Source organism: Nocardia sp. NPDC041819 (assembly GCF_055590505.1).
This window is the reverse complement of record NZ_JBVJAP010000015.1, coordinates 113,521-170,549: the sequence shown is the minus strand read 5'-3', so window position 1 is coordinate 170,549 and position 57,029 is coordinate 113,521. Positions and strand designations below refer to the sequence as shown.

50 protein-coding genes (2 of these 50 only partly in view) are annotated in these 57,029 nt (G+C 68.9%); 22 read left to right on the top strand and 28 right to left on the bottom strand.

Going from position 1 to position 57,029, the window contains the following annotated elements:
• The 4 genes in view from ACZ6DL_RS31560 to ACZ6DL_RS31545 are tightly spaced (at most 13 nt apart) and all read right to left on the bottom strand, a layout consistent with a single transcriptional unit that may run on beyond the window.
• A protein-coding gene (locus tag ACZ6DL_RS31560) for an ABC transporter permease (RefSeq protein WP_466056569.1) crosses the window boundary here: on the bottom strand, positions 1 to 48 show its beginning. Its footprint begins 669 nt before the window's first position; the window shows 48 of its 717 coding nt (coding positions 1–48); it begins with the start codon at positions 46 to 48; its stop codon lies off the left edge, out of view.
• Positions 45 to 713, bottom strand: a complete 669-nt coding sequence (locus ACZ6DL_RS31555; protein ID WP_062976456.1) for an ABC transporter permease — start codon at positions 711 to 713, stop codon at positions 45 to 47. Before ACZ6DL_RS31555 ends, ACZ6DL_RS31560 begins: the two co-directional genes overlap by 4 nt.
• 6 nt (positions 714 to 719) lie before the next feature.
• Positions 720 to 1,868 (bottom strand): ABC transporter ATP-binding protein, encoded by a 1,149-nt coding sequence (locus ACZ6DL_RS31550; protein WP_466056567.1) that lies wholly within the window; start codon positions 1,866 to 1,868, stop codon positions 720 to 722.
• 13 nt (positions 1,869 to 1,881) lie between these two features.
• Complete coding sequence (locus ACZ6DL_RS31545; protein WP_466056565.1) at positions 1,882 to 2,877, bottom strand: ABC transporter substrate-binding protein; 996 nt, start codon at positions 2,875 to 2,877, stop codon at positions 1,882 to 1,884.
• Positions 2,878 to 3,011: 134 nt separating this feature from the next.
• On the opposite strand from ACZ6DL_RS31545, the gene ACZ6DL_RS31540 reads away from it, so the two are divergent.
• The 3 genes from ACZ6DL_RS31540 to ACZ6DL_RS31530 all read left to right on the top strand — a co-directional run bounded on the left by ACZ6DL_RS31540 (position 3,012) and on the right by ACZ6DL_RS31530 (position 6,569).
• Positions 3,012 to 3,902 (top strand): glycine betaine ABC transporter substrate-binding protein, encoded by an 891-nt coding sequence (locus ACZ6DL_RS31540; RefSeq protein WP_466056563.1) that lies wholly within the window; start codon positions 3,012 to 3,014, stop codon positions 3,900 to 3,902.
• 481 nt (positions 3,903 to 4,383) lie between these two features.
• Entirely contained in the window at positions 4,384 to 5,079 is a 696-nt protein-coding gene (locus ACZ6DL_RS31535) for a PadR family transcriptional regulator (protein ID WP_466056561.1), read from the top strand.
• A gap of 11 nt (positions 5,080 to 5,090) precedes the next feature.
• Positions 5,091 to 6,569, top strand: a complete 1,479-nt coding sequence (locus ACZ6DL_RS31530) for a DHA2 family efflux MFS transporter permease subunit (protein ID WP_466056559.1) — start codon at positions 5,091 to 5,093, stop codon at positions 6,567 to 6,569.
• A gap of 42 nt (positions 6,570 to 6,611) precedes the next feature.
• Here ACZ6DL_RS31530 and ACZ6DL_RS31525 read toward each other — a convergent pair whose 3' ends face one another.
• The 6 genes from ACZ6DL_RS31525 to ACZ6DL_RS31500 form a co-directional block, all read right to left on the bottom strand.
• Complete coding sequence (locus ACZ6DL_RS31525) at positions 6,612 to 7,226, bottom strand: Uma2 family endonuclease (RefSeq protein WP_466056557.1); 615 nt, start codon at positions 7,224 to 7,226, stop codon at positions 6,612 to 6,614.
• A 112-nt stretch (positions 7,227 to 7,338) separates the two neighbouring features.
• Entirely contained in the window at positions 7,339 to 9,165 is a 1,827-nt protein-coding gene (locus tag ACZ6DL_RS31520) for a molybdopterin-dependent oxidoreductase (protein ID WP_466056555.1), read from the bottom strand.
• Between the two features lie 230 nt (positions 9,166 to 9,395).
• A complete protein-coding gene (locus ACZ6DL_RS31515) occupies positions 9,396 to 11,189 on the bottom strand; it encodes an AMP-dependent synthetase/ligase (RefSeq protein WP_466056553.1) in 1,794 nt (597 codons plus the stop codon).
• A gap of 118 nt (positions 11,190 to 11,307) precedes the next feature.
• Positions 11,308 to 12,225, bottom strand: a complete 918-nt coding sequence (locus tag ACZ6DL_RS31510; protein WP_466056551.1) for an alpha/beta hydrolase — start codon at positions 12,223 to 12,225, stop codon at positions 11,308 to 11,310.
• A 22-nt stretch (positions 12,226 to 12,247) separates the two neighbouring features.
• Positions 12,248 to 13,078 carry an SDR family NAD(P)-dependent oxidoreductase gene (locus tag ACZ6DL_RS31505; protein ID WP_357125280.1) on the bottom strand — a complete coding sequence of 277 codons (831 nt, stop codon included), beginning with the start codon at positions 13,076 to 13,078 and terminating at the stop codon, positions 12,248 to 12,250.
• Positions 13,075 to 14,604, bottom strand: coding sequence for a flavin-containing monooxygenase (locus ACZ6DL_RS31500; protein ID WP_466056549.1), 1,530 nt, complete (start codon positions 14,602 to 14,604; stop codon positions 13,075 to 13,077). Before ACZ6DL_RS31500 ends, ACZ6DL_RS31505 begins: the two co-directional genes overlap by 4 nt.
• A 70-nt stretch (positions 14,605 to 14,674) precedes the next feature.
• Between ACZ6DL_RS31500 and ACZ6DL_RS31495 the strand changes: the two genes are divergently transcribed.
• Positions 14,675 to 15,307: a TetR/AcrR family transcriptional regulator gene (locus tag ACZ6DL_RS31495; protein ID WP_040869442.1), complete on the top strand. Its 633-nt coding sequence runs from the start codon at positions 14,675 to 14,677 to the stop codon at positions 15,305 to 15,307.
• A gap of 73 nt (positions 15,308 to 15,380) precedes the next feature.
• On the opposite strand, the gene ACZ6DL_RS31490 is transcribed toward ACZ6DL_RS31495, so the two are convergent.
• The gene (locus ACZ6DL_RS31490) at positions 15,381 to 15,824 is read right to left on the bottom strand and encodes a MarR family winged helix-turn-helix transcriptional regulator (protein WP_466056547.1); all 444 of its coding nucleotides are present in this window, start codon (positions 15,822 to 15,824) and stop codon (positions 15,381 to 15,383) included.
• 56 nt (positions 15,825 to 15,880) lie between these two features.
• Between ACZ6DL_RS31490 and ACZ6DL_RS31485 the strand changes: the two genes are divergently transcribed.
• The gene (locus tag ACZ6DL_RS31485; RefSeq protein WP_466056545.1) at positions 15,881 to 16,906 is read left to right on the top strand and encodes a hypothetical protein; all 1,026 of its coding nucleotides are present in this window, start codon (positions 15,881 to 15,883) and stop codon (positions 16,904 to 16,906) included.
• 181 nt (positions 16,907 to 17,087) lie between these two features.
• Complete coding sequence (locus ACZ6DL_RS31480; protein ID WP_466056543.1) at positions 17,088 to 19,079, top strand: nuclease-related domain-containing protein; 1,992 nt, start codon at positions 17,088 to 17,090, stop codon at positions 19,077 to 19,079.
• Between the two features lie 225 nt (positions 19,080 to 19,304).
• Here the strand turns inward: ACZ6DL_RS31480 and ACZ6DL_RS31475 are convergent, their stop codons facing one another.
• Positions 19,305 to 20,207, bottom strand: a complete 903-nt coding sequence (locus ACZ6DL_RS31475) for an ADP-ribosylglycohydrolase family protein (protein ID WP_466056597.1) — start codon at positions 20,205 to 20,207, stop codon at positions 19,305 to 19,307.
• 811 nt (positions 20,208 to 21,018) lie between these two features.
• On the opposite strand from ACZ6DL_RS31475, the gene ACZ6DL_RS31470 reads away from it, so the two are divergent.
• From ACZ6DL_RS31470 to ACZ6DL_RS31445, 6 genes are all read left to right on the top strand, one after another.
• The gene (locus tag ACZ6DL_RS31470) at positions 21,019 to 21,327 is read left to right on the top strand and encodes a WXG100 family type VII secretion target (RefSeq protein WP_466056541.1); all 309 of its coding nucleotides are present in this window, start codon (positions 21,019 to 21,021) and stop codon (positions 21,325 to 21,327) included.
• Positions 21,327 to 21,614 (top strand): WXG100 family type VII secretion target, encoded by a 288-nt coding sequence (locus ACZ6DL_RS31465; protein WP_466056595.1) that lies wholly within the window; start codon positions 21,327 to 21,329, stop codon positions 21,612 to 21,614. The genes ACZ6DL_RS31470 and ACZ6DL_RS31465 overlap by 1 nt, the downstream gene beginning before the upstream one ends.
• Positions 21,614 to 22,828: a colicin E3/pyocin S6 family cytotoxin gene (locus ACZ6DL_RS31460; RefSeq protein WP_466056539.1), complete on the top strand. Its 1,215-nt coding sequence runs from the start codon at positions 21,614 to 21,616 to the stop codon at positions 22,826 to 22,828. Before ACZ6DL_RS31465 ends, ACZ6DL_RS31460 begins: the two co-directional genes overlap by 1 nt.
• A 3-nt stretch (positions 22,829 to 22,831) precedes the next feature.
• Positions 22,832 to 23,071: a DUF7683 domain-containing protein gene (locus ACZ6DL_RS31455; RefSeq protein ID WP_466056537.1), complete on the top strand. Its 240-nt coding sequence runs from the start codon at positions 22,832 to 22,834 to the stop codon at positions 23,069 to 23,071.
• Positions 23,072 to 23,143: 72 nt separating this feature from the next.
• Positions 23,144 to 23,434: a DUF7683 domain-containing protein gene (locus ACZ6DL_RS31450; RefSeq protein WP_466056535.1), complete on the top strand. Its 291-nt coding sequence runs from the start codon at positions 23,144 to 23,146 to the stop codon at positions 23,432 to 23,434.
• A gap of 38 nt (positions 23,435 to 23,472) precedes the next feature.
• The gene (locus ACZ6DL_RS31445) at positions 23,473 to 23,844 is read left to right on the top strand and encodes a YbaB/EbfC family nucleoid-associated protein (RefSeq protein ID WP_466056533.1); all 372 of its coding nucleotides are present in this window, start codon (positions 23,473 to 23,475) and stop codon (positions 23,842 to 23,844) included.
• Between the two features lie 438 nt (positions 23,845 to 24,282).
• Here the strand turns inward: ACZ6DL_RS31445 and ACZ6DL_RS31440 are convergent, their stop codons facing one another.
• The 6 genes from ACZ6DL_RS31440 to ACZ6DL_RS31415 all read right to left on the bottom strand — a co-directional run bounded on the left by ACZ6DL_RS31440 (position 24,283) and on the right by ACZ6DL_RS31415 (position 35,741).
• Positions 24,283 to 28,020, bottom strand: a complete 3,738-nt coding sequence (locus ACZ6DL_RS31440; protein ID WP_466056532.1) for a multifunctional oxoglutarate decarboxylase/oxoglutarate dehydrogenase thiamine pyrophosphate-binding subunit/dihydrolipoyllysine-residue succinyltransferase subunit — start codon at positions 28,018 to 28,020, stop codon at positions 24,283 to 24,285.
• Between the two features lie 175 nt (positions 28,021 to 28,195).
• Positions 28,196 to 32,026: an ABC transporter ATP-binding protein gene (locus ACZ6DL_RS31435; RefSeq protein WP_466056530.1), complete on the bottom strand. Its 3,831-nt coding sequence runs from the start codon at positions 32,024 to 32,026 to the stop codon at positions 28,196 to 28,198.
• Positions 32,027 to 32,076: 50 nt separating this feature from the next.
• Positions 32,077 to 32,859, bottom strand: a complete 783-nt coding sequence (locus ACZ6DL_RS31430; RefSeq protein WP_466056528.1) for an ABC transporter permease — start codon at positions 32,857 to 32,859, stop codon at positions 32,077 to 32,079.
• Entirely contained in the window at positions 32,856 to 33,845 is a 990-nt protein-coding gene (locus tag ACZ6DL_RS31425; protein ID WP_466056526.1) for an ATP-binding cassette domain-containing protein, read from the bottom strand. The genes ACZ6DL_RS31430 and ACZ6DL_RS31425 overlap by 4 nt, the downstream gene beginning before the upstream one ends.
• Positions 33,842 to 34,567 (bottom strand): hypothetical protein, encoded by a 726-nt coding sequence (locus ACZ6DL_RS31420; protein WP_391464441.1) that lies wholly within the window; start codon positions 34,565 to 34,567, stop codon positions 33,842 to 33,844. Before ACZ6DL_RS31420 ends, ACZ6DL_RS31425 begins: the two co-directional genes overlap by 4 nt.
• Positions 34,568 to 34,715: 148 nt before the next feature.
• A complete protein-coding gene (locus ACZ6DL_RS31415) occupies positions 34,716 to 35,741 on the bottom strand; it encodes a glutathione S-transferase family protein (RefSeq protein ID WP_466056524.1) in 1,026 nt (341 codons plus the stop codon).
• Between the two features lie 38 nt (positions 35,742 to 35,779).
• Between ACZ6DL_RS31415 and ACZ6DL_RS31410 the strand changes: the two genes are divergently transcribed.
• Both ACZ6DL_RS31410 and ACZ6DL_RS31405 read left to right on the top strand, forming a co-directional pair.
• Entirely contained in the window at positions 35,780 to 36,574 is a 795-nt protein-coding gene (locus tag ACZ6DL_RS31410) for an enoyl-CoA hydratase/isomerase family protein (RefSeq protein ID WP_466056522.1), read from the top strand.
• 92 nt (positions 36,575 to 36,666) lie between these two features.
• Positions 36,667 to 37,914 (top strand): class I adenylate-forming enzyme family protein, encoded by a 1,248-nt coding sequence (locus tag ACZ6DL_RS31405; RefSeq protein ID WP_466056520.1) that lies wholly within the window; start codon positions 36,667 to 36,669, stop codon positions 37,912 to 37,914.
• 7 nt (positions 37,915 to 37,921) lie between these two features.
• Here ACZ6DL_RS31405 and ACZ6DL_RS31400 read toward each other — a convergent pair whose 3' ends face one another.
• Positions 37,922 to 38,668: a tyrosine-protein phosphatase gene (locus tag ACZ6DL_RS31400; RefSeq protein ID WP_466056518.1), complete on the bottom strand. Its 747-nt coding sequence runs from the start codon at positions 38,666 to 38,668 to the stop codon at positions 37,922 to 37,924.
• Positions 38,669 to 39,084: 416 nt separating this feature from the next.
• On the opposite strand from ACZ6DL_RS31400, the gene ACZ6DL_RS31395 reads away from it, so the two are divergent.
• Positions 39,085 to 39,567, top strand: a complete 483-nt coding sequence (locus tag ACZ6DL_RS31395; protein WP_466056516.1) for a TetR family transcriptional regulator — start codon at positions 39,085 to 39,087, stop codon at positions 39,565 to 39,567.
• Between the two features lie 43 nt (positions 39,568 to 39,610).
• Complete coding sequence (locus tag ACZ6DL_RS31390; RefSeq protein WP_466056514.1) at positions 39,611 to 40,789, top strand: alanine racemase; 1,179 nt, start codon at positions 39,611 to 39,613, stop codon at positions 40,787 to 40,789.
• Here the strand turns inward: ACZ6DL_RS31390 and ACZ6DL_RS31385 are convergent.
• A complete protein-coding gene (locus ACZ6DL_RS31385; RefSeq protein ID WP_466056593.1) occupies positions 40,759 to 44,136 on the bottom strand; it encodes an AAA domain-containing protein in 3,378 nt (1,125 codons plus the stop codon). The two genes, ACZ6DL_RS31390 and ACZ6DL_RS31385, sit on opposite strands and share 31 nt — an antisense overlap.
• Before the next feature lie 116 nt (positions 44,137 to 44,252).
• Complete coding sequence (locus ACZ6DL_RS31380) at positions 44,253 to 46,043, bottom strand: DEAD/DEAH box helicase (RefSeq protein ID WP_466056512.1); 1,791 nt, start codon at positions 46,041 to 46,043, stop codon at positions 44,253 to 44,255.
• Between the two features lie 62 nt (positions 46,044 to 46,105).
• Between ACZ6DL_RS31380 and ACZ6DL_RS31375 the strand changes: the two genes are divergently transcribed.
• Both ACZ6DL_RS31375 and ACZ6DL_RS31370 read left to right on the top strand, forming a co-directional pair.
• Positions 46,106 to 46,960 carry a carbon-nitrogen hydrolase family protein gene (locus tag ACZ6DL_RS31375; RefSeq protein ID WP_466056510.1) on the top strand — a complete coding sequence of 285 codons (855 nt, stop codon included), beginning with the start codon at positions 46,106 to 46,108 and terminating at the stop codon, positions 46,958 to 46,960.
• A gap of 12 nt (positions 46,961 to 46,972) precedes the next feature.
• Positions 46,973 to 47,596: a phosphoribosyltransferase gene (locus tag ACZ6DL_RS31370; protein ID WP_466056508.1), complete on the top strand. Its 624-nt coding sequence runs from the start codon at positions 46,973 to 46,975 to the stop codon at positions 47,594 to 47,596.
• A gap of 6 nt (positions 47,597 to 47,602) precedes the next feature.
• Here ACZ6DL_RS31370 and ACZ6DL_RS31365 read toward each other — a convergent pair whose 3' ends face one another.
• The 5 genes from ACZ6DL_RS31365 to ACZ6DL_RS31345 form a co-directional block, all read right to left on the bottom strand.
• Positions 47,603 to 48,127: a gamma carbonic anhydrase family protein gene (locus tag ACZ6DL_RS31365; RefSeq protein ID WP_040869343.1), complete on the bottom strand. Its 525-nt coding sequence runs from the start codon at positions 48,125 to 48,127 to the stop codon at positions 47,603 to 47,605.
• A gap of 112 nt (positions 48,128 to 48,239) precedes the next feature.
• A complete protein-coding gene (locus tag ACZ6DL_RS31360) occupies positions 48,240 to 49,046 on the bottom strand; it encodes an ESX secretion-associated protein EspG (protein WP_396981685.1) in 807 nt (268 codons plus the stop codon).
• A complete protein-coding gene (locus tag ACZ6DL_RS31355; protein WP_466056507.1) occupies positions 49,043 to 50,350 on the bottom strand; it encodes a WXG100 family type VII secretion target in 1,308 nt (435 codons plus the stop codon). Before ACZ6DL_RS31355 ends, ACZ6DL_RS31360 begins: the two co-directional genes overlap by 4 nt.
• Entirely contained in the window at positions 50,343 to 50,777 is a 435-nt protein-coding gene (locus tag ACZ6DL_RS31350) for a hypothetical protein (protein ID WP_357125186.1), read from the bottom strand. The genes ACZ6DL_RS31355 and ACZ6DL_RS31350 overlap by 8 nt, the downstream gene beginning before the upstream one ends.
• 34 nt (positions 50,778 to 50,811) lie before the next feature.
• On the bottom strand, positions 50,812 to 51,528 hold the full coding sequence (locus tag ACZ6DL_RS31345) for an alpha/beta hydrolase (RefSeq protein WP_466056505.1): 717 nt from the start codon (positions 51,526 to 51,528) through the stop codon (positions 50,812 to 50,814).
• A gap of 108 nt (positions 51,529 to 51,636) precedes the next feature.
• Between ACZ6DL_RS31345 and ACZ6DL_RS31340 the strand changes: the two genes are divergently transcribed.
• On the top strand, positions 51,637 to 52,548 hold the full coding sequence (locus ACZ6DL_RS31340) for an NHL repeat-containing protein (protein WP_466056503.1): 912 nt from the start codon (positions 51,637 to 51,639) through the stop codon (positions 52,546 to 52,548).
• Between the two features lie 198 nt (positions 52,549 to 52,746).
• Here ACZ6DL_RS31340 and ACZ6DL_RS31335 read toward each other — a convergent pair whose 3' ends face one another.
• Positions 52,747 to 53,733, bottom strand: a complete 987-nt coding sequence (locus tag ACZ6DL_RS31335) for a helix-turn-helix transcriptional regulator (protein ID WP_466056501.1) — start codon at positions 53,731 to 53,733, stop codon at positions 52,747 to 52,749.
• A gap of 97 nt (positions 53,734 to 53,830) precedes the next feature.
• On the opposite strand from ACZ6DL_RS31335, the gene ACZ6DL_RS31330 reads away from it, so the two are divergent.
• Positions 53,831 to 54,967, top strand: a complete 1,137-nt coding sequence (locus ACZ6DL_RS31330; RefSeq protein WP_466056499.1) for an epoxide hydrolase family protein — start codon at positions 53,831 to 53,833, stop codon at positions 54,965 to 54,967.
• A gap of 183 nt (positions 54,968 to 55,150) precedes the next feature.
• Positions 55,151 to 55,555: a VOC family protein gene (locus tag ACZ6DL_RS31325; RefSeq protein ID WP_466056497.1), complete on the top strand. Its 405-nt coding sequence runs from the start codon at positions 55,151 to 55,153 to the stop codon at positions 55,553 to 55,555.
• Between the two features lie 139 nt (positions 55,556 to 55,694).
• Here the strand turns inward: ACZ6DL_RS31325 and ACZ6DL_RS31320 are convergent, their stop codons facing one another.
• Positions 55,695 to 56,378: a hypothetical protein gene (locus tag ACZ6DL_RS31320; RefSeq protein WP_466056495.1), complete on the bottom strand. Its 684-nt coding sequence runs from the start codon at positions 56,376 to 56,378 to the stop codon at positions 55,695 to 55,697.
• A 204-nt stretch (positions 56,379 to 56,582) separates the two neighbouring features.
• Between ACZ6DL_RS31320 and ACZ6DL_RS31315 the strand changes: the two genes are divergently transcribed.
• Positions 56,583 to 57,029: the start of an acyl-CoA dehydrogenase family protein gene (locus tag ACZ6DL_RS31315; RefSeq protein ID WP_062973874.1), read on the top strand. Its footprint extends 726 nt past the window's final position; only the first 447 of its 1,173 coding nucleotides appear in the window; the start codon lies at positions 56,583 to 56,585; the stop codon falls past the right edge of the window.

The window sequence follows — 57,029 nt, the reverse complement described above, 5'->3', positions numbered from 1 at the left end:
GTTGGCGCCGTCGGTGAAGTAGTGCCAGGCGTCGAGGAACAGATTCATGTGGCAGCGCCTTTCGCCTTCGCCGTCCTGGCATCCGCGCGCACCCACGGCGTCGCCCAGCGGCCCAGCGCGTACACCGCCCGGTCGGCGATCAGCGCCAGCGCGAGCGTCACGATGACGCCCGCGATGATCTCGTCTGGGTAATCGCGCTGGTAGCCCTGGGTGAACAGCTTGCCGAGCCCGCCGACGCCGATCAGCGCGCCGACCGAAACCATCGCGATATTGGTCACCAGCACCACCCGCAGGCTGGATACGAAGACCGGCACGGCCAGCGGCATGTCCACGGTGAGCGTGCGGCGCAGCGGGCCGTAGCCGACGGCGTCGGCCGCGTCGAGCACGGTGACGGGCACCGAATCCAGGGCGGCCGGGACCGCGATCACCAGCAGCGCCGTGGAGTAGATGGTGAGCGCGATGACCACGTTCAGCGGATCGATGGCCGAAATGCCCACCAGCGGAGGAATGATCACCAGCAGCGCCAGTGAGGGGATGGTGTAGGCCAGGCTCGCGGCGGTCACCGTGACCCGGCGCAGCCACGACACCCGCCGCACCAGCGCACCGGCCGGAATCGCGATCACCAAGGCCAGCAGCAGCGGCACCAGCGCGAGATAGAGATGGGTCGCGGTGAATCCCATGATCTCCGAGAAATTCTCGACGAGGTATCTCATGGCCGCCTATCGCACCTGTTCTTCGAAGAAGTGGCGGTTGCGTTCGGCGTCCTCCCGTGCGCGCTGGCCGGCCAGCTGCTCGAGTACTTCGGTGGCCAGCACGCCACCGCGCACGGCGCCGGAGTCGTCCACGGCCACGCCTGTTCCGGAGGGCGAGGAGATCGCGGCGTCCAACGCTTGGCGCAGGTCGCCGGACGGGGTGAACAGTGAGCCACCGGCCGACATGCTGTCGGCCAGTGCGCGGCCCGCGCGGAACCCTTCGACCCCGGTGACGTCCATCCAGCCGACCGGCTTGTTCGCCGCGTCCACCACCAGCACCCATTCGCCCGCGTCCAGCCGCAGCTGTTTCACCTCGTCCGCCACGGCCGTGCGGATCTCGTGCAGCGGAACATCGTTCGCGGCGCGGAAGGACAACCCGCGATAACCGCGATCACGGCCCACGAAATCGGCGACGAAATCGGTGGCGGGCTGAGCGAGCAGGCGCTGCGGCGGGTCGTACTGCTGGAGCACTCCGCCGGGACCGAACACCGCCACCCGATCGCCGAGCGTGATCGCCTCGTCGATGTCATGCGTGACGAACACGATCGTCTTGTGCAATTCGGCCTGAAGCCTTTGCGTTTCGATCTGCAATTCGGCGCGCACCACCGGGTCGACGGCACTGAACGGTTCGTCCATCAGCAGGACCGGCGGGTCCGCGGCCAGCGCGCGGGCCACGCCGACGCGTTGCTGCTGGCCGCCCGACAGCTGCGCCGGATACCGCTGGGCCAGCGAGCGATCCAGGCCGACCCGGTCGAGCACCTCGAGCGCCGCGGCGCGGGCTGCGCGCCGGGAGTCGCCGCGCAGCACCGGAACGGTCGCGACATTGTCGACGACCGTACGGTGCGGCAGCAGGCCGCCGCTCTGGATGACGTACCCGATCCCGAGGCGAAGTCGGACCGGATCGACTTTCGAAATGTCCTGTCCGGCAATGGTGATCGTCCCCGAACTCGGAACGATCATGCGGTTGATCATTCGCATCGAGGTCGTCTTCCCGCAGCCGGAGGGGCCGACGAACACGGTGAACGACCCGGATTCGATGCGCAGATCCAAGTCGGTGACGGCGTGGGTGCCGTCCGGATAGGTCTTGCTGATACCGGAGAATTCGATATCGGACAACGGATTCCCCTCCCTAGCCCACCGGCTTGTTCAGCCCCTTGGCGGCGACCCAGGCCGCGGCGGCGGCTTTGGGCTCGGTCTTGCCCGCTCCGGAGACGGCCTCGTTCAGATGAAGCAGCTCGTCGGTGGTCAGTTGCGCCGACACCGCGTTCAGCACCGCGAGCGCCTTGTCCGACTTCTTGCTCGCGTTGAGCAGCGGCACCACGTTCTGCGCGGGGAAGTTGTGCTTCGGGTCGCGCAGCGCCACGAGATCGTTCTGAGCGATGGCCGGTGAGGTGGTGAAGATATCGGCCGCGGTCACCTTGCCCTCGACCAGCGCGCGCACGGTGGCGGGACCGCCGCCGTCGGCGATCGGCTCGAAGTTGCCGGCCGCGATATCGAGGTTGTAGTTCTTCTTCAGACCGGGTAACCCGCCCGCTCGCTCCTGGAATTCGGCGGGGGCGCCGAACTTCACCTCGGCCGAGTGCGCGGCCAGGTCCGCGATGGTGCTCAGATTCCAGCGCTGCGCGGTGGCGCGGGTGACCACGACGGCGTCCGAATCCTCTCCCGGTGCCGGTACGCCGATCGCGAGATCGGAACCGAGGGCCTTGCCGAGGGCGCTCTCCACGTCGGCCGCGCTGGTGGCGGTGGCGTTCTTGTCCAGGTATTGCAGCAGGTTACCGGTGTACTCCGGGATCACCGAGATGGCGCACTGCCGCAACGCCGGAATATAGGCTTCGCGACTGCCGATATTCAGCTTGGTGTCCACGGTGAAGCCGTTGACGCGCAACGCCTCCGCGTACACGTTGGCGACGGTCTCGGACTCCGGGAAATTCGCCGAACCGACGATCAATCCCTCTCCCGAACAGCTGCCGCCGGTGGCGAGCGGATCGGAATTGCCACAAGCCGACAGGATCATCGCGGCGGCGAGAACGGCTGCGGCGGCGAGGACGCGGGCGGCGCGTAACGTGCCGCGCACGGCGGGCCGCCGACGCGCGGCGGCGGCGTCGGGGGTGCGGGTGGATTTCACGAGAGTCCTTCCGACAGGACGGCGGGCGCGGGCTCGGCACCGAACGGCCGCCGGTACATTCTGGGTGTCCATACTGCCCGCTTCCGGGTTTTCCCGTTGGCTGTGTCGATTCGTCGGAGGGTTGGTGTCGCCGGATGGTGTTGGCCGCGTCACAGCGGGTGCTGGCTCGGTTGCTGGTCGTCGCTTCGGTCGCCTTGGCCGTATCCTGCGGGAACGACGAGCCGGCGCCGTCGATCACCGTAGCCGCGGGTGATTCGATCGAGTCGTCGGTGCTCGCCGAGATCTACGCGGGCGCACTGGCGCGGACCGGCGCGCGCACCGCGGTCGCCCCGGGGCTGGGCAACCGCGCGGACTACCTCGCGGCGCTCGACGCCGACCGGGTTCAAGTGGTCGGTGAGCACACCGGGACGTTGCTCGCCCACCTCGACGAACACGCGACGGTTCGGCTCCCCGAAGAGGTGGTGAAGGCGGTGAGCGCCGCGCTGCCCGAAGGGCTGGTGGTCTCCGACCGTGCCGAGGGCGCCGATCTGCGGCCGCGGCTGCTGCTCACCGCGCAGGCGGCGGCCCAGGACAAGGTGCGGACGGTGGGCGATCTCGCGCCGCGCTGCGGCGGGCTGACCGCCGGTGTGGCGACCACGCCGGGCCTGCTGCCTTCCGCCGGGCGTGAGCGCGTCGACGGGTGCGACTTCGCGGCCACCGTGGCCTTCCCGGATCCGGCCGCGTTACGGAAGGCATTGCTGGACGGACGCGTTCAAGTCGGTCTTCTCGGTGGTCCCCCTGAGCTGACGCCCGGCGCGACCGACGGATTGGCCGTGCTGGCCGACGACGACTACGCCGTGCGCGCCGAGAACGTGCTGCCGCTGTTCCGCAAAGGCCTGCTCGACCAGCGGCAGATCAAGAAGCTGAACTACGTCGCGGGCGAGCTGACGACCGACGAGCTGGCGGACATGATCCGCAGTGTCCGGGACGACGGCGCCGCGCCGGGTGACGTCGCGCGTGCTTGGTTGGACAAGCACGCGCTGTAGTCGCGAGGGTCTCCGGCCTGGCGTTCGCGGCGGTCCGCTCCCTCCCGAATCGCCCGACCGCTCGCGGGTGCTGTCGGGAATCGAGCGATAGATGTCGGCTCCGACACTGCCGCCATTGTGAGCCGCGGCATAGTGTGGCAATCGGGCCTTCTATCGGTCCTGGCGAACAACGCTTCATTTCCGGTCTTGCAACAGCAACGGCGCTGGACAGGTCGCCAACGGTGTCGACCTTCGGCCGGAGCTGAAATCGAGAGGCCATCGAGAACCTGACGTCTCGGTGGCCTCTCGTCGTGTATCCGCGAGGTCATCGGGAGCGGCGATACGCGAGGCCGAGGATTGTGTGGCTCATCACGGGACGATCCGTCTTGTCCGCAGACTGTTCCGAGCCGTATATTCCACGTGGAATATTTAGCGTGGAGCATGTCGGCGCCCGGCGATAATGTGCCGGACGGCGACCGATCAGCAACGGAGGTGACCCGGCATGGGGCAAGGGCAGGCGCATCCATCGGTGACGCCGCTGGCCATCGCCGTGCTCGCGCTGCTCGAGGAGCGGCCCATGCATCCGTACGAGATGTTCCAGACGCTGATCGCCCGGCGGGAGGACAAGCTGGTCAAGGTGCGGCCCGGTTCGCTGTATCACACCGTGTCCCGGCTGGCCGACCAGGAACTGGTCCGCGCCGAGGGCGTCGACCGGGCGGGCAACCGGCCCGAGCGCACCACCTACCGGATCACCGGGCGAGGCAGGGACGCGCTGCGCAACCGGATCGCCGAGATCGTGCGACGTCCCGTCCCGGAGTATCCGATCTTCCCGGTGGCGCTGGGGGAGTTGCACAATCTGCCCAAGCCGGAGGTGCTCGCGCTGCTGCGCGAACGAATCGGCGTCCTGGAAACCGAACTGGCCGACGCCGACATGCTGAGCGCCTGGGCCGAAGAGCACGTCGTCCCCCGCCGCTACTGGATCGCCCTGCCCTATCTGCGGGCTCTGCTCGCCGCCGAACTCACCTGGGTCAAGGAGTTCACCGCCGAATTGGCCAGCGGCGCACTCGAATGGGAGACCTTCGACCCCCTGACCGGCGCGCGCTCCGCCTACGACGGCGCCGATTCCGCGGTGTCGCCACCGGTGCCCCCCGGCAGCGTGGCGAAACCCGTCTCGAATTTTTCGGATAATCCGAGTTAGGAACGAAACAGATGTCCACACAACGTAATCCGTGGCCCGCGCTACTGGCGCTGGTTGTCGGCTTCTTCATGATCCTGCTGGACATGACGATCGTCGCGGTCGCCAATCCCGCGATCATGACCAGCCTCCACGCCGACATCTCGCAGGTGATCTGGGTGACCAGCGCTTACCTGCTCACCTACGCGGTGCCGCTGCTGGTCACCGGGCGGCTGGGCGACCGATTCGGCCCCAAGAACATCTATCTGATCGGCTTGGCGGTATTCACCACGGCGTCGCTGTGGTGCGGCCTGTCCGGCAGCATCGGCATGCTGATCGCGGCCCGCGCCGCGCAGGGCATCGGCGCCGCACTGATGACGCCGCAGACCATGGCCGTCATCACCCGGACCTTTCCGCCGGACCGGCGCGGCGCCGCCATGGGCCTGTGGGGTGGCGTAGCGGGATTGGCGACACTGGTCGGCCCGATCCTCGGCGGCGTGCTGGTGGACGGTCTCGGCTGGGAGTGGATCTTCATCGTGAACGTCCCGGTCGGCGTCGTCGCCTTCGCACTGGCGGTCTGGCTGGTGCCCGCACTGCCGACCCACGAGCACAAGTTCGACATCCCCGGCGTGCTGCTCAGCGGCGTCGGCATGTTCCTGCTGGTGTTCGGCATCCAGGAGGGCAACAGCTACGACTGGTCGTTGCGCATCTGGCTGCTGATCGGCGCGGGCATCGTGGTGCTCGCGGTCTTCCTGGTCAACCAGGCCAAGACCAAGGGTGAGCCGCTGCTGCCGCTGAGCCTGTTCCGTGACCGCAACTTCGCGCTGTCCAATGCCGCGATCGCCGCGATGGGCGCGGCGGTGACCTCCCTGATGGTGCCGACGTACTTCTACCTGCAGGCCGTGCGGGAGCTGTCGCCGACCAAGTCGGCGCTGGTCTTCGCACCCATGGCGATCGTGACCGGTTTCTCGGCCCCGCTGGTCGGCAAGTTCGCCGACCGCTTGCACCCGCGGATCGTGCCCACCGTCGGCTTCGGCTTGTTCGCGCTGTCGGTGTTCTGGTTCGCGGCCCTGATGGAACCGCACTCGTCGCTGGCGTGGTTCCTGGTGGCCGCGGCGCTGGCCGGCTTCGCCAACGCCTGCATCTGGGCTCCGCTGGCGTCCACCGCCACCCACAACCTGCCCGTCCAGCAGGCCGGTGCGGGCGCGGGCGTCTACAACACCACCCGCCAGGTGGGCTCGGTCCTCGGCAGCGCGGCGATCAGCGCACTGGTGGCGGCCCGGATGACGGCGAACGGACTGGGCGGCGGAAAGGTCGCCGAAGGCGGCGCGGGCCAGGGGCCGATCCCGGAGTTCGTCAAGGATTCCTTCAGCACCGCGCTGAGCCAGTCCACCCTGCTCCCCTCCGCCATCCTGCTCATCGGCGTCGCCGCCTCGGTGCTGTTCATCCGCCACGGCAAATCCGCCCCGGCGCAATCCGAGCAAGAACGCGCCAAGGCCGATCTCAGCAGTTGACCCCTCGCTGATGCCCGTCCGGATAACGTTTGCGGGCGGGCATCAGCGTGCCAGCACGTCGAGTCTGCTCCAGTCGATTTTGATCTCGAACGGCACATCGATCACGGTCGGCGAATCGGTGGGCTCCAGCTTCATATGTGGTCGATATTGGCCGAGCACATGGTCGAGTACGTAGATCTCGATCGAATCCACGCGGTTATTCGACACCCAAGCGATCCAGTACCACGGGATCCCGGCCAGCGCGTACTCCGCGAGCTTGTCGGCCGTGTCCACACGCTCGGTGCCCGGTGAGACCACTTCGACCACCAGTTTGACCATGGAAGCGGGCAACGGCCGAAGTTCTGGTGGAGCGCAATCGAACAGTGCGATGTCCGGCCGCCGGATCGTCATCCTGGGCAGCTCCCACAGCAGCACGTCGAAATCCATATCGACGTCCAAGCATCCACTACGGTGACGGCTGATATGAGCTTCGGCAGCGGTCTCGATGAAGTCGGCTATCCTGCGAGCGGACTTTTGATGTGGCCTCGTAGGCGACTCGGCCCGAATGGCTTCGCCGTTCACCACTTCCACCAAGCGACAGAAATCTTCGGGGAGCTTCTTCCAGATCTCCAACGTGATCGGCGCCGGCTGCAGGTTCTCTTCGCGCGCCCAATCCAAGATTTCGGACATGGCCCCCTCCTCGAACGGCCGACGACTACCGGACTCGTCCGATCCTATCCGGTCGACAGGTGTTCATTGCCTGCTAGTTCGCGCCCGTCGGAAAGACAAGTCAACCTACGTTGAGGGTGACGGAGGGGTAGCCGGTGGCGCCGTCGGGGATCACATCGCGGCGGTCGGCGGTTTGGGTTTCGCCGGAGCCGTCGGTGGCGCGGGCGCGCACGGTGTGCGGGCCGGAGGTGGCATCCCAGTCGAAGACCCACTGGCGCCAGGTGTCGATGGACTGTTCCTCGGAAAGGCGGGCCTGCTGCCAGGGACCGTTGTCGATCTGGACCTCCACCGCGCGGATGCCGCGGTGCTGGGCCCACGCGACACCGGCGATGGGGACGCGGCCGGACTGGAGGCGGCCGCGGGCGCGGGGGGTGTCGATGCGGGTGCCGGTCTTGATCGGGCCGAGTGCCGACCAGCCGCGGCGCGTCCAATACGCGGTGGCGCGGTCGAAGCGGGTGACTTCCAATTCGGTCACCCACTTGGTGGCCGAGACGTAGCCGTAGAGTCCGGGCACGACCAACCGGGCGGGATAACCGTGCTGCACAGGAAGGGGCTCGCCGTTCATGCCGATCGCGAGCAGGGCGTCGCGTCCGTCGGTGAGCACCGCCAGCGGGGTGCCCGCGGTCCAGCCGTCGGCGCTGCGCGAGAGCACCATGTCCGCGTCGGGGTGCGGGCCCGCCTCGGCCAGCAGCCGATCCACGCGGTAGCCGAGCCAGCGCGCGTTGCCGATCAGGTCGCCGCCGACCGGATTCGACACACAGGCCAGCGTGACCAGGTGTTGCTCCACCGGACGATTCGCCAGATCCGCCCAGTCGAGCCGAATCTCGCGCTCGACCATGCCGTGGATGCGCAGCGACCAGCTGTCCTTGGACACCTGCGGCACGATCAGCGCGGTGTCGATCCGGTAGAAGTCGTCGTTCGGGGTCAGATAGGGCGTGAGCCCGGGTACGCGGAGATCGACGCCGGGCGCGACCGGCTCGGCAGGGGCGGAGGGTTCCGGCAGCCGCACCGCGGCGCGCTCGCCGGATACGTCGCTGCGGCGGGCGCCGAGCACGCGACCGCCGACCCCGGTGACCACGGCTGATCCGCCGACCACCAGAAGTCCACGCAAGATTTGCCTGCGCTCCGCAGCGCGGGACCGGTTGGTGTCGGCCACCGGCGAGGACGACCCGGTAGCGCTCGATGCCCCCGCTGCCGGCGCGATCGCGTTCGTCACTCCAGCCGGATTTGCTTCGTACCGCTGTGCGTCAGGAGCTTTCGTGCTCGCCGGAGTGCCCTGCACATCCCGAGGCGAACCGGTGCCCCCGGCGGGGTCGGACGTTTCGTCGACATCGGACGCAGGTCCGGAACTCCCTCGATGTCCGCCGCCCGGGGTGGACGCCGACCCACCGGTCTCGGTCGGCACCTCGGAATCGCCGGTCGGCAGCGTCGCGCCGGTTCGGCTTTCGCCAGAGGACTTCTCGACGGCCGCATCGATGCGACGGGTCAGCGCGCGCAGCGCGTAGATGCCCGCGGCAACGCCGACGACCGTAGGCAACGCGCCGGACAGACCGGTACGCGTCACCGCCACCCATGCCGTGACCACCCCGAACCCCACGAACAACCACGAACCGGCGGCCCGGCCGGTCCGTTCGATCGCACCGGCCAGTCCGGCGACCAGCACGGTGATCACGCCCATGATCAGGTACAGCGCGGCCTTGTCGTTGGTGCCGAAGGTCGTGATGGCCCATTCCCGCAACCCGTCGGGCGTGTGGTCGACGACGGCCGATCCGAGGACGTGCAGCGGCGCGCTGCCGGGATCGAGAACAGCCGCGAGGAGTTCGGCCACGCCCAGCGTCAGGCCCGCCGAGAGCATCCCGGCCGGCACGCGCAGTCGCAGATCGGCCATGGCATCGAGACTACTGCGGGTGGGCCGCCGCAACCGCTGACCCGGTCGGCAACCGTCGTCGACGCTCGATCGCCGACGAACTCCGACCCGGCGATCTCACTCGCGGTGCATTCGGTCGTGGTCGCGGCGCGCGCGCCGGTGGTGTGGCCGGGGACTGTTCGTCGTGGACCAGCCGGGATACGCGAAAGGCGCTGTCCGCGAACAGCGGACAGCGCCTCACCGCGATCAGCTCAGTTGTAGATGCTCGCCACGTCGTCGGCGTGCTGCTTCATCACGACCGCGCGCTTGAGCGACATCTTCGGGGTGAGCTCGCCGGTCTCCTGGGTCCAGTCGATGGTCAGCAGACGAATCTTCTTGATCTGCTCTGCGTGCGAGACCTTCTTGTTGGTCTCGGCCACCGCCGCGTCCACCTCGGCGATCAGATCCGGGTTCTCGATCAGCTTCTCGATCGGGGTGTCGGCGGGCAGGCTGTTGCGTTCCTTCCAGCCGGGCAGCGACTCCGGGTCCAGCGTGATCAGCGCGCCGATGAACGGCTGACCGTCGCCGACCACCATCACCTGGCTGATCAGCGGGTGCGCCCGCAGCGAGTCCTCCAGCAGCGCGGGGGAGACGTTCTTGCCACCGGCGGTGACGATGATCTCCTTCTTGCGGCCGGTGATGGTGATGAAGCCGTCGCCGTCGATGGCGCCGAGGTCGCCGGTCTTGAACCAGCCGTCCTCGAAGGCGTCCTCGGTGGCCTCCGCGTTGCCCCAGTAGCCGCTGAACACGACGGAGCCGCGCAGCAGCAACTCGCCGTCCTCGGCGATCTTCGCGGCGTGACCCTCGATCGGGCGGCCGACCGAGCCGACCCGGATCCGCTCCGGGGTGTTCACGGCAATGGCCGCGGTGGTCTCGGTGAGACCGTAACCCTCGTAGATGGTCACACCGACGCCGCGGAAGAAGTGACCCAGCCGCGCACCGAGCGGACCGCCGCCGGAGACGGCCGCCTCGCACTGGCCGCCGAGGGCGGCGCGCAGCTTGCTGTAGACCAGCTTGTCGAACAGCGCGTGCTTCAGCTTCAGCGCGATGCCCGGTCCGCCGTTGTCGAGCGCCTCGCTCCACGCGATCGCGGTATCGGCGGCGGCGTCGAAGATCTTGCCCTTGCCGCCGTCGTGCGCCTTCTGCTTGGCGCTGTTGAACACCTTCTCGAACACTCGCGGCACCGAGAGGATGAAGTGCGGCTGGTAGCTGCCGAACTGCTCGACCAGGGTGGACCAGTCGGCGGTGTGCGCGACGATGACCTTCGCGTCGAACGCGGCCAGCGCGACGGCGCGGGCGAAGACGTGCGCCAGCGGCAGGAACATGAGGGTCTTCTTGCCCTCGGTGACGTACTTGTTCAGCGCGATCCGGTCGGACTTGGACTCCGCGTACAGGTTCGCGTGGGTCAGCATGACGCCCTTGGGACGGCCGGTGGTGCCCGAGGTGTAGATCAGGGTGGCGGGCGACTGCGCGCCGACCTGGGCGCGACGCTCGTGCACCGCCTGGTCGTCCAGCTCGGCGCCGCGGGTGGTCAGCTCGTCCAGCGCGCCCTTGTCGATCTGCAGGGTCTCCCGCAGGTCCGGCAGCGACCCGGATTCGATCTCGTCGATCACCTTGCGGTGCTTGTCGCTGTCCAGGATCAGCAGCTTGGTGGCCGAGTCCTGCAGGATCCACTTGGCCTGCTCGGCGGCGGAACTGTCGTAGATCGCGACGGTGCAGCCGCCCGCGGCCCAGATGGCGAAATCGAGGACGGCCCACTCGTAGCGAGTGGGGGCCATGATGGCGACGCGATCGCCGAGTTCGAGCCCCGAAGCGATCAGGCCTTTCGCCACCCCGGTGACGGTTTTCGCGAACTCCGCGGCGGTGATATCCCGCCAGCCGCCACTGCCGCTCGGCACGTTGAACAGCACCGTGTTCGGTGTCTGTTCGGCGTGGCGGAAGACGTTGTCGGAATTGTTCGCGTCATCCGGAATGGTGTAGGAAGCCGGGACTTCGAACTCTCGCATCAGTGCCCTTCCACGTGGGTTTACTCGCCAGTAATCTACGACACCTGCGCGGGGGCCGTGAGGTCGACCACCGGAATCGCCTCCGTACATCACCGCAGGCTGGGGACCCGCTCGGGTTTCATCCTAGTTCGCGCAGGTCCGCCGGTTGAATGGCTTCGCGCAGGAACTCCGCGAGTTCGCGCAGCGCGGCCGACGCGGGCCCGGCCAGCGCGGCCTGCAGCTGAGCGACGTGCCACAAGCCCTTGCTCTCGGTGAAGCGGACGTGTACGCCCGCATCGCGCAGGGCGGCGACCAGTGCGACGCACTGGCGGTGCAGCAACTCGCTGACGTCCACCTGCACGTAGGTGGGCGGCAGGCCGCGCAGCTCACCGGTCAGCGGGGCGTAGGCCGGGTCGGCCCCGTCGCCGTCGCCCAGGTAGGCGGCCGCGCAGGCTCGTGACCAGGGCTTGTTGATCACCAGATCGCGTTCCCGCTCCGGGATCTCGTTGGGGTCGGCCCAGGGGGCGATCAAACCGAGCGCGGCCGGGGTCTGCCCGTGCCGGGCGATCAGGCGCTGCGCGAGCGCGAGCGACAGGCCGCCGCCCGCGGAATCGCCGGAGACGGCGATCTGATCCGGCCGCAGACCCGAACTCGCCACGAGCTCCAGGAACGCCGCTTCGGCGTCCTCCAGTGCGGCGGGGAAGGGATGCTCCGGCGCCAGCCGGTAGTCCAGCACGTAGACCGCGCACCCGGTGTCCCGCGCCAGCCGGGCCGCCAGCGAGCGGTGCGTCGCGGGCGAGCCGACCGCGTATCCGCCTCCGTGCAGATAGAGAACCGCGCCGTGCCCGGAGGTGTCCGCGAAGCCGATCCGCTCGGCGGGCCTGCCGCCGAGGCGCAGGGGCTGCACGAGGGCGCCCGCGGGCAACGGCTGCGCCCGTGAACTCACGTCGAGCAGCCTGCGCTGCATCGTGAACGGCAACCGCTTGTTCAGCGTCACCCGGAAGATCGGATTCAGTATGGCCCGCGCCAGGGGCAGCGGAAGGTCGATGTCGCGCATTCGTCGTTCCTCGGATCCCGGCTCAGGGCAGGAAGCGGCGCTCGACGTTGGCCGCGATCCGCTGGTAGCCCGACGCGGTCACCCGCACGAACAGATCCAGCAGCTTGGCCTCCCAGCCGATCAGCACGCGGCCGTGGCCCTTGCGCACGCCCTCGGTGATGGTCTGCGCCGCCATCTCGGGGGTGTGGATGGCCAGCTTCTTGTCGAACATCGAGGCGGCCGACTTGCTGTCGATGCCCTCGGCGTAGGTGGCGTTGCGCGCGACCGCGGTCTTGATGCCACCGGGATGCACGCAGGTGACCTTGACCGGGTGCCGGGCCACCAGCATCTCCTGGCGCAGCGACTCGGTGAAACCGCGCACCGCGAACTTCGCCGCGTTGTAGGCGCTCTGGCCGGGGATCGCGATGAGGCCGAAGAGGCTGGACACGTTGACGATGTGGCCGTCGCCGGACTCGATCACCATCGGCAGGAACGCCTTGGTGCCGTTGACGACGCCCCAGAAGTCGACGTCCATCACGCGCTCGAAGTCCTTGTACTCCGAGCGGATGACCTCGCCGTGGTGGGCGATGCCCGCGTTGTTGTAGACCTGGTGCACGGTGCCGAAGTGCGCTTTCACCGCGTCGGCGTAGAGGATCACCGCTTCGCGTTCGACCACGTTCAGCCGGTCGGACTTGACCTGCGCGCCGAGCTGCTCGCAGCGCCGCGTGGTCTCGGCGAGGCCGTCGACGTCGATATCCGACAGCGCCAGTTTGGCGCCGCGCCGAGCCAGGTTCTCCGCCAGCGCACGGCCGATCCCGGAGCCCGCTCCGGTGATCACACAGACCTTGTTCTTGAAGTAAGCGTCATTGCTCACGATGCCACTGCTTTCACATCGGTTCGGGAAATGGAGATGTCGTACGCCGACACGTCGAATGTCCTGGTCAGGCGACGGAATTCGAAGGTGAAGTCCGGCCACAACGTGGTGTTGTTGCCGTGCTTGTCCAGGTACCAGCTCGAGCACCCGCCGGTCAGCCAGACACTGCCTGCCAGTTTCGCCTGCAAGTCCTTGTTGTAGGCATCCTGCACGTCGCGGCGCACTTCCACGGTACGCAGGTCGAGGCGGTCGATGGTAGCCAGCGCGTCGGCGACGTAGTTGATCTGCGATTCGATCATGTACACCATCGAGGTGTGCCCGAGGCCGACGTTCGGGCCGAGCAGGAAGAACATATTGGGGAAGTTGGCGATCGTCGAGCCCTTGTAGCCCTGCTGGCCGATCTCGTCGAACACCTCCGACAGCGTGCGCCCGTCGCGGCCGAAGATCGTCTCGTAGGTCGGCGAGTCGGTGACGTGGAAGCCGGTCGCCACGATCAGCGCGTCGATCTCGCGCTCGGTGCCGTCCTCGGTGACGATCGAGTTCGCGCGCACCTCGGCGATGCCGTCGGTGACCACGTCGACGTTGGGGCGTGCCAGCGCGGGGTAGTAGTCGTTGGAGATCAGCATGCGCTTGCAGCCGATCCGGAAGTTCGGCGTGACCTTGGCGCGCAACTGCGGATCACGAATCTCGTAGCGCAGTTTCGCCTTCGCGATCGCCTCGAACAGCTGCATCAGGGCCGGAACCTTGGCCAGGCCGACCACCTGGGTCTCGCGCGCGGCGTAGATGGCCGCGCGGGATAGTCGCTGCAGGCCCGGCACGTGCTTGAAGGCGAGTCGCTCGGCCTTCGTGTACGGGCGGTCCAGGCGCGGCAGCAGCCAGGGTGCGGTGCGCTGGTAGACGTCCAGGTGGCCGACCTTCGGAGCGATGGCGGGCACGATCTGGATGGCCGAGGCGCCGGTTCCGATGATGGCGACCCGCTTACCGGTGAGATCGGCGTCGTGATTCCAGCGGGCGGAGTGGAAGATCTCGCCTTCGAAGTCGTTGATGCCTTTGATGTCCGGCAGCGCGGGCTCGCACAGCGCGCCGACCGCCGAAACCACCGTGTCGGCGGTGAAGCTGCCCTTGCTCGACTCGATCTCCCACAGCGCGGTCTCGGTGTTCCAGCGGGCGCTGGTCACGTCGCAGTCGAAGACGTGCTTGTCGCGCACGTCGTAGCGCTTGGACACGTCCTGGATGTACTGCTGGATCTCGCCCTGCTTGGAGAACGACCGCGACCAGTCCGGGTTCAGCGCGAACGAGTACGAGTACAGGTGCGAAGGAACGTCGCAGGCCGCGCCGGGGTAGGTGTTGTCGCGCCAGGTGCCGCCGACATCGCTGCCGCGTTCGAGCACGAGGAAGTCGTTGCGACCCTGCTGGGTCAGCCGGATGGCCAGACCCAGACCCGCGAACCCGCTGCCGATGATGATCGTCCTGGCGTGGCGCGTGGATCGGCCGGCGACAGCTTTGTCTGTAACCTTGCGACTCATGTAACGCAGCCTACGGTGCTATTGAGCACGAGTCAACAGTGTATTGACTTCCGTTCAGTAGGATGTGCCGGTGACCAGAACTCAGTCGGACGCCCCCAAGCGCACGCGGCTCAGTCCCGACGAGCGCCGCGAGCAGCTGATCACCCTGGGCGCCAAGATGCTCGGTGAGCGTTCCATCGACGACATCTCCGTCAGCGAGATCGCCGCCCAGGCCGGCATCTCCCGAGGCCTGCTGTTCCACTACTTCCCGACCAAGCAGGATTTCCAGTTGGCGATCGTGCGACACGCCAACGCCGAACTGATCGAGCGCGTGATCCCGGACCGCTCGCTCGGCCTGTTCGAGATGCTGCGCGACTCCATCGAGCGCTACATCGAGTACGTCACCGAGAACCGCACGTCCTACCTCGCACTGTTGCGTGGTCCGACCAGCGTCAGCCCCGAGCTGGCCCCGCTGGTCGATCAGACCCGCGACGCCATCATCGGCATCATCCTCGCCGAGACGCCGGTTCCGGTCGCCGAGTCCGACCATCCCCGGCTCATGCTCGCCATGCGCGGGTGGATCGCGTTCGTCGAGGAATCCACGCTCACCTGGCTGCGCTCCGAACCCATCTCCCGCGAACAGCTCGTCGACCTGCTGGTCGAATCGTTGATCGCCATAGCGTTCTCGGTGGATCCGGCTCTGGCTTCGGCGCTGCGAGGCTGAGGAGGTCTTGCTCGCGTCTGCCGGATCTCGACCCATTCGGTCTACGGCCGCTGCCGCGCCGGTGGTGTGACGATCAGTCGTCCGCCGCGTTGTAGCGGACCAGGTACCCGGCGAGTTCGGCGAGGTCCTCGTCGTCCCAGTCGCGGAACCGTTCGGCGAACGCCTCCCGGCGGCGCTGTTCGGCCTCCCGGGCGATCCGCTGCCCGGCGGGAGTGGCGCGCAGGATGTGGTTGCGCCGGTTGGCCGGATCGACCTCCCGGGTGAGATAACCGAGCCGTTCCAGCGCCGCCACCTGTCGGCTCACCGTGGATTTGTCCAGCAGGAAGTGTCCGGCCAGTTCTGTGGCCAGGCAGCCGTCCCGCTCGATGACCAGGTCCAGAATGCTCGACGCCACCAGCGGCAGTTCCGGATGCAGCTCGGCGGCCCGGCCGCGGGCTCGGCGGGCGAATGCGGTGAGTTCGCGCTGGATCGTTCGGATCGCGGTCGAGCGAGTGGAAGATGCTGGAGTCTGCCGCATGGTTGTATAGTACAACTACGATAGTTGTATTTACCAACCTTCTGGAGAGTCTTCGCATGCATCAACTTCGACATGTCGCCGCGCATCTGCTCACCCCGCTGCTGATGTGCCTCGGCATGGCACTGGCGTATCTGGGCGCGTTCCACCAGCCCGAGCCCAATCACATGAAGGTGGCCATCGTGGGTGATACGCCGCAGGTCAAGGTGCTGGCGCAGACACTGAAGGACCGCGCTGGAGACGCACTCGAGGTTGTCACCCTGCCCGGCCGCGACGAGGCGGTAGGGCAGTTGCGCGAGCGGACGCTGGCCGGTGCCTATGTGCCGGAATCGCACGAAGCGCTGGTCGCGAAGGCCGGTTCCGACACCACCGCGATGGCGGCCGAGGCTGTCTTCGGCCGCATCGCCGCCCAGCAAGGGGCGCCGGTCGAGGTCACCGATATCGCTCCGCCGGGTACCGGCGATCCGACCGCGCAGGGCCTGTTCTTCCTGCTGGTGGCATTGAGCATCGGCTCCTACGGCAGCGTCGCGGCGATCGGCGCGGCCGGGGCGGGACTGAGCATGGGCCTGCGCGCACTGCTGGGCCTGATCACATCGCTGGCGGTGAGCGTTATCGGCCTCGGTGTCGCCGGGCCGGTATTCCATGTGGTCGACCACGACTACGCCGCCGTCTGGGCGATGTCGTGGCTCTATTCAGCGGGGATTCTCGCGGTGGGCATCGGGTTGCACACCTTCTTACGGCGTTGGACCACGCTGACGATGATGGTGCTTTTCGTGATGCTCAACTTCACGACATCGGGCGGCGTGTACGGACCGTGGCTGCAGAACGATTTCTTCGGCGCGCTGCATTCCTTCTGGAACGGAGCGGGTTTCGTCGAGGGCGCGCGCACCCTGCTGTACTTCGACGGCGGTGCGGGGTTCGGCACCCGGGTGTTGAGCTTGGTGCTGTGGCTGGCGGCCGGCGCGGGACTGGTCCTGGTGGCGGGCGGCTACGAGCGCAGGCTCCGCACGCCGGCCCGCACGGAGGCGGCGCCTGTCACGGAACGCGCGGCCGAGGAAGAGATCGAAGAGGCGGTCGGGGTCTGAACGTGCGCCGCCTGAGTTGATCGGCGGACGGCCCACGAGTGTGGTGCTGCCCACACGCCGCACTCCGCATGCCCTTGTGCTGCCAATACCGCGCTGTTCCAGTGCCTTTCGATTTTGTGTCGGAAAACCCGGCGCATACCGTTGGGTGGTCGATGGTGTGGGACGGCGATGGAGGCCGCCGATGTTGGTCATCAATGAACGAACGACGGCGCCGCGATCCGAACAGCGCGTGCTCGACTGGATGCGGGGTTGGACCGGCCAGTACGTCATTGTGGGACTCGCGATCTCGGGGTGTTACCTACCCGACCGCGAGCGCAAGGACGAAACGCAAGAAGCCGATCTGGTGGTGATCACCCCCAGAGCCGCGGTCGTCGTCGAGGTCAAGGGCACCGTCCCGGAGGCGATGGGCGGTGTCCTGTCGGTGCAGGCCAACGGCCGCTGGCGGCTGTCCGGCTACGCGGGCGACCCGATCCACGTGCGCGACCACGACAGCAGCCCGTTCGACCAGGTGACCAACAACGTCTTCAACTTGAAGGCGCTGGTGCGCAAGCACAACGCCGACGCCTTCGTCGACGGACTGATCGTCGTGGTGCCGCCCAAGGATTCGAACCTCACGCTGAACATCGAGTCACGCAGGCGCGGTTGCGCGGTGGTGCTCGGAGCCGGGCAGGCCGACCTGCGCGCGTGGTTCCACCGCACCGCGAGCCGCAAGCTGATCTGGACCGCCGAACGCACGCACGCCCTGCTCACCGACTTGAACCTGGGCGATCAGATCACCGTCGACGACTTGGCAGCGGACGGCTTCCCGCCGGAGCAGAAGTTGCGGGCCGGGACGCTGGCGGCGCTGGAGAGTGTCACGCGGAAGACTCCCGAACTCGAGGACAGGACGCCTACGGATGGGTCCGACGCCGACGAGTCGGCGGGTTCGGACGCACCACCGGTGGATACCGTGCCCGAGCCGCCGGACGCCGATCCGGATGCAGCGCGGTTCACCGCATCGACACGAGTCGTCGAAATCCCTGACGACTCCGGCGATGTCGACGCCGAGGTCTCGGAGGTACATCACTCGGCCGCGTCGCTGTCCACGCCGAGGCAGACCGACGCCTTGGAGCCCGATACCGGAGAGCTTGAACGCCCGGAGTCCGGGTCACCGACGCGGTCCGGTGCCGAAGGCGCACCGCAAGCCGGCCGGTCATCGTCGACGGCTCGGCAGCCGCACGAGTACACGGCTGTTCCGGACGGCAGCCAAGACGTACCCGCGTCCGAGTCGCTTCCCGCGCAGGTGCCGGTTGCCGGGGCGGTGCGGACGCGACCTACCGACGCGGATCCTTTCGCACCGGAATTCCTCGCACCGGAGCCCCCGCCGATGCCCGCGCCGTCGGACACGCCAACTTATTCGTATGCCGGCGAAGAAGGGCACCGGTCGGCATCCTCTCGCGCGGACGCGCGGCAGCTCGAGCCCGGAGTGCCGGAAGATGATCATCCGGAGCCGCCGCGCTTCGAAGGCCGACTCGCGGCGAAGTCCGCACAGGAAGAAGGCATCGAGCCGAATTCCTATGTGAGAGAACGCTTCGCCACTGGGTACGTGGCTTCGATACGTCCCGCTGCCGCTGAGCCCACCACGGCGGGACGCACCGAACCCGAACTCTCGCCCGCCGATGAGGATTCGGATCCGGCTGCGCGACCGGCATCCGCACCGTCGTCGTTCACGGACAGTTGGTCGTCGTGGATCGAGCCCGCCCCCGACCGGCCGCTGCGCCCGCGCCCGCCGCAGGCACCTCAGCCGAGCCGGCCCACAGCATGGTCCACACCCACCCCCGAACCGCAGCCACTGCGCCGCCCCGCGCCGACCGCTGTGCTCGAGCGTCCACGGATCACGGTTCGCGACCAGATAACCGCGCTGTCCGCGCGCATCCCCGGCCGCACCTCCGAGAAATCGAAGCCACGCAGCCACCGCTCACAACAGATCGCCGCGGTGGCACTGATCCTCCTCGTCATCGGCATGATCTGGCTACTGGCGGCCTCCTGCTCGACGCCCACGGGCGGCGCCGTGCAACCGACACAGGCCCCCGTGCTCACCACCGAGGCAGTTCCCCCGCCGCCGCCCGTCACGGAAACTCCGGCCCGAATGAACCTTCTGCCGTTGTGCACTCCGCGCACGCCCAAGTGCTGACTTCCGCGGCCGGGCACGCTGTAATCCGCGTATTGAGCACCAAAGCGTTGCCCGTTGTTGGTATTGACGCGGCGGGGTCGCGATCGGTCCCGACAGCCTGGAGTTCGAGTCACCAGATAGCGCGGAGGCTGCCCAGCGCGGCAATCCGCTGAGTCATCTGCCCGGAGCCGTCGAGGTAGTGGCAGTGGCAACCCGATGAGGATTTCGGCAGCGCCACAGGCGTGCTCACGATGCGCCGGAAAGCCATTGTCGAACGCGGCTGGACGCGGATCTCTTGCGTCGTCGTGTTCGAAGGGGCGGGTTGAACCAGCCGGGCAACGGTTCTCGCGCGGCAAGCCAGGTCTGCGGCACGCCGGCGATCGGAGCGGGGCGGCTTCCGACGCCGGTGTAGGCGGCGACGATCCCGCCCACGATGGCGCTCGTGGTGTCGATATCTCCGTCCGCCGCAATACATGTGGCGATCGCAGCCGGGTAGTTGTCCAAATGCGTTGCCGCGACCCACATGGTGAACGGCACCGTGTTCTGTGCGGTGACCAGGGATCCGTTGCCGAGTTCCCCTGCGGCCTCCTTCGTCGAGGCTTCGAGCAGGGTGCGAGCCCGGCGAATCAGTCGGCTGGTCTCACCGTCGTCGAGGCAGTCGAGGAGGGCGGTAAGGAATCCCTCCGGGGTGGGCCGACTCCCGATCAGGCGAGCACGAGCGGCTTGACCGGCCGCGAGGGCGACCGCGACCGCGCCGAGGACGCCTTCGGGATGCAGATGTGTCACCTGCGCCGACCGTGCCGCCTCGGCGGCGATTCTTTCCGGATCGTCGGCGAAGAAGGCGCCCAGCGGGGCGACTCGCATGGCCGCACCGTTGCCACAGGACCCCTGATGATCGAACGCGGCCCCGGCCGCCTCCCGCCAGTGCATGCCATTGCGGATTCGACGCAGGGTATCGACCGCGAGGAAGCCGTACTCACGGCGTGGGTCGAACCGTTGCGCGAAGGCGGTGGCAAGCCGGTCTTGGTCGATTCGACCGCGACTGGAAAGGTGAGCGACTACGGTGCATGCCATTTCGGTGTCGTCGGTCCAGCCCAACTGTCGGGCAGGAAGATCGCCCGCCCGAAGATCCGGAATCGACCGGCCCATGATGGGGAATTCCGCGCCCAGCGCATCCCCCACAGACAGTCCATCCAGTGAATCGAGCATCAAGTCAACGTGCATCGCGTCAGATGCTAGCCATGCCGCATGGCGTGGCGCGACAATTGCGGCGGTTGGTTGGTCGTACCCATGATTACTCCTCTCGCTGCCCGTTCCGGTCCGTATCCATCGAACGGACGGCCGTGCCGCCGGAATCGACTCGCCGCGAGTTATGCATTGCGCTTCTCAGCGAGGAGTCCACTGAGCGCTTCCGCCAGGAAGCGCGGGTGACCGCACGCATCCGTCACCCCGGGGCGCCGCAGGTATTCGACGCGGTGCTCGGCGCCTCGTTGAGGCGGTGTATCTCGTGATTGAAGTCATCGACGGGATTATGCTGCGCGACCGCGCCGCCGCCCGTCCCCGCTCTCGGCGATGCACCTGCACACCGCGATCGAATCGGCTGAGCGCGTTACAACGAACTGGCCCTGATCGTACTCCTCATCGGCATGCTCTGGGAAACGCCCTCACCACCCGCGACCGGTTTCTGGACGAAGCCGTCCATCTCCCTGCGACATCGCATCCGAGCCTTGCGAACCGGCGACAAAGCCGCACGTTGGCAGGTGATCTCATGATTGTGAATCGCTGATGAGCGTGTGCCAGCTGCCGACGTGTCCGAAGTCGAGCTGAGGGTACGGACCGCTTCCCTGCGCAGCGAGATCGCATGATGCGATGGACTGCGACGTTATGAGAACCGAAAGCTCCACTCCCGCTCCGGAATTACACTCGCTGATTGGCCACGTCGTCGTGGTAGCGTCGCAAGGTGCATAGCAACCCTGAACAGATGCACGCCGCAGCCGTCCGGATATCGGCAAGGGCGAACGAGTTCTGGGACGACGTCGAGGCGTTGCGCAAGGAAGCCGACGCGCTGATGTCCGCCGATTGGACCGGCGAGGCGGCCGATTCGCACGCCGCGCTGTGGACCGAGTGGGTGGATTCGGCACGGAAGGTTGCCGCCGCTCTCAGCGAGGATGCGGCGTTGATACATCAGGCCGCTGACAGGTACGTGAAGACCGATAACAGCAATGCCGGCGACCTTACGTACGTTCAGTTCAACCTGGGCAATTCGTGATGTCCGCCTACACTGCCGACACCGACCGAATTCTGGCCGTAGTCGAGAAGGCTCGACGAATCGGTCAGCAGATCGAACAACGCATCGCCGATGTCGAGCGCGAAGTGGCTGCGCTGCACATCGAGTGGGAAGGCGCGGCGGCGGAGGCGCACCGGTCGAAACATGACACCTGGCATCGTGAGATGAACGACATGAAGACGGCTCTGACGGAACTCGAAAACGCCGCCAGCACAGCTCGGGACCGATACCTGGCCAATGTTGCTCACAACCGGGGAATGTGGCCCTGATGGCGCCCATCACCATGGACCCGAGCGTCCTGTACAGTGCAGCGGCACTGTACGAAGCGGCCCGCAACAACGCCGACGGTGTCATGCGAACGCTCGCAGGGGCACTGGACAAAGACTGGGGCTGTGCGGGCAGCGACAGCGCGGGCCGCACCTGGGCCGGCAGCTACGACCCGGCCGCATTCAACGCCGTGGCCGCCGGAACAAATATCGTCAACGCATTCGGCAAGCTCCATGACCTGCTTGCGTTCACCGCTGTCAATCATGTCAATACCGAAAAGCTCAACAAGACGCCTCCTGAGACGCCGGACCCGTCGCCCTCGGTCCTCGAGACCACGACGGCACCGATATTCAAGGGTGCATTCGGCGGTGACACCGACCCGCCGTTCGGATGGGAACTGGTCAGCAGCTGGCTGCAGGGCCACACCTGGCCGAACGGAGACCCGGACAAGCTGCGCAGACTCGGAAAAGCGTGGAGAGACGCGGCCAAAGGGTTACGCAATGCCAGCGACGGAACCGGTCAGGCGTGGCTGAACCTCGAGGAAATCGCCTCGGATGAACTGCCACAGGCGCTTGCTCAGATGGACGCAGTGTTCACAAGCGTCGAGACGGTCGCTACGCAATACGAGAGTCTGGCCAACGCATGTGACGACTGGGCGCAGCAGATCGAGGACGCGCACCAGAAGATCCTTGCCATCCTCGCGGGCGCGCTCGGCGTCGGAATTATTGCCGGGGTGTTGGTCGGCATCTTCACAGCGGGTACAGGCGCAGTAGGGACGACAGCCGCGGCTGGCAGCTCCGCCGGCGCAGCCATCGTCACCGTCCTGATCGCGTTCGACGCAGCCGCTGCCCTGGCCACCGGTGTGACCGTCGCCGCAGGTGCGGCAGTCATCGGTGTCGCCACCGAACTGCAGCCTCTCCTCGAGGCCAACCCCACCCAGTTCAACGCCAGTACGAACGCAGGTGCAGGTAATCACAACTATGTACCACCGCCAAAGGGTGGATTGCCGGGATTCCCCGGTGCCAAGAAAATTCCACCGCAGGCACCCAGGTGGCGGAAGCGTTGGAAAGATTCCGACGGCAATACCTACGAGTGGGACTATCAGCACGGTGCAGTTGAGAAGTACGGCAAAAACGGCAAGCATCTAGGTGAGTACGATCCCAACACTGGGGCGCAGACGAAACCGCCTGACCCCTCGCGCAAACCAGGACGGTAGAGAATGTGGTACCTCGAGGAATATGATAAAGACTCGCAGGAATTCATTCGAGACTATCTGTTGAACGGAATGGATGGATCAACATTGAAGGATATTCTGGGATTCGATGAGGGTGAGTATCCGATCGAGGCAGCCGAACATCCTGTATACCCGCCGAACTTGACCGAGTTGGCTAGATTCATCGATGGGCCATTTGGTGTTGATGAATCCCGGTTGTATTTCGTCGGCTTTCACAGCGACTGAGCGGCTCTGTGCCCTCGGTGGTCTCGGCCGTATCTGTCCACCGGCTGCGCCAGCCAGAGGACCGTTCGCCGCATGGCGCAGTTGAGTGGTCTGGGAATCGCAAAGGTATGTATAAAAGCCATGGTGGAGCAGTTGGCATATTTGGAAGCCTATGATGGGAAGTCTGGGTGCTTGGTCGCCGAGTATCCACTGCGCGGCATCGACCTTGCGGGCCTGAAGCGGATGCTGGATATTGATGAACGTATTGAGATATATGGCTGCGACATTTCCTGCGCGCAGGTAGTCGAGCTGGCTCGATACATTGGAGAACCGTTCATGATAGATGACGCATACGACTATCAGGTGGGATTTTTCCGGGAGTAGTCCAGCAAAGTACACCCCTCTGATTTTCAGGAGTAGTCGTGGATTATCTGGATCGATGGAACGACGAGCAGTGTCGAGTTGCCGCAGAATGGCGGCGCAAGAATAACGCCATGGCGCAGGCGCTCGCACGGATCTCGGTCCGTGCAGGCTCTCGTAACGGGGAGTTGAGCGCTACGGTGGACGCGTACGGCAAGGTCACCGATTTGCGGCTCACTCCACAGGCGCTTCGCCTTGGCGAAGCCCGGCTCGCGCGAGTACTGCTGGAGACTATTCAGCGTGCACAGTCGGACGCGCAGCACCAAGTTGAGGCCACGTCACGCCCATACGTCGAGGACCCGGATGCCGCCGCCGCAATGACATTCCTCCGCGAGACTTTGAGCGACCAAGCCAATCTCGGAAGCCGACCCTGATCCGCGTGCCATTTCGCGACAGTTTCGGCGGTGACCGGCGGTTTCGCCTCATGCGCTGCCGCGATGACCCCCGGCAGTCTTCAGCACGTTGTCGACGACCCGTACGTCACCAGTCTGGCGGCCCGATCGGTCCTTCACGTTGCACGTCAAACACTGCGGTACCTATAGCCGCAACCATTGTCCAACTGGTGCAATCGATGTACCCCGAACACCCACGCGTTCATCTATCGGGTGAATTCGTCGCGGAGAGCGTCGAAGCCGAGCCGCAGCCACCCGCATTCCGGGGATAGCGCCCGAGTGCCTATACCATGCGGTCGCTGGTGCCGTAGGGACGCCGGACCCGGCTTGGTTGGGCAGTCTGAACCGTAATGTTTCGTAAAACAACCGGGCCGAACCGCTCTGGAGGACAGAGCGATCCGGCCCGGCTCAGGAGCAGGACTAACTCGTCGGCTCGAACGACTCCGCGATGATCTCCGCCTGTTCCACCGCGTGCACCTTGCTCGACCCCGACGACGGGGCCGACATCGCCCGGCGGGAGATGCGGCGCAGCTTCGTGTTGGCGAAGCGGGCGGGGAGGGTTTCGGGGAGGTTGAGGCCGAAGAAGGGCCACGCGCCCTGGTTGGCCGGTTCCTCCTGGACCCACGCCAGATCGGTGGCGTTGGGGTAGCCCTCCAGGGCCTCGTTCAGGCGGCGGACGGGCAGCGGGTAGAGCTGCTCGATGCGCACGATCGCCACGTCTTCGCGCTTCTGCTTGGCCTTTTCGGCGGCCAGCTCGTAGTAGAGCTTGCCGCTGGTCAGCAGGACGCGCTTGACCTTGCTGCGGTCGCCGATGCCCTGCTCGTAGGCGGGTTCGTCGAAGACCGAGCGGAACTTGCTCTCGGTGAAGTCCTTCAGGTCCGAGACCACGGCCTTGTTGCGCAGCATCGACTTCGGGGTGAAGACGATCAACGGGCGGCGGATGCCGTCGAGTGCGTGCCGGCGCAGCAGGTGGAAGTAGTTGGCCGGAGTGGACGGCACCGCGACGGTCATCGAGCCCTCCGCGCACAACTGCAGGAAGCGCTCGATGCGGCCGGAGGTGTGGTCCGGGCCCTGGCCCTCGTGCCCGTGCGGCAGCAGCAGCACGACGTCGGAGAGCTGGCCCCACTTGGCCTCGCCGGAGGAGATGAACTCGTCGATGATCGACTGGGCGCCGTTGACGAAGTCACCGAACTGCGCCTCCCACAACACCAGCGCGTTGGGGTTGCCCAGCGAGTAGCCGTATTCGAAGCCGACGGCGGCGAATTCGCTCAGCGCCGAGTCGTGCACGGCGAACCAGCCCGGGTTCTCGCTGCCGATGTTGTGCAGCGGGGTGTACTCCTCGGCGGTCTTGCGGTCGATGATCACCGCGTGCCGCTGGGTGAACGTGCCCCGGCGGGAGTCCTGACCGGTCAGGCGCACCGCGCGGCCCTCGTCGATCAGAGTGCCGAAGGCGAGCAGTTCGGCGAAGGCCCAGTCGACCTTGCCCTCGTAGGCCATCTCGCGGCGCTTCTCCAGCACCGGCTTGACGCGCGGGTGCACGTTGAAGCCGTCGGGCACGTTGAGGAACGCGTCGCCGATGCGCTGCAGGATGGATTTGTCCACGGCCGTCACGACGCTGGCGGGCACCGGCTGGTCGCCTTCGACCGACTCGCTCGGCCCTGGGGAGTATTTCTCCAGCTCGCGGACCTCGTTGAACACCCGCTCCAACTGGCCCTGGTAGTCGCGCAGCGCGTCCTCGGCCTCTTTCAGCGAGATGTCGCCGCGGCCGATCAGGCTCTCGGTGTACGCCTTGCGGACCGAGCGCTTGGTGTCGATGACGTCGTACATCCACGGCTGGGTCATCGACGGGTCGTCGCCCTCGTTGTGGCCGCGCCGGCGGTAGCAGATCATGTCGATGACGACGTCCTTGCGGAACTTCTGCCGGAAGTCGACCGCCAGGCGCGCCACCCAGTCGCACGCCTCCGGGTCGTCGCCGTTGACGTGGAAGATCGGCGCGCCGATGAACTTCGCGATGTCGGTGGAGTACTCGGTGGAGCGGCTGTTCTCCGGCGCGGTGGTGAAGCCGATCTGGTTGTTCACCACGATGTGGATGGTGCCGCCGACCCGGTAGCCGCGCAGGCCCGACAGGTTCAGCGTTTCGGCGACCACGCCCTGACCGGCGAACGCGGCGTCACCGTGCAGCATGAGCGGCACGACCGAGAAGCCCTCGGCCCCGTCACCCTTGTCCAGCAGGTCCTGCTTGGCGCGGACCAGGCCCTCCAGGACCGGGTCGACCGCCTCCAGGTGCGAGGGGTTCGCGGTGAGCGAGACCTCGATCTCGTTGTCGCCGAACATCTGCAGGTAGGTGCCCTGCGCCCCGAGGTGGTACTTCACGTCGCCGGAGCCGTGCGTGGCGGCCGGGTTCATGTTGCCCTCGAACTCGGTGAAGATCTTCGAGTAGGGCTTGCCGACGATGTTGGCCAGCACGTTGAGCCGTCCGCGGTGCGGCATGCCGATGATGACCTCGTCGAGGCTGTGCTCGGCGCACTGGTCGATCACCGCGTCCATCATCGGGATGACGGCCTCTGCGCCCTCCAGCGAGAAGCGCTTCTGCCCGACGTACTTGGTCTGCAGGAAAGTCTCGAAGGCCTCCGCGGCGTTCAGCCGGTTCAGGATGTACTTCTGTTGCGCAACCGTCGGCTTCGCGTGCTTCTGCTCGACCCGCTCCTGGATCCACTGCAACTGCTCGGGTTCGAGGATATGGGTGTACTCCACACCGACGTGGCGGACGTAGGCGTCGCGCAGGACGGACAGCACGTCGCGCAGCTTCATCTGGTCCTGGCCGTGGAAACCCGCCACATTGAACGTGCGGTCCAGGTCCCACAGCGTGAGCCCGTGCTGGGTGACGTCCAGGTCCGGGTGACTGCGGAACTTCTCCTTGACCAGCCGCAGCGGATCGGTGTCGGCCATCAGGTGGCCGCGGTTGCGGTAGGCCGCGATCATCTCCAGCACGCGCGCGCTCTTGTCGACGCCGCGTTCGCGGATGTCCTTGCGCCAGCGGATCGGCTCGTACGGCACGCCGAGACCGTGGAAGATCTCGTCGTAGAACTCGTCGGCGATCAGCAGCCGGTGGATGGTGCGCAGGAAGTCACCGGACTCCGCGCCCTGGATGATGCGGTGGTCGTAGGTGGAGGTGAGCGTCATCAGCTTGCCGACGCCCAGATCGGCGATGCGCTCGTCGCTCATGCCCTGGAACTCGGCGGGGTACTCCATCGCGCCCGCGCCGATGATCGCGCCCTGACCGTTCATCAGGCGAGGCACCGAATGCACGGTGCCGATGGTGCCCGGGTTGGTCAGCGAGATGGTGACGCCGGAGAAGTCCTCGGCGGTGAGCTTGCCGTCGCGGGCGCGGCGCACGATGTCCTCGTAGGCGGTGTGGAACTGCCCGAAGGTCATCGCCTCGCAGCCCTTGATGGCCGCGACCACCAGCGACCTGCTGCCGTCCTTGCCGGGCAGGTCGATGGCCAGGCCGAGGTTGGTGTGCGCGGGGGTGACCGCGTTCGGCTTGCCGTCGACCTCGGCGTAGTGCCGGTTCATGTTCGGGAAGGCCTTGACCGCCTGCACGATGGCGTAGCCGAGCAGGTGGGTGAAGGAGATCTTGCCGCCCCTGGTGCGGGCGAGGTGGTTGTTGATGACCAAGCGGTTGTCGATCATCAGCTTGGCCGGGATGGCGCGCACGCTGGTCGCGGTGGGGATGCTCAGCGAGGCGGCCATGTTCTTCGCCACCGCGGCGGCGGCGCCGCGCAGCACCTTCGACTCGTCGGCGGCGGTGTCGGCCTGCTTCGGGCCGGAGGTCGGCGCGGCGTTCGACGTCGGCGCCGGGGTGGTCTGCGGGGTGCGCGCGTTCACCGCGGCCGGCTTGGCGGCGGCCGGTGCGGGCTTCGCGGCGGCCGGTGCGGGCGCTTTCGGAGCCGCGGGGGAGGCGGGCTTGGTGCCGGCGGGCTTGGCGTCGTTGCGCTTGGCGGCCGCCGGAGCCGGTGCGGGAGCGGCAGCCTGCGCGGGCGCGGGGGCGGACTGGCTGTTGCCGGAGTCGCCACTCACCTCAGGCGTGTAGTCGGCCAGGAATTCGTGCCAGCTCTCGTCGACCGAAGATGGATCTTGCTTGAACTTCTGATACATCTCATCGACTAGCCACTGGTTCTGTCCGAACTGGGAAGTTGAGCTGCTCACAGCAGGTGTTCGCCTCATTTCGTTCTTCGCGCTGCGACGTTTGTGACGTGCCCGGCACGGGGATCAGCGGATTGCGCGCCGATGCGCCCTATCTGAGGATAGGCCCAGCAGCAAATCGGCGGATTCACCGACCACCCGACACCCCCGACCCTATTGGTGATGACCCGGCGTCACTCGAGAATATTCCCTCCGACGCCTGCGCCGCTGCCCACAGCCGGGTATACGGCCCGCCCGCCGCGAGCAGCTCCGCGTGGGAGCCGATCTCCACGATTCGCCCATGATCGACGACGGCGATCCGGTCGGCGCGCGCGGCCGTGCCGAGCCGGTGCGCCACGAGCACCGTGGTGCGGTCCCGGCTCAGTGACCGGCTCGCTGCCAGCACCGATGCCTCGGCGTCCGGGTCGAGTGTCGCGGTGGCCTCGTCGAGCAGCAGCAAGTCCGGAGCGACCAGTTCGGCGCGGGCGAGGGCGATCAGCTGCCGCTGCCCGGCCGACAGACCGCGCCCGCGCTCACCGACCGGCTGGTTCATCCCGAGCGGAAGGGCGGCGATCATCTCCGTCGCGCCCACCGCGGCGGCGGCCGCGGCGATCTCCTCGGGTGTCGCGAATGGTTTCCCGAATGCAATGTTGCTCGCCACGTCGCCGGTGAACAGGTGAGCTTCCTGGGGGACGATGCCAAGCCGAGAGCGGTACTGGGCGAGGCGGTAGTCGCGGACGTCGACGCCGTCCACCCGGATCGCGCCCGGGGCATCCGCGACTACTCCGGTTTCGCTTTTCGGTGCGGCGGCCGCGGGCTCTGCTTCACCGGCGGAACCGGAGTCCGGGGGCAGGTCGTACAGCCGTGCCAGCAGCTTGACGACGGTCGACTTACCCGCGCCCGTCGGCCCGACAAGGGCCAAGGTGGAGCCCGCCGGAATGTGCAGCGAGACGCCGTCCAGCGCGGGAACGCGACTGCCCGCGTAGCGGAAGCGGACGTCGTCGAACATCACCTCACCGCGCAGCCCGCCGTCGATGGGCACCGGGTCGGCCGAATCGGCGGCGATCGAGGAGGGCGTGCGCAGCAGGTCCCCGATCCGGCGCAGGCCGACCCTGGCCTGCTGGTAATTGTCGAAGACCTGGGACAGCTGCAGGATCGGCACGAACAGCAGCTCCAGATACAGCACGAACGCCACCAGAGTGCCCGCGCTGGTGGCGCCGGTGGCGACTTCGCGCGCCCCGAAGTAGACCACCGCCGCCAAGGCCACGTCCGCCCATCCGACGACGAACGCGAAATAGAGCGCGATGGCCCGCTGGGCCCGCAACCGGCTGTTGCGGTAACGCTGGGAGTACTCGGCGAATCGACGGGCGGCGCGTGGCTCGTGCCGGTTGGCCTGCACCGCGCGCAAGCCCGTCACGTTCTCCTGGAAGTCGGCGTTGACCGCCGACACATGCTCGCGCGACACGGTGTAGGCGGTGGAGGACACCCGCCGGAACAGCACCGTCGCGATCGCCAGGGCGGGCACCGTCGACAGCACGGCCAGCGCCAGGGAGACGTCGATGACCAGCAGCGCGGCCGTGATGCCTACTAACGTCAGCAGGCCGATCAGGCTGGTGGCGACTCCGGTTTGCAAGAAGGTCGACAGCGCGTCGACGTCGGTGGTCATCCGCGTCATGATCCGCCCGGACAGCTCGCGCTCGTAGTAGTCCAGGCCGAGCCGTTGCAGGTGCGCGAAGCTGCGCACACGCAGGGCGAAAAGCACCCGTTCCCCGGTGCGGGCGGTGAGCATCGTGGTGGCCGCGCCGACCGCCCAGCCCGCCCCGGCCAGGACCGTGCCGAGCAGCGCCGCGCGGATCAGCGCCCCGGCGTCGTCGCCGAGCACGCCGCCGTCGATGGCGTAGCGCACCAGCGGCGGGAAGGCGATCGCGATGATCGCGTCCGCGGCCAGCAGTGCGATCACCGTCAGTACCAACGCTCGGACCGGCCGCAGCAAGCGGGTGAGCCGGAACGCCGGATCCGGCTCGCGGAGCCGCTCCGCGTCCATGCCCGGCTGCTCGGTGGCGGGCGGGAGGAGCTCGATGGTCCTGCGCAACTCGGGTGTCTCGCTGATGTCGGCCGCCGCGCTGCCGAAGCGGCGGCGACCGGAGGGACCGTCGAGCGCTCGCCCCTGGGAGACCGGCGTCGCGGCCGGGTCCGGCTCGGCAGCGAGGTGCCCGGCGGGAGCGGGCAACCGGATCACGCGGTCGGCGTGGGCCAGCGTCGACTCCCGGTGCGCGAGGATCAGCGTGGTCCGTCCACCATTGTCGGGCAGGGCATCGAAGATGGCGGCCTCGGTGACCGCGTCCACCGCGGAGGTGGCGTCGTCGAGCACCAGGATGCGCGGGCGGGCCAGCAGCGTTCTGGCCAGCGCGATCCGCTGGCGCTGGCCGCCGGAGAGGGTGAGGCCGCGCTCGCCCACCACCGTGTCGTAGCCGTCGGGCAATTCGGCGATGAAATCGTCGGCCGCGGCCTGGACGGCGGCCTGCCTGATCTCCTCGTCGGTGGCTTCCGGCCGTCCGAGCGCGATATTGGCCGCGATGGTGTCGGAGAACAAGAACGGATCGTCGAAGACGACGCCGATGGCGGCGCGCAGGTCGGCGGCGCGCACGTCGGCGATGTCGACGCCGACCGTTTCGGCGGTGTGGATCCCGGCGGGCGGGTTCGCACGGGTGTCGGAGCCGGCGTGCGACGCAGTGGCGTCGGTGAACAGCCGGATACTGCCCGCGTCCGGCGCGTAGAACCGGGGGAGCAGCAGGGCGAGCGTGGACTTGCCCGACCCCGCCGGGCCGATGACCGCCACCGTCTCGCCGGGCCGCACGCGCAGATCCAGCTCGCGCAGCACCGGCCGGTCGGGGTCGAAACCGAAGCTCAGCGCATCGATCTCGATGCCGAGCGGTCCGTCCGGCAGTTCCACCGGGTGGTCGGGCTCGGCGATGACCGGCGCGGTGTCGATCACCTGGAACACCCGCTCGGCCGCCGCCCTGGTCAGCTGGGCCATGACGATCACCGAGGAGAGGATGCGCGCGGTGCCGGTCATGACGGCGACATACGCGGCGAACGCGACGAAGGTGCCGATGCCGATGCTGCCGTGCAGCGCCAGCAGTCCGCCGAGCGCGATGACGGCGACCATGCCGATCTGCGGAATCGTCGCGACCGACGGCGCGAACCCGGCATCGATCCGCGCGGCGCGCATCCGCTCCGCGAACAGCTTGCGGCCGTGCCGCTCGAGCAGATCGACCATCCGCGCTTCCTGGCCGAACCCTTTGACCACTCGCACGCCGGTGACCGTCTCCTCCACGTGCTGGGCGAGATCGGCGGCGCGCTGCTGCGCCGACCAGGTCGCCGCGTGCAGGCGCGGCCGCATGCGGTAGACCACCACGCCGATCGCGGGGACCACCAGTAGCGCGACGGCCGCCAGCGGCGGGGACAGCCAGATCATGACCGCGGCGGCCAGCCCGAACTCCAGCAGTGCCATGCCCGACAGCGGCACCATCGCGAGCAGGCCTTGGACCAGCTGGAGATCGGTGATCGAGCGCGACACCACCTGCCCGGTGCGCAGCGTGTCCTGTCCGACGCCGTCCAGCCGCTGCAAGGCGCCCAGCAGTTGCACGCGCAGCGCGTGCTGCACGTCCAGGGACAGTCGCCCGGCCAACCAGCGCCGCCCGAACCCGGCCGCGGACCGGCCGACGGCCAGTATCAGGATCAGTCCGGCCACGGCGCTGATCGCCGCCGTGTCACCGATCCCCGCCGCGTCGACGGCCCGTTTCGTCAGCAGCGGCCCAGCGGTCTCGACGACAGCCCCGCCGGCCACGGCCGCCGCCAGTCCGCCCAGCACCGCGCGGTGCGGTAGGCATTCGGCCCACAGCCTGCGTATCCAGCCGGGTCTACGTCCCCCGTCCACGTCGTTCGCTCGCCCCCTTTGTCGTACCGCGTTCGTCATCGACGGTACCGACACCGGCCGACAAGCCGTTGTTCCCTACCGGCCGCGGATCACAGGTCGCGGGTGCGCAGGCTCCACCAGCTCGCGGCGCCCAGGCCGATGGTCCACAGCAGCAAGACCACGACGGCGGCCGGGGTGGGGGCGAGTAGATCGCTGTCGGGGTAGGAACCCACCGCCACGGTGCCGACGGTCGCGGAGACGGGCAGCAGGGTGACCACGCCCGGAATGCCGAGGCCGCGGGCGATCAGCCAGATCAAGGGTTCGGCGAGCACGATCCAGCCGAGCAGCAGCGGCACGGCCCTGGTCGAGGATTGCAGCAGGATGCCCGCGCTCGCGCCGATCAGCGACCAGCAGACCGCGGCGAGCAGTCCGCCGCCGAGTACCGCGAAGAACTCCCCGGTGACGGCGACCTTGCCGTGTCCGACGCCGAACAGGGCCCCGACCGACACCAGCTCGACCGCTACCGCCGCCGCCAGCGCACAACACCCGATTACCAGGAATTTCCCGGCGGCGAGCCGGTCGCGGTCGGCGGTGAACAGCGCGGTCACCGCCATGCTGTGGTACCGGTACTCGGCGCCGGTGCCCACCGCGCCGAAGACCGCGGCCGCGAGCACGACCAGCGCCAGTGCGACGTAGAGCCCGATCGTCGCCGCGCCGGTGGCGGGCTGGCCGCGCGGATCCGGCGGCCCGGCCAGGCTCGCCGACACGAGGCTCGCGAACAGTGCCACGGCGAGCAGCGCGGCGGCGAGCGTCCTGGCGCGCGGCATCGTGACGACCTTGCGCACCTCGGAGTTGACGTTCGGCACCAGGTCCGCGGGCAGGATGGTGATCATCGTGGGATTCCGTAGGGCGTCGGCGAGGGTGGCTGGGCGCCGGGCGCGGCGAGACCCGGGTAGTGCGGCGCGGGCGCGGCGGTGGGTTTGGTCAGCGACGCGAGCACGCGGTCGGGATGGATCGGGTCGGCGACGATGCCATCGATGCGCACCTGCGCCGCGGTGGCGGCCGTGCGGATCTGCGCTTCGCTCGCTTCGGCGACGGCGAGGCGACCGTCCGGCCGGATCACCGCGTCGGTGAATCCCTGTGCCGCGAGCATGGTGGCCAGCGCGATGGGCGTGGACGCCGCGACCACCAGACGGTCCGGGTGCCCGCGCCGCAGCCGCGCCGGAGTGCCCTGGTACACCACCGTGCCCTCGTTCAGGACGACCAGCTGGTCGGCGGCGGGCAGTACGGCGCCGAGGCTCTCGCTGGTCAGCAGGACACTGCCGCCGCGGCGGGTGTGGCCGCGCAGGAAGTCGTGCAGCCAGCCGCGTTCGGCGGCGTCGAGCCCGTCCATCGGATCGTCGAGCACCAGCAGCGGAGGATCGGCGAGCAGCGCGGTGGCCAGGGCCAGCCTGGTCTGCTGCCCGATCGACATGACGCCGGTCTTGGTCGTGGCGTGCTCGTCCAGCCCCACCAGTTCGAGTACCTCGGTCACCCGGCTGTCGGCGACGTTCGCCGCGGCGGCGTGGATCCAGAGGTGCTCTCGCGCGGTACGGGCCGGAGGCAGTCCGCGGGGCGCGAGGACGCCGCCGATCACGCTCGCGGAGCCCGTGCCGTTGCGCCGGGCACCGGGCCCGCCGACGGACGCGGTTCCGGAGGTGGGGACGACCAGTCCGAGCAGCACCCGCAGAATCGTGGTCTTGCCCGCGCCGCGTGGACCCACCAGCGCGGCGATGGCTCCGGAGGGCACGGTGAAGCTGACGTCCGCCACGGCGGCCGCCAGTTCGTACCGCTTGGTCAGTCCCTGGACCGCGAACGCGATCGGCAGCGCCCCGCTCATCGTGGCTCGGCCGGAGGTCGAGGCTTGGCCGGGTCGATCGCGGTGAACGGATCGGCGTCGATGATCAGGTGCCCGGGCCAGGTGGCAGGCGGCTTCCCGAATGCCTTGCGCGCGTTGTTGATCGTGGCCTTGCCCAGGGCGCGGTTGCCCGCGCCGCCGATCACGGCGCCGATGCCCGCGGGCAGCACCTTGCCCGCCATCAGCGCGGCGCGCTTGGTGATGAACCGGATGATGAACCGCTTCAGCAGCGAATCGTTCATGCTCGACAATCCGGGGATGCGGTTGGCGAAGGCCGAGCCCCAGTTCTTCGCGGAACTGCCCACGCTCTTCTGCACGATCTGCATGCCGCTCTCGCCGAGCACGACGGCCAGCACGAGCGCCCTGCGCTGCTCCTGGTCCTCCGGCGAGATGCCGTGCACCGCGGCCACCGCCAGGGTGAACACGGCCGAGGCCTCCATGAAGAAGGTGGTCTCGGCGCTGACGGCGGCGATGGCCGCGACGGTGCCGACGCCGGGAACGGCCGCCGTCGCGCCGACCGCGCTGCCGCTGCCGGTCACCGCGAGCAGGTACTGCTTCTCCAGCCGGTCGATGATCTGCGCGGGGCTGTCATCCGGATGGGAGCGACGAATTCGGTCCACGTACTTGGCGACCGCGGGGGCCTGCAGGCGGGACCCGGTGTCGAGCAGTTCGACCACCGTCTTCTCGAACGCGCCTTTGAGCATCGGCGGCATCCTCCTCTTCCGGTCTGCTGGGTAGAACTGTATGGCACCGGTTGCCGTCAGCTCGTCATGACAACGAAGTACCCAGCCGCATCGGTTCCACCGGCGGCTGCCTCGCTCTCGTCCGGACGGATGTCGTCCGGACGCCCCGTTACGCGGGAGTGCCGATCGCGGGCACGCGTTCGCCCGACGGCGGAGGGGGCGGCGGGGTTCCGTCACCGAACGGCCTGCCGCCGAGGGCCTCCCGGCCGTGCGGGGTGAGCCAGTTCGCCAGATCAGGGCCTTTGGGAACTATTCCGGTCGGGTTGATGTCGCGGTGCACCACGTAGTAGTGCGTCTTGATCTGACCGAAGTCGATCGTGTCGCCGAACCCGGGGGTCTGATACAGATCGCGCGCGTACGCCCACAGCACCGGCATCTCACTGAGCTTGGACCGGTTGCACTTGAAGTGCCCGTGATACACCGCGTCGAAGCGGACCAGTGTGGTGAACAGCCGGACATCGGCCTCGGTGATCGTGTCGCCGACCAGATACCGTTGCGCGGCAAGGCGTTCGGAGAGCATGTCCAGGCGGTGGAAGAGCCGGTCGTAGGCGGCGTCGTAGGAGTCCTGCGCCCCGGCGAACCCGCAGCGGTAGACGCCGTTGTTGACGTCGCGGAACACCGCGAGGTTCACCTCGTCGATCTCCGCGCGCAGCGGCTCCGGGTACAACTGCGGTGCGCCGGGCCGGTGGTGCGCGGTCCACTCGGTGGAGAAGTCGAGCGTGATCTGCGCGTAGTCGTTGGTGACGACCTGCCCGGTCGGCACGTCCACGACGGCGGGCACCGTGATACCCCGCGGATAGTCAGGGAACCGGGCCAGATAGGCGTCGCGCAGCCGGGGGATGCCCAGTACCGGGTCGACGCCGCCGGGGTCGAGATCGAAGGTCCAGCTGAGCTTGTCGTGCGTGGGCCCGCACAGTCCGAGCGAGAGCACCGGCTCGAGTCCGAGCAGCCTGCGCACGATCAGCGTTCGATTGGCCCACGGGCAGGCGCGCGCCGCGACCAGCCGGTAGCGCCCCGGCTCGACGGGGTAGCCGTCGCGGCCGTCGGCCGTGATCCGGGTGGTGATGTAGTTCGTGTCCCTCTTGAACTCCCCGGGCTCGACGTAGGAACCGCGTTCACTGGCCGACTTGGTCACATCGACAGTCTTACAGATCGACCTCGTACGCTGACCGGATGAGTGAAACCAAGGCCACCCGGCTGGAACGAGTCCGCACCGACGCCGGCGCGGAAGTGGCGATCCTCACCCTCGCCCATCCGCCGCTCAATCTCTTCGATCGGGCGATGATGGACGCGCTGATCGCCGATATCGCCGAGCTGTCGGCGCGGCCGCCGCGCGCCCTGCTGCTGCGCGCCGAGGGCAAGGTGGTGTCCGGCGGGGTCGACGTGCACGTTTTCGACGGACTGACCCCGGAGCAGGGCGCCGAGTTGTGGCGCACGCTGTTCGCGCAGATCATCCACCCGCTGGAGGTGCTGCCGTGCCCGGTGGTGTTCGCCGCGCACGGGTTGACCCTGACCGCCGCCTTCGAGATCGCGCTCGCCTGCGACATCCTGCTCGCTGCGCCGAAGGCCCGGTTCGGATTGGTGGAGATCGTGGTCGGGCTGACCCCGTCGATGGGCGGGCCGCAGCGCCTCGCCGAACGCGCGGGCTCCGGACGGGCCCGCGAGTTCGTGATGACCGGCGACCTCTACGACGCGGCGACGATGGCCGAGTGGGGCGTGGTCAACGCCGTGCACGAAGACCTCGACGCGGCGGCGAAAGCGCTGACCCACCGGCTGGCCGATGGCCCGACGAAGGCGAACGCGGCGACCAAGAAGATCATCGAGGCCTGGCGTTCCGGCGGTGTGGCACACGCTGATTCGGTGACGCCCGAGGTGTCGGGAGTGCTGTTCGACACCGAGGACCTGAAGGGCGGGGTGCGCAGTTTCCTCGAGCAGGGTCCGGGGAAGGCTCGCTACTCGGGGCGGTGACAGCTGGGACACGTTCATCGCCTATCGCAGCGAAGTTGTGACATGCGTCATATAGTCGCAGTGCCTGATACCTCGAGGCACGCGGAGGACGAATGTCGCAGTTGCTCGTCGAATATCCCCTCACCGGCTCGCACGCCTGGGACAACCCGCTGGCCCGGGGCGCCGACGGGGTGCTGCGCTACGGAAACCTCACACCGGCGCTGACCGAACTGCTGGATCTGCAAGTGCACGCCTTCGGTAACCGCGAAGCCGTGGTGGAGATCGGCGGCCCGCGCCTGACCTACCGCGAGCTGTGGCACTGTGCCTCCCGGATCGCGGGCGGCTTACAGGAGCACGGCATCGGATACGGCGACCGGGTCGCCGTGCACATGCCCTCCGGCGCTCGCTGGGTGCAGGCATTCCTCGGCGCCTTGCTCAGCGGCGCGGTACCCGTGCTGGTTCACGATGGGTTGCCCGAGGCGGTGGCCGAGCGTGTGATCGCCGACAGCCGTGCCGATTTCGTGCTCGGCCCCAAGGGCGCCGAGCTGCCCGACGGCGCCGCCTACATCGACGACGGCGCGGCGCTGGGCGACCTGGCACTGCTGAGCTACACAAGCGGGACGTGCACGCCCAAGGGCGTGGAGCTGACCAACGAGAATCTACTGTCGGCCGTGCGCTCGGTGGTCGCCGCGCTGGACCTGCCCACCGACGGCCTGCGCAACCTGGTACTGCTGCCGTTGGCGCACGCCAGCGGCTGCGTCGATCAGCTGTTGCCGACCTTCGCCGTCGGCGGCACCGTGGTGCTCACCCGGGACGCCCGAGGCATGGCCGAGGCGATCGCCGCCGAGCGGATCGACATGGTCTCCGCGACGCCGCGGATCTTCGCGGGCTTGCTGCCCGAACTCGCCGAACTGCGCGCCGAAGGGCTGTGCACCGAGGGCATCGCGCGGATCAGCAAAGCCGGTCATCGCGCCGAACGCGCCGCGTCCCCGGTCGCTCCCGTCGAGCTCACGGCCGAACTGCGCGGCGTGTTCCCCGCGGCCCGGCAGTGGTCGGTGTGGGGCGCGACCGAAACCAGCGGCATCGGTCTCGCGGTGGACGACGCCGAGCAGGCGGACTCGTCCGACGCGGCCGCGGTGCTCGGGTTTCCTTTCGGTGGAACGGAATTGGCGCTGTGGGGGCCGCGGGCGACGGCGGGCCGCGGCGAATTGCTCTGTCGCGGGCCGAATGTGACCCCGCGCTACTGGAACGACCCCACCACCACGGCGGAGCGGTTCACCGGAACCTGGTTCCACACCGGCGATCAGGTGACGATCGACGCCGACGGCTTGGTACGCAGAGGGGCCGTGCCGGTCGAGTGATCGCTTCTCACTCCAGCATTCGCTCGCGCAGCCGCGTGAGCAACTCGGGCGTCAGCCCGATGGTCGCGAGGTAACCGTCCAGGTCGCCGTGCAACTCGCGCATCGACGCGGTGGCGATGTCCAGGTACTCCTCGCGCACGCCGAGCAGGTCGATCGACAACTCCTCACCGGCCAGCAGTTTGCCCGTCAAAAGGGCGCGCAGCGCGGGGACGGCCCCGTTGCTGAGCAGGTAGTCGGCCTGGACGTCGGCCTCGGTCACGCCGACCGCGCGCAGCAGCGTGGCGACGGCCCAGCCGGTGCGGTCCTTGCCCGCCGCGCAGTGCACCAGCACGGCGCCTTCGCCGCGCAGGACGGACTCGGCGAGCGCAGCGATGGCGGCGTGCGCCTCGGGCAGCGCCGGGAACATCCGGTAGACCTCGAGCATGTGCGTGTAGGCGGTCCGCGCGGTCGCCTCGTGCGGCGGCGCTTCGGCCATCCTGGAGTCGAACGGAGTGATGGTCAGCCGGACGTCCGCGGGTAGCCGGTCGGCGCCGATGTGGTCGATCTCGCGCTGTCCGCGCAGGTCGTGGACGTCGCTGATGCTCAGTTCCCGCAGTGCGGCGTGGCCCGCGTCGTCGAGACCGCTCAGCTGGGCCGAGCGCAGCAGGACACCCGGGCGAACCTTGGCGCCGTCGTGGGTGCGCAGCCCGCCGGTGTCGCGGAAGTTGAACGTGCCGGAGAGGAAGTACTGGTCGGCGGGGGGCGAGAGAGTCACCGATCCAGGCTATCGGGCAGGCGGAACGAAACGGTGTCGGGAGCGGATCGAACGCCGCCCGTTATGCTGACCGATTCGCGCGGTTTCACTGTGGCATTTGCCACAGGATTTGGGTCGCCGACGCATCGGACCGTACCGTTGTCAACGGTTCGCGGGGCCGCGGGTGCAGGCCCAGATCCCCCGTCATAGCGGGATTTCCGGGCGGCACGGCATGATCGCGCTGCGATCCCGGTTGGGTAACAAAACATTCTTTCAGTCTGGAATTACCCATCGAACCCGTTCTCAAACCCCGAAAACGCTCTACCATTGGTGAACGTTGGACCGGGCATCCCGAGTATTTCCCGATGTTGCCCGCCCTGTTCAGCGAGTCGCGCCAACGCAGGTGCGTGAGTTCTTTCGCCGAGAGGGAGTCGTCGTTGAGCGCACGTGGAGAAGTGATAACAGAAATCCGGCTACGCCCCGCCGTCACCGACGCGGTCGAAACGGCGGCCGCCACGCTCGACTACACGGGCCTGCGCGCGCTGCGGGTGTTGCTGCACGCGGGGGTCAGCGCCTACTGGCCGCTGGTCAAGGCCACCCCGGACAGGCAGATCAAGTCGTATGAGATGACCTTGCAGGCGCTGCGCGCGCGCTGGGAGCACAGGACCGATTGCTTCCCGGATCCGATCGCGACGGAGTTCTATCGCGAGAAGGACGCCGAGGTCACCGCGTTCCTGAAGTTGTGTGCCGAGCGGTCGGGAACGCAGTGGCTGGAGCCGGTGGAGGCGATCGCCTGCAACGTGGTCTCGATCGTGCAGGGTACGGTCCTGCGCTGGCTGGCCGATTGCAACGACGAGACCATGCTGGTGGTGCTCGACGAGATGGTCAGTGGACTGGCCACCAAGGCCGCGGAGATCTGACAAATACTGGACGTTTGACCAACTTGGTGGTTGAGTTGTCCTGGTGACCGAGACGTCGCCGATCGCGGGGCTGCACGCGGCCACCGCCGAACTCGACCCGCCCCTGGCCGCCCTCGACCTGCCCACCCTGCGCGCGAACGCCGCCGACCTGGTGCGTCGCGCGGCGGGCACCCCGATCCGAGTGGCCAGCAAATCCGTGCGCTGCCGCGCCGTGCTCGCCGAAGTTCTCGGCGCCGATCTCACCGCCGCGGGCGGCTTCGCTGGCGTCATGTCCTACTCCCTGCGCGAGGCCCTCTGGCTCGTGCGCCACGGAGCGCGCGATGTCCTGCTCGGCTATCCGACCGTGGACCGCGCGGCACTGGCGGAACTGGCCGCGGACGACATCGCGTCGCGATCGATCACGCTGATGATCGACGATGCCGCGCAACTCGACCTGATCCGCGCCGCCGTGGGCACCGATCGGGTACGGCCACGGGTCTGTCTTGACGTCGACGCGTCCCTGCGTATCGGCCCACTACACCTCGGTGTGCGCCGTTCTCCGGTCCGCACGCCGCAGCAGGCGGCCGCTCTGGCGGACGCGGCGCTGCGGCGGGGCTTCGACGTGGTGGGCGTGATGACCTACGAGGCGCAGATCGCGGGGCTTCCTGATTCGAATGTCGCGGTGCGCTTGGTGAAGCGGGCGTCCGCGGCGGAGATCCGCAAACGACGGGCCCAGGTGCTCGACGCGGTCCGTTCGGTGACCGGTGAACTCGAGATCGTCAACAGCGGCGGCAGCGGCTCCATCGAGGTCAGCGTCGCCGATCCGGACGTCACCGAGGTGACCGCCGGGTCCGGGCTGTACGTGCCCACGCTGTTCGACGACTACCGGGCGTTCACCCCCAGGCCCGCGCTGTATTTCGCCATGCCCGTGCTGCGCAGGCCCGCGGCCGATATCGCTACCGTCTTCGCCGGCGGTTACATCGCCTCCGGCCCGGCCGGATCGTCGCGGGTACCCAAGCCGGTGTGGCCGCGCGGATTGAAGCTGCTCGGCGCCGAGGGCGCCGGTGAGGTGCAGACCCCGCTGTCGGGCGCCGCGGAACTCCGGATCGGCGACCGGGTGTGGTTCCGGCACGCGAAGGCCGGTGAATTGTGCGAGCGGTTCGACGCCGTGCAGTTGGTCGACGAGGACGGCTCCCGCGTCGGCGTGCCGACCTACCGGGGCGAGGGCGTCTGCTTCGGCTGACCAGCGTCGGTCAGCCGCAGGAACGCACCGAGATCGGCGAGTTCGTCCGTGCTCGCGGGCAGATACTCGGTGAGCAGCGGCGAGCGGATGACGATCGCCTTCCACATGGCGCGGCACAGCGCGTGGATCAAGCCGCGCGACAACAGCGACGGCATGCCGTAGGGCGCGTCGGCGGGGGAAGAGGTGGTCATGGACAGCAGTACCACCGCCGCCTCCCGGCCGCGGAAGCGATCCGGCGTGCCCACCAGGACGTCCTCGATCTTGGCGCGGGCCAGCAGGGTGCGGATGCGCCCCACCTGAGCGGCGTACGGCGCGACCACGAAGATGTCGTGCGGATGCAGCCTGCGCGTGGTCGCGCCGATCGTCCAGGACATGCCGAGCAGGGCGCGGACCCGGCGCACCACCTCGCGCGCCTCCGCCGGTGACTCGGTGGCGTTGCCGTAGTGGTCCACCAGGACGGTGTCCACGCCGGGCTGCTCGCCGTCCAGGCGACGGGCCAGCGTGACCGTCTCGTTGGCGCGCAGCCGCCCGTCGTAGTAGAGGCGGGAGACGGGTTCGCAGACCGCCGGGTGCATCCGCCACGTGCGGTCCAGGAAGTAGCCCCGCTCGGTGGGCAAGGTCTGGCGGCCCTCGGCCAGCCAGCCGAGTACCGATTCGCCGATCGGGGCGGGATGGGCACCGCGTGCGCTCGACGCGACCGGGTCGCCGAGCAGCAACAAGTTGCGTGCGCACGCCGCGACGGAGACGGTCTCGGCCAGCGGGAAGCGGCCCGCGTCGGCCACGACGAGCAGGTCGAGGGCCGCGCGCGGCACCAGATCCTCGTTCGCGAAATCGGCCGGATCGCCGCCGAGGACGCAACCGCTGATCGCGTTGTCCAGGAATCGCGGATAGCGGGCGGCGTCGATCACCACCCACTCCGGGGCGACCGCCGCCGCGTCCTTCTTGGCGACCAGCTCCGGCAGCACGCCCGCCCGCACGACCGCGTCGAGCAGGTTCTCCACGGTGGCGGCCTCTCGCGCGACGATGCCGATCCGCCACTTGTTCCGTGTGATCAGCCGCTCCAGCACCCGCGCGGCGGTCGCGGTCTTCCCGGTGCCCGACGGGCCCTGCACGGCCACGTAGGAGTCGTCGAGGGCGCACAGCGCGGCGGTGATCGCCACGGCGTAGTCGCCGTGCACCTCGGGCAACCTGGCCTCGCCGCGCAGCCGTGGCGGACGGCGGGCGAGGATGTCGAAGACCGCCGAGCGTGGGGCGTCCGGCAGGGTCATCAGCAACTGCTGCGCCGCGAGTTCGATCGCCAGTTCCGCGTTCTCGTCCCAGTCCGGGAGGCCGGGCGCGATCGCGGAGGGCAGGTCGTCGTAGGGTTCGCAACTCTCGGGCAGCAATTCCTCCAGCCGGACGGCGTCGTCGAATTCGGTGTCCACCGAGCAGCCGAGCACCGTCGCCGTCGCGGTGGCCCGCAGGCCCGCCCCGGTGACCATGCCGTCCGGCATCGGCTGGTCGTAGAAGGTGTAGACGGTGGTGCCCGGGGTGAGTGTGCTCGGGCCGGGTGCGCCACTCGAACCGGTGCCGATCCGGCCGGTCAGGGTCAGGTAGCGCCGCATCGCCGGGCGGTCGGGGCGCCGATGCCACTTGGTGTCGACCGTGCCCCAGTCGGCGACCAGAACGCCGGGAGCCTCGGCCCATTCGTCCACCGGATGGCTGAGCCGGTCGGCGTGCGCCCACCACAGCGGCTGCCGCTCGCGCCGGTGGTAGCCGAGCGCCGCGGCCATCATCGCGGCGGGGTGCAGCGGATCGCCCTGCGCGGCGGCGTATTCCGCGAGCGCGGCCTCCAGCGACGACGGCCGGGACGACGGCGGCGGCGCGGGCTCACCGGGGACCGCGGCGCACCACGCGTCCGGCCGCCCCGGCGCCACGGCCCGCGTGGCGATGCGCTGCTCGCCCGCCCTATCGAGCAGCCAATCGCGTAAGCGCAGCACCGTGTGGCAATCGTGTTCGGTGGCGGTCGAATCGGGAAGCAGTCGCCGCAGCCCGCTGAGCCGGTAGGAGGACTCCCCGATGAGCAGCGCGTTACGAAGGATCGGATACAGGTCGACCAGGACGCCGTCGCACAGCAACTCGTCCACGAGTTCTTCGTTGACGCCGTGCCGTCCGGTACAGCGCAGCAGTGCCGTGCGCACCATGGCCGAGTAGTGGTAGACGTGCAGGTCGGGGTAGATCCGGCGGCGCTGGGTCAGATAGTCGAGCACCTGCTCGAGCACCCGGCGTTCCGCGGCGGCGGCAGCGCGGGGTTCGCTCGATCCGCTCGGCCCGCGCAACGAGAGGTGCACCGTGTCCGGCCCGCCGACCTCCACGACGAGCGGAGTGCGCCCGCCGCCCGCGATGGTGAGCGAGAGATCGCCGGGGGAGGGCGCGGGCAGCGCCCCGAGTGCGGCCGCGTCGAGCAGCGCGTACGTGGGCTCGCCCGAGACTTCGCGCCGCAGCTGGATTTCCGCCTGGCGGCGCAGCGCGGAGACGGTGCGCGGCGGCACGCCTGGCACCGCGATCTCCGTGGCGGCCAGCCGATCGAGAGTGTTCACCCCGGCTTCGCGCAGCCGGGCGCGCGCCGCGGGCGGCATACCGGCCACGAGCAGCAGATCACGCGCGGCGGACAGGGCCTCGACGCAGGTGCGGCAGCGGCCGCAAGCGAGATAACGGGGATCGCCCCACTGCACGGGCAGCAGTTCGCCGAGCTTCTCCTCCACGATGCGTTCGACCCTGCGCCTGCGCGCCCGATGCAGCGGAAGCAGCTCGCTCAGCGCCTTGGCGCTGCTCTCCTCGCCCAGGTGCAGCCGCACCAGCGGCGCGGTGAGCGCGCCCGAGCGGTCGAGGGCCTCGGCGCAGGCGGCGAGTTCGAGTGCGGCGGCCACCCGGTCCGCGGTGGTCGGCGCGATGCCGTGCACGGTGTAGCGAACGCGGTGTTCGGCCCGCACCAGGAAGTCGGCGGAGCACTGGAAACGGCCGTCGAAGAAGGTCGCGCCGTGCACCACGTGTGCGCCCGAGCGCAAGGCGGCGACCGTGTCGGCGTGGGCGGCGGTCAGTGCCGCGATGTGGCGGGCCGGATCGCCCGGTTCGTCCGGCGGACGGTCGATCTCGACCACCGCACCGCCGAACCGTGCGCGGTAGTCGGTCAGAAGGCGTTGCCGCACATCCCCGGTTCCCGGCGTGGCCTCCTGGCCCGCCGCGGTGCTTCCGGGTTCGGCCGGGATGGTGCCCAGTTCCGCGTCGAGGGCGCGCAGCAGCGCGAACTCGCAGTGCGCCGCGCGGACGAGATCGACGGTGGTGCAGACGACACGATCACCGAACACGAACAAACGCGGCCCTCCTGTGTCTTCGCGGGACACCCGCTGCCGGCGTGCGCCGAATTACACACGGACCGCAACACTGTAGCTAGCGCGTCTGACCTCGGCCTACCCTCCCCGGCTCAGGAACGCGGCTTACGACGCTCCGTCCGCTTGACGCCCTCGCGCTCGCGGCGCGGACCTCGGGTGAACGAGCGTTGCTGCGGCGGACCCTGATCCAGTTGCAGCTGAATGAGCACACCGCTGATCCGGGTGCGCCGCAACGCCTCCAGCGTTTCCTCCGGCAGCTGCGCGGGCAGCTCGACCAGGCTGTGGTCCGGACGGATGCTGATGTGCCCGAAGTCGCTGCGGCGCAGGCCGCCTTCGTTGGCGATGGCGCCGACGATCGCGCCGGGCACCACGCGATGCCGCTTGCCCACGCTGATCCGGTAGGTCGCCAGCTCGGTTCCGGTGGCGCGGTGATGCGCACCGGCCTGCCGGTCCTCCTCGAAGCGCCGGGCGGGCCGCTCGCGCGGGATCCGGTCACGCTGCGGGCGCTCCACCGGCTCCGGCTCGGGCTCCATGAAGAAGTTGTCGCCGTCGTAGGAGCCCACCGCCAGCGCGGCGGCGATGTCGGCCAGCGGGATGTTGTGCTCGCGCTCGTAGTCCTCGATCAGCTTGCGGAACAGCGGGAGATTCGCCGAGGTGAGGTTCTCGGTGATGGTGTCGCCGAACTTGGTGACGCGCTGTGCGTTGACGTCCTCCACGCTGGGCAGCTGCATCTCGGTCAGCGGGTGGCGGGTGGCCCGCTCGATCGACTTGAGCAGGTGCCGCTCGCGCGGCGCGACGAACAGCAGTGCCTCGCCGCTGCGCCCGGCCCGGCCGGTGCGGCCGATGCGGTGCACGTAGGACTCGGTGTCGTGCGGGATGTCGTAGTTGACCACGTGCGAGATGCGGTCCACGTCCAGTCCGCGCGCGGCCACGTCGGTGGCGACCAGGATGTCCAGGGCGCCGGACTTGAGCTGGCCGATGGTGCGCTCGCGCTGGTTCTGCGCGATGTCGCCGTTGATCGCGGCGGCGGAAAAGCCCCTGGCGCGCAGCTTCTCGGCGAGTTCCTCGGTGGCTTGCTTGGTGCGGACGAAGATGATCATCGCCTCGAACGACTCGACCTCGAGCACCCGGGTGAGCGCGTCCAGCTTGCGCTGATGCGAGACCTGCACCCAGCGCTGGGTGATGTTGGTGGCCGTCGAGGTCTTGGCCTTGACCGTGATCTCCACCGGATCGTGCAGGTACTGCTTGGAGATCTTGCGGATCGCGGCGGGCATGGTGGCGGAGAACAGCGCCACCTGCTTGTCCGACGGAGTGTCGGCGAGGATGCGCTCGACGTCCTCCTGGAAGCCCATCTTGAGCATCTCGTCGGCCTCGTCGAGCACCAGGTACTGCAGCTGCGACAGGTCGAGCGTGCCCTTCTCCAGGTGATCGATCACCCGGCCCGGCGTGCCGACCACGACGTGCGCGCCGCGGCGCAGGCCCGACAGCTGCACGCCGTAGCTCTGTCCGCCGTAGATGGGCAGCACATGCAGCCCGGGGATGTGCGCGGCGTAGCGGCCGAACGCCTCGGCGACCTGGATCGCGAGCTCGCGGGTCGGGGCGAGCACCAGGGCGCGCGGGGCGCGGCCGGTGACTTCGAGCCCCATCAGGATCGGGATGGCGAAGGCCGCGGTCTTGCCGGTACCGGTCTGTGCGAGACCGACCACGTCGGCGCCGGAGAGCAGCGGAGGAATCGTCGCCGCCTGAATAGGCGACGGCGATTCGTAACCGACGTCGGCGATGGCCGCGAGGATGCGGTCATCGATGCCCAGATCGGCGAAAGACGGGCCGTCGGTGTCCCTGTCGTTGTCGCCAGAAACGCTGTCGACCTGATTGGTGCTCATTGACCAGGAGTTTACTGCCTCGTGCTGGTCGTCCCGGCCACCGCCCCAATACGGTGAGACCTATGCAACTGGACAACTCGCCCGCGCGGCAGGACGCGACGCCGGATCAGCTGGACGTGGCGGTCGTCCAGTTCGCCCCCTCGACCGACCCCTCGGCGAATCTCACGGCGCTGCGCGAGCACGTGCGCACGGCCCGCGCGCGCGGTGCCCGCGTCGTCGTCGCACCGGAATACTCGATGTTCGCCGTCACCCGGCTCGATGAGCGGGTCGTCGCCGTCGCCGAGCCCCTGACCGGCCCATTCGTCACCGGCCTCGGGGAGATCGCGCGCGAGTTCGACGTGTTCCTGGTCGCCGGAACGGTGGAGCAGGTCGCTCCCGGCGGCGACCGCATCCGCAACACCCTGGTCGTGCTCGGCCCCGACGGATCGCTCGTCACCCGCTATCGGAAGGTCCACCTCTACGACGCGTTCGGCCACCTCGAATCCGACGTGGTCGAGCCGGGCGCGATCGAGGCGCCGGCCACCTTCGCGGTCGGTGATGTGATTTTCGGCATGCAGACCTGTTTCGATCTGCGCTTCCCCGAAGGCGTCCGCCGGGTCGCCGCGGCGGGTGCGCAGGTGCTGCTGCTGCCCGCCCAATGGATCCCCGGACCGGGCAAGGTCGACCAGTGGACCACGCTGGTGCGGGCGCGGGCCATCGAGAACACCGTGTACGTGGCCGCAGCGGACCAGGCCGCACCCCGGGGTGCCGGCGCGTCGATGATCGTGGACCCGGCCGGTTCGGTGCTCGCCGGACTCGGCGACGAGACGGGCGTGCTCACCGCCGGAATCGACCTGGCGTACGTGAGCAAGGTGCGCACCGCCAACCCGAGCCTCGCGTTGCGGCGATTCGCGATCACCGAGCGCGGACCGGAGTAGCGTTCGACATCGATGATGTACGCCGATCGGACCTCGGCCGGTCACGCGCTGGGTGAGCATCTGGAGCACCTACGCGCGTCGAACCCGCTGGTGCTCGGTCTGCCGCGCGGCGGAGTGCCGGTAGCGGCGGCGGTGCGCGAGGTGATCGGCGGTGACCTCGACATCCTTCTGGTCCGCAAGCTGGGTGTGCCGTGGCAGCCGGAGCTGGCGCTGGGCGCCGTCGGCGAGGACGGGGTCCGGGTGCTGAACCCGGATGTGCTGGCGCACACTGGGTTGCCGCCGAGGAAGGTCGACTCGATCGAGGCGCGGGAGCGCGCCGAACTGGAGCGGCGCAGGCAGGTGCTGCGCGGAGCGTCGCGGCCGATTCCGCTGGCGGGGCGCACGGTGGTGATCGTCGACGACGGCATGGCGACCGGCGCCACGGTCGTGGTCGCCTGCCGGGTCGCGCACCTGCACCAGCCCGCGCGAGTCGTCGCCGCCGTCCCGGTCTCCTCCACGGAGGCCATGCGCCGGGTCGCCGGCGAGGCCGACGAGGTGGTCTGTCCGTGGGTGCCGCGCTCGCTCGGCGGCGTCGGCGGCGCTTACCGGGATTTCCACCAGCTCGAGGACGCCGAGGTCACCGCGCTACTGTGCTGACGGCGGTCAGATCTCGACGATGCCCTTGCGGTGGCGCTGCGCCAATTCCGCGTAGAAGCCCGGGTTGAGCCGCACCCACATCTGCGCCTGAGTGCCCTCGATCGGCCGTTTCACCTCGGCGGGAGATCCGGCGGCGAGCACGCCGTCGGGAATCTCGGCCCCGGGTGGCACCAGTGAGTGGGCGGCGATCATGCTGCCCGCCCCGATCTTGGCCAGATCCAGCACCGTGGTCCCGTTGCCGACGATGGCCTCCGCGCCGACAGCGGCGCCGTGGAAGACCACGCTGTGCGCGATCGTCGCACCGGGCCCGATCTCCATGGGCACGTCCGGCGGCACGTGCAGCACCGCGTTGTCCTGGATGTTGGCGCGTTCCCGGATGACGATCGGCGCCAGGTCCGCACGCAGCACCGCGCCGTACCAGATGGAGGCGCCCGCTTCGACCCGGACGTCACCGATCAGGGTCGCCGTCGGCGCGACGAACGCCGTCGGATCGACCTGCGGCCGTTTGCCTTCGAATTCGTAGAGCGGCACTCGTACACCGTAAACGGTCCGGTCGCGCCATTGCCGGAGGCGTTGGGAACCCGCCGAGGGACGGCGGTCGACCCGACAAGGCGGTTGACCGCGTAACGGGCCGCCGAGATGTTCAACGCCCGGCGAAAGCCGTCGACGTGCGCGCGGCCGCGGTGACGAGCGGTCGCAGGTGGGCGGCGAAACCCTCCGCGGTCACCGCGACGACATCGACGTCTGTGCCGGTGCGCACCGCGTACCGGCCGTCGGCGAGGACATCGATCCAGCACAGCACGCCGAACGGGCGCAGTTCACCCGCGCCGCGTCGCGCGGAGACCACCATCTGGCCGATGCCTTCGCGCGGCTGTTTGAGCAGCTTGCGGATCCGGGACGAGGTGGAGGGCCCGGCGACCGGAACGGTGACCAGGTTGCGACTGTCTTCACCGACCTGGGCCAGCGGAGCGGTCATGCGCGGAAGCGTGCCGGGCGTGTTGTCCGGAAGCATCGAAACGATCCGCGCGCAGAGGCTCTTCGAGCTGCCCGCGAACAGCCGCACGTCGCCGCCACGGTCGGGCGTCGCGCCGGGGCGCTGCGCCGCGACCACCGCGATGTTCCCGGCGGCGGCGCCGAGGATACGGATCGGGCGCGCCGGTTCGCTTTCCGCCGGTACGACGGACGGCGGGGCGCCGTTTCCCCGTGCGGGCGCCGCGTCACGCTGACCGAACACCTCCACTCGCAGATCCGGCTGGGCGAGGATGCGCAGCGCCGCTTCCAGGTCGGCATCCAGCACCTGAGCACACCAGTGATCGAGCGCCGGAAGCTGCGCGGCGCGCTCACCGCTGTCGCGGGCCGACAGGCGCACGGCCAGCGGATAGGGGATGCGATCACCATCGGTGCGTGACCAGGCCAGCGCGAACTGGTCCGGGGTCAGCGTCCAGTTCACTCGTACTCGGACCATTCACCGAGCACGGGCGGCGTGGTCGGATCGAGGGATCCGATGAGTTCGCCGCCGTCGTCGGAGGGTTCGAGGAAGGTGGGGAGATCGTCGAGATCGAACTCGTCGTCCTCGTCATCGAGCGGCGCCGAGCGTGCGGACACAGCGTTCGCGGCCACGCTCGAACCCGCGCGCGGGGTGTCGACCGCGGCCACCGCACCGCCCATCAGACCGCCCATCGCGCCCGCGCTCAGGCCGGTGACCGCCGCGTCGCCGCTGTCGTTGTTCTTGCGCCGCTCGTCGCGCTTGCGTTGTTCCTCGGGCGGCACCTGGCTCCCCACGCCCGGTACGGCGGGCGTTGTCATCGGCTCGCTCGTCGCCGAGGCGGATGTGGTGGTCGGTCCCGACGCGGCCGCGGCGGGCGCGGTGCGCAGGAGGGATGCGGCCGCCGTCATCGTCGGGAGCGCCGCCGTGGCGGCGGTTGCGACCCTGGGTGCGGTCGTCGCCGGTGTGTCGGCCGTGATCGGGGCGGCGGTGGGCGCGGCAGCGGCAGCGGACGTGGTCGGAGTCTCCGCGGCGGGCGCCTGATCGGCGGGCGCGGTGCCTCCGCTCCGCTCCGCTGCGCCGTTCGGTTCCTGCGCGTGCGTTCCCAGCGATATCGGCTGCGCGTCAGCGGATGGCTGCACGGTCCCGACGAGCTTGCTCGCCGGTGCGGGGGTGGGCGCCGTAGCGGTCGGCCGGTCCGCTTCGTCGGGGTACGCGGGCACGTCGGTGCCGGTCTGCACGAACACACCCGCGTAGATGTCGTTCATCGCTCGCACGACGTCCTGGCGGGCGTGCTCACTCGCCTTCTGTCCTTCGACATTGCTTGTCGCCCGGGACGGATCCAGCAGCGCCCCCGCGAGATCCGGTGCCGCGGTGGGCGGCTCGGTCACCGCGGCGCGCAGCGCTTCCGCCGCGTCGCTCGCTTGGCCGAGACGCTGCGAGACCACCGCGAACACGTCGGCCAGGTCCTGGCCGCTCTGTTCGAACACGCGCACCACCGCGTCCGCGCTCTTCGCCGCGGAACCGCGCCAGCCGTCGGCGATGGCCGCGCGAATCTCGTTGTGCGCCTCGAAGACCGCGTCGGCGAGGTGCGCCGCCGCGTCGCTCCAGGCCTGCGTGCCGCCCGACAGCACGGCCGGGTCCAGCAGCTGCACCTTGGCGTGGATCTCGGTGTGTGTGAGGTTGTCGAACACCTCGACGTTCGGCGCGTACGCGGGGTCGGTGCGCCGGTGGGTGGCCCGCTCGCCTGCGCGCGGCATCTCACGCATGCGCGGCTCCCGTCACATCGATCCGTTCGACCGCCTGCGCGAGCGCCTCGTCGGCCTGCTGGTAGGTGGCGGCCGCGGCGCGGAAGGTCTGGGCGAGATCCCTTGCGGCGGAGGCATATCCGGTCAATCGCGCAATCGCGCCGTCGGCCTTGCGCTCGAAACCGGCGCGCAGCGCGTCACCGGAGGCGAATCCGCCGAAGCCCGGCAGTCCGGTGGCGGCGCTCAGGATGCGGATCTGCTCTTCGACCCGGTCGGCGAGCAGCTCGTACTGGCGCGCGCAGCGTTCGTGCGCGCCGTCGGCGACCAAGAGGCCGTCGATCCACAGCGAGCCGTCGTCGACCGCTCGATTCAGTGCGGCGATATCGACACCGGGTGCGGTGACCTCCGCGGGCGGCTCCCCGCCGAACCCGTTCTCCTGTGATGGCATCTGCGCCGTCCCCCTTCCTCGTCCGAAGAGCGGTTCACGGATGTCGTGCCAACCCCACGACGACACCCTGCATCCAATCCGCGATGTCGGCAGTGACCCGCGTGTGCACCGGCTCGTGCAACAGGTCGTGCCCTGCGTCGATGTACTCCCGTAAATCTACCGATTCGTGGCGGCTAGTCCAGACCCTGATCGCATCGATCGGCGCGCGCCGATCGTCCACGCCGTGCACGGCGAGCACCGGAAGTTCGCGTGGCAGTGGCGTTCCCGGTGCGCCCGGCGCACCACCGCCCAGCGCGCGCTTCGGAACGCCGGACAGCACCAGGCCCGCCAGAGCGCCTGCGGGCAGCGCGGCCCGCAGCGGGTAGTCCCGTTCCAATACCGTCGAATGCGTTGTCGCATCGGCGGGATCCGGCGCCGCCGCGCCGAGCATGCCCAGCGCGGTCACCGCGCCGAGCGAATGGCCCATCAAGATCAGCGGCCGATCCGCGCGAGCCAGCTCGACCAGCCGCAGCGCGTCCGCCACCAGTTCGGCCAGCGTGCCGGGCCGTTCCGGATCGCCCTCGCTCAACCCGTGCCCGGCGGTGTCCAACGCCCAAACCTGCGCCCCGCTGGGTTGCAAGGCGCGCGCGAAGCGATGGTAGTGCCCACTGTGCTGGCCGATTCCGGGCAGCAGCAGCACGGTGCACAAGGAGTTTTCGGCCGACCACCGCCGATAGTGCATCCGGCCGCGCGCGCCGTCGAAGAATGGCATTCACCGATAGTGCCAAAGATCGTGTCGCGGAGGGGACCGCACGATTCGGTGTCGAGAGCGGTTAGGATCCGCGGCGACTCCCACCTACCCGAGCCCGAGGTGCCCGCGTTGAGAATCCTCCGCCGTCCAGGCGCTCTTCTTCTGTCCGCCGCGACGTCGACACTCACCGCGATACTCGCGCCGGGGGCGGGCGCCGCGCCGCCGGTCGCCGCCTGCGACCCCGCGGTGGCGGTCACGGCCGTTCCGGCGCCCGTTCCGTTGCTCGACTGGTCGGAGAATCTGGGTTACGACGCGCAGGGCAACCTGTGGGTCTCGCGGCTCTACCGCAACGAGGTCCAGCGCTACGACGCCGCGGGCACGCTGACCGCGACCGTTCCGGTGGAATTCCCCGGCGCGGTCCGGCTCGGCCCCGACGGGCTGCTGTATGTCGTCTACGGTGACGCGCCGGTCAGCGTCGTCCGGCCGGGCGGCGTGGTCCGGTTCGATCCGGCGGCGGCCGTGCCGAAGCCGGAGATCTTCGTCTCCGGCTACACGATGCCCAACGGCGCGGCCTTCGACCCGAGCGGCAACCTCTACGTCGCGACCGTGTCCGGCGTGGTCAAGATCCGTCCCGACGCGTCCGTCGACACCGCGTGGGGCGCGCCGCTGGCGGGACTGGCCGCCAATGGCGCGGCCGTGCACGACGGCGCGCTGTATGTCACCGCCAACGGCGGCCCGCTCGGCCGGATCGTCCGCATCCCGCTCGACGACCCCGCGGCCCGCGCCACCGTGACCGACTTGTCCTCGCGGTCGCCCGGCCTCCCGGATTTCGCCGACGACCTGCTGATCGACCCGACCGGCATCCTCTACGTCACCACCCTCACCGGCCGATTGATTCGCGTCGATCCCGCTACGGGCGCGGCCTGCGCCGTCCTCGAAACGCAGCCACTCACCGCGGTCGCCGCCACTCCGGCCGACCCCGGACAACTGATCGCAGGCACCGAATCCGGCGCTCTCCTGCGCATCGACCTTTCCCGCTGAGCCCTCGGTCGGATGTCGCGGGGGCGGGCGGGCGTCCTCGGCGGATCCGAAAGGGTACTGGCCGAGACCCCGGATGACTCAGATGTATTCGGCGACGACTCGGTAGGGGGCCGGGTTCGCGGCGGCCGTCTACGTAGGGGCGATGACCCTCCGATATCGCGGATCGAAGCGGCGCGGTCACCGGGCCACGCCGGATGGTCAGGCATCGGCACGCGGTGGCGGATTCGGACCGATAGCGCGCCCGGCGCGGTCGGCGATGACGCGCAAGTGTGCGATCAGTTCCGGCGGTTCGTGTACCTGGAAGTCCGCTCCCAGCTCGAGCAGCCGGTGGGCCAGCCATTCCGGTGCGTCGTCCCGCAGGGTATCGATCCGGCAGGTGCCGGCATCGATCGCGACGACCTCACCCGGGTTCTCGCCCAGCCTTCCCGCGACTCGGCCGGCGGGAGCGTGGATGGTGAGGCGAAGCCGGAAGGCCGGTGAACCCCAGTCGGTGCGGCGGCCCGCGACGTAGGCGGCGGCATCGGCGGCGGGGAGCGGGCGCGGGATGAAGCGGGCGGCGGTGGGCTGCGGACGGTCGATCCGGTCGACGCGGTATACCCGCCAACCGGCCCGGTCGAGGTCGTAGCCGACCAGATACCAGCGCCGCCGGGCGGGCACCAGTCCCACCGGCTCGGCATTGCGCCTCGTTTCCGCCCCCGCCTCGTCGCGGTAGCCGAAACGCACCCGCTCCCGGTTGGTCACGGTGGCCGCGAGTGTGGTGAGCACGTCGGGGTCGGCGCTGGGTCCGCCGCTGATGGGCGGGGTCAGCGCGGTGGCGAGGACCCGCACTCTGCGCCGCAACTTCGTGGGCAGCACCTGCTCCACTTTGGCCAGCGCCCGCACCGACGCCTCCTCGATCCCGGCCACCCCGGCCCCGGCGGCGCCGCGCAACCCGACCGCGATGGCGACCGCTTCGTCGTCCTCCACGAGCAGCGGAGGCATCGCCGCGCCCGCCACCAGGCGATAGCCGCCCATCGCGCCGAGCGTCGCGGTGACCGGATAGCCGAGTTCACGCAGCCGGTCGATGTCACGGCGCACCGTGCGATCGGTGACGCCGAGACGTTCGGCCAGTTCGCTGCCCGGCCATTCCCGCGGCGTCTGGAGCAGCGACAGCAGACGAAGCAGCCGGGCGGGGGTGTCGTTCATGACGTCGAGGATGCCGGAAATCTAGGACCTGATCAGTCCTAGATGGTCCTTAACGTCGTCCTCGTACCGCAGGACCGACCGGCAAGGAGCCGACCGAATGACCGACATCCGCCCGTTCCGCATCGAGATCCCGCAGGCCGACGTGGACGACCTGCACGACCGGCTCGCCCGCACCCGCTGGACCGTGCAGCTGCCCGGCTCCGGCTGGGATCGCGGCGTGCCGGTCGGCTACCTGCGCGAGCTGGCCGAGTACTGGCGGACCGGATTCGACTGGCGCGCACGGGAAGCGGCGCTGAACGAGTTCCCGCAGTTCAAGACGCGCATCGACGGGCTCGACGTGCACTTCCTGCACGTGCGCTCGCCGGAGCCGGACGCGACGCCGCTCATCCTCACGCACGGCTGGCCCAACTCGTTCGTCGAATTCTCCGAGACCATCGGCCCCCTCGCCGACCCGCGGGCGCACGGGCTCGATCCGGCGCAGGCGTTCCATGTAGTGGTGCCCTCTGTTCCGGGTTTCGGCTTCTCCGAAGGGCCGCGCGAACCCGGCATGACACCGGCGACGGTGGCCGGGATGTGGCTGACGCTGATGGACCGGCTCGGCTACCGGCGCTTCGGCGCACAGGGCGGCGACCTCGGCGCCTACGTGACGCCGGAACTCGCCATCGCCGCACCGGACCGGGTGATCGGCGTGCACCTCGACGGTGGGATCGGGATGCCGACCGAGGCGGACGTGCCAACCATGACGCCAGAGGAACGCGCCGAGTGGGACCGGATGCAGCAGTGGATGACCGGCGGCGTGAACCATCACGCCCTGCTGCGCGCCGCCCCACAGACCTTCGCCCACGCGTGGACCGATTCGCCGGTGGGTCTGCTCGCCTGGCTGATGCAGAAGTTCACCGAGTTCGCCCCGCTCGCCGACCGGGTGGAGGACGTGATCAGCCGCGACCATCTGCTGACCGACATCAGCCTGTACTGGTTCACCGACACCGTGGCCTCGTCGTCGTGGCCGATGTACAACGGCCTCGGCGACGGGGGATTCGTCTGGCCGAAAGGCCAGAAACCGGTGCCGACCGGCACTTACGGCGGCGGTTCCGCGCTGATGCGGCGGCTCGCCGAACGCGACAACACCATCGTGCACTGGCCGGAGGGCAACACCGGCAACCACTTCATCGCGATGGAACGCCCCGACGCGCACGTCGCCGACATCCGCGCGTTCTTCGCCGCCCTGGATTGAGTGTCGCCGCCGACGGGTCCGGCACGGTCTCACTCGGTCCGTACTCTCATGCCCCGCTGCCGCCTGCTGCGGACTGATGCTTGGGTAATCGAAGGAACTCGACGCCCCGCGAGTTGCTCGGGTGCGCGACACGTGGATCCGGTTACTCGGGCAAGCAGGACTGTGACACGAAAGGCTGGACGCATGTCAGTTCTCCCATATGACTCCGTGGCGACGTCGACGGACTTCCACCTCGGTCTACACCACGTCCAGCTGGCGATACCGCCAGGTAGTGAGCCGGAATGCAGGCGGTTCTACGTCGAGATACTCGGCTTGCGGGAGGTACGGAAACCTCCTGTGCTCGCGGCACGCGGCGGCTTGTGGGTTCGTGGCGACGGACTCGAGATCCACCTCGGTGTCGAACAGGATTTCCGTCCTGCACGCAAGGCGCATCCGGGCATTCTCGTGGGACGTCTCGACGAGTTGGCCCAGAGATTGACCGAAGCGGACGTCGAACTCTCGTGGGACGAAGAATTCCCGGGATTTCGTCGGTTCTACGCATTCGACTGTGTGGGCAACCGGCTCGAATTCATGTCCCCGGCTCCATGAGTCGGCACCGGAACATGAAATCGACTCGAGCAGTTGACGAAAACCATCACGCGCGATTCACGCGGTAGCGATTACCGGGCATCCTGTCGCGGTGCGGCGGGCGTCTCGCCGAAACCGGCGTTCGCCACGCCGGTCCAGGCTAGGGCGCGGGCTGCGGGGCCGCCGGCGCCGGCTGAGGCGCCGCGGGCGGCGGAGCCGGGTAGTCCGGGACGGTGAACAGGCCCACGGTGGGGGTCATCACGCAGTGGGCGAACGGGTAGTCGATGATGCCCCACATCGAGGCGAGTACGGTGCCCGGTCCGCTCTCGACCGTCTTGGACAGCGTCGGCAGGTGGTACTCGGTCACGTCGTCGAGTGGGTCGAGGCCGCTGGCGCCGGTGTTCACGTTCACCCAGGCGACGACGAGCCCGGAAGCCAGGGGGGCGCCGGAGTGCGAGGGTGTCGCGCTGAACCGCAGTTCGCCGGGCGCGACGTTCAGGTCCCGGCCGTTGCCCGTCCCCTCGGTGGTCGCGGCCGCGATGATCGTGGTGATCGGCCCGTTGCTGCCGCAGCCGAAGGTGGGCGCGGCGTAGGAGAACGGCGTGAACACGCTGGAGACCTCACGCAGGTGCGCGGCGTCGATCAAACCGGCGTATCGCGTGAGCGCGGCGATGCCCTCCTGGGCCGAGGGGTCGGCCCCCGCGATCTCGGTCAGATGGGCCAGGCCGGAGTCGACCGGCGCCTGGTTCTGCTCCGCGCCGGCCGGTGCGGAGAACGTCAGCACCGCGCCGATGCCGAGGGATGCCGCGGCCGCCGCGGCGCGTGCGATGGTCCTGCCGTTCACTCGTTCTCCTCGATACCGAAGCCTGTGGGACCCCGACCCACGTGCAGCAACGTACCAGCTCGCCGCTATCGCCGTCCCGGGGAGCGGCGGGGAATCCGGCCTGGTGACCGGCCCGGGCGGCCCGCTCCTGTGATCCAGTCGACAACGGAGGATTACCGAGGGGTAGGTTTGACTCGGACGTACGAGACACGCAGGGAGATGCGTATGAAACTATCCTTGTCCCCCGACGACGTCGCCTTCCGCGACGAACTGCGCAAGTTCTATCGGACCGAGATCCCGGCCGACATCCGCGAGCGCGTCCGGGACGGCCGTGAGCTGTCCCGCGACGACATCGTGACCGCGCACAAGATCCTCAACGACCACGGCCTCGCGGTGCCGAACTGGCCCGTGGCCTGGGGCGGCAAGGACTGGACGCCGATGCAGCGCCACATCTGGCAGGACGAGATGCAGCTGGCCTCGGTGCCGGAGCCGCTGACGTTCAACGCGCAGATGGTCGGTCCGGTGATCGCCCACTTCGGCTCGCAGGAGCTGAAGGAGCGTTTCCTGCCGCCCACCGCGGCGCTGGACATCTGGTGGTGTCAGGGCTTCTCCGAGCCGGACGCGGGCTCCGACCTGGCTTCGCTGCGCACCACCGCGGTCCGCGACGGTGAT

Excerpts from the sequence above, each read along its gene's own strand:
- ACZ6DL_RS31555 (WP_062976456.1), bottom strand. The coding sequence starts at position 713 with ATGAGATACCTCGTCGAGAATTTCTCGGAGATCATGGGATTCACCGCG.
- ACZ6DL_RS31540 (WP_466056563.1), top strand. The coding sequence starts at position 3,012 with ATGGTGTTGGCCGCGTCACAGCGGGTGCTGGCTCGGTTGCTGGTCGTC.
- ACZ6DL_RS31535 (WP_466056561.1), top strand. The coding sequence starts at position 4,384 with ATGGGGCAAGGGCAGGCGCATCCATCGGTGACGCCGCTGGCCATCGCC.
- ACZ6DL_RS31530 (WP_466056559.1), top strand. The coding sequence starts at position 5,091 with ATGTCCACACAACGTAATCCGTGGCCCGCGCTACTGGCGCTGGTTGTC.
- ACZ6DL_RS31520 (WP_466056555.1), bottom strand. The coding sequence starts at position 9,165 with ATGGCCGATCTGCGACTGCGCGTGCCGGCCGGGATGCTCTCGGCGGGC.
- ACZ6DL_RS31515 (WP_466056553.1), bottom strand. The coding sequence starts at position 11,189 with ATGCGAGAGTTCGAAGTCCCGGCTTCCTACACCATTCCGGATGACGCG.
- ACZ6DL_RS31510 (WP_466056551.1), bottom strand. The coding sequence starts at position 12,225 with ATGCGCGACATCGACCTTCCGCTGCCCCTGGCGCGGGCCATACTGAAT.
- ACZ6DL_RS31500 (WP_466056549.1), bottom strand. The coding sequence starts at position 14,604 with ATGAGTCGCAAGGTTACAGACAAAGCTGTCGCCGGCCGATCCACGCGC.
- ACZ6DL_RS31490 (WP_466056547.1), bottom strand. The coding sequence starts at position 15,824 with ATGCGGCAGACTCCAGCATCTTCCACTCGCTCGACCGCGATCCGAACG.
- ACZ6DL_RS31485 (WP_466056545.1), top strand. The coding sequence starts at position 15,881 with ATGCATCAACTTCGACATGTCGCCGCGCATCTGCTCACCCCGCTGCTG.
- ACZ6DL_RS31480 (WP_466056543.1), top strand. The coding sequence starts at position 17,088 with ATGTTGGTCATCAATGAACGAACGACGGCGCCGCGATCCGAACAGCGC.
- ACZ6DL_RS31475 (WP_466056597.1), bottom strand. The coding sequence starts at position 20,207 with ATGGGCCGGTCGATTCCGGATCTTCGGGCGGGCGATCTTCCTGCCCGA.
- ACZ6DL_RS31465 (WP_466056595.1), top strand. The coding sequence starts at position 21,327 with ATGTCCGCCTACACTGCCGACACCGACCGAATTCTGGCCGTAGTCGAG.
- ACZ6DL_RS31460 (WP_466056539.1), top strand. The coding sequence starts at position 21,614 with ATGGCGCCCATCACCATGGACCCGAGCGTCCTGTACAGTGCAGCGGCA.
- ACZ6DL_RS31455 (WP_466056537.1), top strand. The coding sequence starts at position 22,832 with ATGTGGTACCTCGAGGAATATGATAAAGACTCGCAGGAATTCATTCGA.
- ACZ6DL_RS31450 (WP_466056535.1), top strand. The coding sequence starts at position 23,144 with ATGGCGCAGTTGAGTGGTCTGGGAATCGCAAAGGTATGTATAAAAGCC.
- ACZ6DL_RS31440 (WP_466056532.1), bottom strand. The coding sequence starts at position 28,020 with ATGTATCAGAAGTTCAAGCAAGATCCATCTTCGGTCGACGAGAGCTGG.
- ACZ6DL_RS31435 (WP_466056530.1), bottom strand. The coding sequence starts at position 32,026 with ATGACGAACGCGGTACGACAAAGGGGGCGAGCGAACGACGTGGACGGG.
- ACZ6DL_RS31430 (WP_466056528.1), bottom strand. The coding sequence starts at position 32,859 with ATGATCACCATCCTGCCCGCGGACCTGGTGCCGAACGTCAACTCCGAG.
- ACZ6DL_RS31425 (WP_466056526.1), bottom strand. The coding sequence starts at position 33,845 with ATGAGCGGGGCGCTGCCGATCGCGTTCGCGGTCCAGGGACTGACCAAG.
- ACZ6DL_RS31420 (WP_391464441.1), bottom strand. The coding sequence starts at position 34,567 with ATGCTCAAAGGCGCGTTCGAGAAGACGGTGGTCGAACTGCTCGACACC.
- ACZ6DL_RS31410 (WP_466056522.1), top strand. The coding sequence starts at position 35,780 with ATGAGTGAAACCAAGGCCACCCGGCTGGAACGAGTCCGCACCGACGCC.
- ACZ6DL_RS31405 (WP_466056520.1), top strand. The coding sequence starts at position 36,667 with ATGTCGCAGTTGCTCGTCGAATATCCCCTCACCGGCTCGCACGCCTGG.
- ACZ6DL_RS31380 (WP_466056512.1), bottom strand. The coding sequence starts at position 46,043 with ATGAGCACCAATCAGGTCGACAGCGTTTCTGGCGACAACGACAGGGAC.
- ACZ6DL_RS31375 (WP_466056510.1), top strand. The coding sequence starts at position 46,106 with ATGCAACTGGACAACTCGCCCGCGCGGCAGGACGCGACGCCGGATCAG.
- ACZ6DL_RS31370 (WP_466056508.1), top strand. The coding sequence starts at position 46,973 with ATGATGTACGCCGATCGGACCTCGGCCGGTCACGCGCTGGGTGAGCAT.
- ACZ6DL_RS31355 (WP_466056507.1), bottom strand. The coding sequence starts at position 50,350 with ATGCGTGAGATGCCGCGCGCAGGCGAGCGGGCCACCCACCGGCGCACC.
- ACZ6DL_RS31350 (WP_357125186.1), bottom strand. The coding sequence starts at position 50,777 with ATGCCATCACAGGAGAACGGGTTCGGCGGGGAGCCGCCCGCGGAGGTC.
- ACZ6DL_RS31345 (WP_466056505.1), bottom strand. The coding sequence starts at position 51,528 with ATGCCATTCTTCGACGGCGCGCGCGGCCGGATGCACTATCGGCGGTGG.
- ACZ6DL_RS31335 (WP_466056501.1), bottom strand. The coding sequence starts at position 53,733 with ATGAACGACACCCCCGCCCGGCTGCTTCGTCTGCTGTCGCTGCTCCAG.
- ACZ6DL_RS31330 (WP_466056499.1), top strand. The coding sequence starts at position 53,831 with ATGACCGACATCCGCCCGTTCCGCATCGAGATCCCGCAGGCCGACGTG.
- ACZ6DL_RS31325 (WP_466056497.1), top strand. The coding sequence starts at position 55,151 with ATGTCAGTTCTCCCATATGACTCCGTGGCGACGTCGACGGACTTCCAC.